The 52,908-nt window shown below is 65.4% G+C and carries 64 protein-coding genes and 1 tRNA gene; 44 read left to right on the top strand and 21 right to left on the bottom strand.

Annotated features, from left to right (window positions below):
• The first annotated feature begins 73 nt into the window (after nt 1-73).
• Nucleotides 74-583 (top strand): hypothetical protein, encoded by a 510-nt coding sequence (locus tag D7Y61_RS18710; RefSeq protein WP_180868473.1) that lies wholly within the window; start codon nt 74-76, stop codon nt 581-583.
• 8 nt (nt 584-591) lie between these two features.
• Here the strand turns inward: D7Y61_RS18710 and D7Y61_RS18705 are convergent, their stop codons facing one another.
• The 14 genes from D7Y61_RS18705 to D7Y61_RS22660 all read right to left on the bottom strand — a co-directional run bounded on the left by D7Y61_RS18705 (nt 592) and on the right by D7Y61_RS22660 (nt 8,898).
• Complete coding sequence (locus D7Y61_RS18705) at nt 592-849, bottom strand: hypothetical protein (RefSeq protein ID WP_180868472.1); 258 nt, start codon at nt 847-849, stop codon at nt 592-594.
• Nucleotides 846-1,700, bottom strand: coding sequence for a hypothetical protein (locus tag D7Y61_RS18700; RefSeq protein ID WP_180868470.1), 855 nt, complete (start codon nt 1,698-1,700; stop codon nt 846-848). The genes D7Y61_RS18705 and D7Y61_RS18700 overlap by 4 nt, the downstream gene beginning before the upstream one ends.
• Nucleotides 1,697-1,987: a hypothetical protein gene (locus D7Y61_RS18695; protein WP_180868468.1), complete on the bottom strand. Its 291-nt coding sequence runs from the start codon at nt 1,985-1,987 to the stop codon at nt 1,697-1,699. Before D7Y61_RS18695 ends, D7Y61_RS18700 begins: the two co-directional genes overlap by 4 nt.
• A complete protein-coding gene (locus D7Y61_RS18690) occupies nt 1,987-3,729 on the bottom strand; it encodes a YqaJ viral recombinase family protein (RefSeq protein ID WP_180868466.1) in 1,743 nt (580 codons plus the stop codon). Before D7Y61_RS18690 ends, D7Y61_RS18695 begins: the two co-directional genes overlap by 1 nt.
• A 2-nt stretch (nt 3,730-3,731) precedes the next feature.
• Nucleotides 3,732-4,589, bottom strand: coding sequence for a hypothetical protein (locus D7Y61_RS18685; protein ID WP_180868464.1), 858 nt, complete (start codon nt 4,587-4,589; stop codon nt 3,732-3,734).
• 328 nt (nt 4,590-4,917) lie between these two features.
• Nucleotides 4,918-5,211, bottom strand: coding sequence for a KTSC domain-containing protein (locus D7Y61_RS18680; protein WP_180868462.1), 294 nt, complete (start codon nt 5,209-5,211; stop codon nt 4,918-4,920).
• A gap of 85 nt (nt 5,212-5,296) precedes the next feature.
• Nucleotides 5,297-5,818 carry a hypothetical protein gene (locus D7Y61_RS18675; RefSeq protein ID WP_180868461.1) on the bottom strand — a complete coding sequence of 174 codons (522 nt, stop codon included), beginning with the start codon at nt 5,816-5,818 and terminating at the stop codon, nt 5,297-5,299.
• 39 nt (nt 5,819-5,857) lie between these two features.
• The gene (locus D7Y61_RS18670; RefSeq protein ID WP_180868459.1) at nt 5,858-6,100 is read right to left on the bottom strand and encodes a hypothetical protein; all 243 of its coding nucleotides are present in this window, start codon (nt 6,098-6,100) and stop codon (nt 5,858-5,860) included.
• Nucleotides 6,097-6,252 (bottom strand): hypothetical protein, encoded by a 156-nt coding sequence (locus D7Y61_RS18665; RefSeq protein ID WP_180868457.1) that lies wholly within the window; start codon nt 6,250-6,252, stop codon nt 6,097-6,099. The genes D7Y61_RS18670 and D7Y61_RS18665 overlap by 4 nt, the downstream gene beginning before the upstream one ends.
• Entirely contained in the window at nt 6,249-6,458 is a 210-nt protein-coding gene (locus tag D7Y61_RS18660; protein WP_180868456.1) for a hypothetical protein, read from the bottom strand. Before D7Y61_RS18660 ends, D7Y61_RS18665 begins: the two co-directional genes overlap by 4 nt.
• Nucleotides 6,455-6,691 carry a hypothetical protein gene (locus tag D7Y61_RS18655; protein WP_180868454.1) on the bottom strand — a complete coding sequence of 79 codons (237 nt, stop codon included), beginning with the start codon at nt 6,689-6,691 and terminating at the stop codon, nt 6,455-6,457. Before D7Y61_RS18655 ends, D7Y61_RS18660 begins: the two co-directional genes overlap by 4 nt.
• Nucleotides 6,692-7,030: 339 nt before the next feature.
• A complete protein-coding gene (locus tag D7Y61_RS18650; RefSeq protein ID WP_180868452.1) occupies nt 7,031-7,390 on the bottom strand; it encodes a hypothetical protein in 360 nt (119 codons plus the stop codon).
• A 180-nt stretch (nt 7,391-7,570) separates the two neighbouring features.
• Nucleotides 7,571-8,203, bottom strand: a complete 633-nt coding sequence (locus D7Y61_RS18645; RefSeq protein WP_180868451.1) for a hypothetical protein — start codon at nt 8,201-8,203, stop codon at nt 7,571-7,573.
• 32 nt (nt 8,204-8,235) lie between these two features.
• Complete coding sequence (locus D7Y61_RS22660; RefSeq protein WP_258010421.1) at nt 8,236-8,898, bottom strand: LexA family transcriptional regulator; 663 nt, start codon at nt 8,896-8,898, stop codon at nt 8,236-8,238.
• A gap of 82 nt (nt 8,899-8,980) precedes the next feature.
• Here D7Y61_RS22660 and D7Y61_RS18635 point away from each other — a divergent pair, with 82 nt between their 5' ends.
• On the top strand, nt 8,981-9,220 hold the full coding sequence (locus D7Y61_RS18635; RefSeq protein WP_180868449.1) for a transcriptional regulator: 240 nt from the start codon (nt 8,981-8,983) through the stop codon (nt 9,218-9,220).
• 107 nt (nt 9,221-9,327) lie between these two features.
• Here the strand turns inward: D7Y61_RS18635 and D7Y61_RS18630 are convergent, their stop codons facing one another.
• Complete coding sequence (locus tag D7Y61_RS18630; protein ID WP_180868448.1) at nt 9,328-9,597, bottom strand: hypothetical protein; 270 nt, start codon at nt 9,595-9,597, stop codon at nt 9,328-9,330.
• 148 nt (nt 9,598-9,745) lie between these two features.
• Here D7Y61_RS18630 and D7Y61_RS18625 point away from each other — a divergent pair, with 148 nt between their 5' ends.
• Nucleotides 9,746-10,219 carry a phage regulatory CII family protein gene (locus tag D7Y61_RS18625; protein WP_180868446.1) on the top strand — a complete coding sequence of 158 codons (474 nt, stop codon included), beginning with the start codon at nt 9,746-9,748 and terminating at the stop codon, nt 10,217-10,219.
• A gap of 84 nt (nt 10,220-10,303) precedes the next feature.
• Here the strand turns inward: D7Y61_RS18625 and D7Y61_RS18620 are convergent, their stop codons facing one another.
• Entirely contained in the window at nt 10,304-10,513 is a 210-nt protein-coding gene (locus D7Y61_RS18620) for a hypothetical protein (RefSeq protein WP_180868444.1), read from the bottom strand.
• A gap of 44 nt (nt 10,514-10,557) precedes the next feature.
• On the opposite strand from D7Y61_RS18620, the gene D7Y61_RS18615 reads away from it, so the two are divergent.
• The 36 genes from D7Y61_RS18615 (at nt 10,558) to D7Y61_RS18440 (ending at nt 39,813) form a co-directional block, all read left to right on the top strand.
• Nucleotides 10,558-11,400, top strand: a complete 843-nt coding sequence (locus tag D7Y61_RS18615) for a hypothetical protein (protein WP_180868442.1) — start codon at nt 10,558-10,560, stop codon at nt 11,398-11,400.
• A complete protein-coding gene (locus D7Y61_RS18610; protein ID WP_180868440.1) occupies nt 11,397-12,707 on the top strand; it encodes a replicative DNA helicase in 1,311 nt (436 codons plus the stop codon). The genes D7Y61_RS18615 and D7Y61_RS18610 overlap by 4 nt, the downstream gene beginning before the upstream one ends.
• The gene (locus tag D7Y61_RS18605) at nt 12,704-13,336 is read left to right on the top strand and encodes a hypothetical protein (RefSeq protein ID WP_180868438.1); all 633 of its coding nucleotides are present in this window, start codon (nt 12,704-12,706) and stop codon (nt 13,334-13,336) included. Before D7Y61_RS18610 ends, D7Y61_RS18605 begins: the two co-directional genes overlap by 4 nt.
• Complete coding sequence (locus tag D7Y61_RS18600) at nt 13,333-14,136, top strand: hypothetical protein (RefSeq protein ID WP_180868436.1); 804 nt, start codon at nt 13,333-13,335, stop codon at nt 14,134-14,136. The genes D7Y61_RS18605 and D7Y61_RS18600 overlap by 4 nt, the downstream gene beginning before the upstream one ends.
• Nucleotides 14,133-14,528: a Ref family recombination enhancement nuclease gene (locus D7Y61_RS18595; RefSeq protein ID WP_180868434.1), complete on the top strand. Its 396-nt coding sequence runs from the start codon at nt 14,133-14,135 to the stop codon at nt 14,526-14,528. Before D7Y61_RS18600 ends, D7Y61_RS18595 begins: the two co-directional genes overlap by 4 nt.
• Nucleotides 14,510-15,049 (top strand): hypothetical protein, encoded by a 540-nt coding sequence (locus D7Y61_RS18590; RefSeq protein ID WP_180868432.1) that lies wholly within the window; start codon nt 14,510-14,512, stop codon nt 15,047-15,049. Before D7Y61_RS18595 ends, D7Y61_RS18590 begins: the two co-directional genes overlap by 19 nt.
• Nucleotides 15,046-15,414 (top strand): hypothetical protein, encoded by a 369-nt coding sequence (locus D7Y61_RS18585; RefSeq protein ID WP_180868431.1) that lies wholly within the window; start codon nt 15,046-15,048, stop codon nt 15,412-15,414. The genes D7Y61_RS18590 and D7Y61_RS18585 overlap by 4 nt, the downstream gene beginning before the upstream one ends.
• The gene (locus tag D7Y61_RS18580; protein WP_180868429.1) at nt 15,411-15,626 is read left to right on the top strand and encodes a hypothetical protein; all 216 of its coding nucleotides are present in this window, start codon (nt 15,411-15,413) and stop codon (nt 15,624-15,626) included. The genes D7Y61_RS18585 and D7Y61_RS18580 overlap by 4 nt, the downstream gene beginning before the upstream one ends.
• A complete protein-coding gene (locus D7Y61_RS18575) occupies nt 15,613-16,212 on the top strand; it encodes a hypothetical protein (RefSeq protein ID WP_258010419.1) in 600 nt (199 codons plus the stop codon). Before D7Y61_RS18580 ends, D7Y61_RS18575 begins: the two co-directional genes overlap by 14 nt.
• 314 nt (nt 16,213-16,526) lie before the next feature.
• Entirely contained in the window at nt 16,527-17,015 is a 489-nt protein-coding gene (locus D7Y61_RS18570) for a glycoside hydrolase family 24 protein (protein WP_180868427.1), read from the top strand.
• Nucleotides 17,012-17,467, top strand: coding sequence for a hypothetical protein (locus D7Y61_RS18565; RefSeq protein WP_180868426.1), 456 nt, complete (start codon nt 17,012-17,014; stop codon nt 17,465-17,467). Before D7Y61_RS18570 ends, D7Y61_RS18565 begins: the two co-directional genes overlap by 4 nt.
• Nucleotides 17,464-17,946: a hypothetical protein gene (locus D7Y61_RS18560; RefSeq protein ID WP_180868424.1), complete on the top strand. Its 483-nt coding sequence runs from the start codon at nt 17,464-17,466 to the stop codon at nt 17,944-17,946. Before D7Y61_RS18565 ends, D7Y61_RS18560 begins: the two co-directional genes overlap by 4 nt.
• Before the next feature lies 1 nt (nt 17,947).
• Nucleotides 17,948-18,223 (top strand): hypothetical protein, encoded by a 276-nt coding sequence (locus tag D7Y61_RS18555; protein WP_180868422.1) that lies wholly within the window; start codon nt 17,948-17,950, stop codon nt 18,221-18,223.
• Between the two features lie 3 nt (nt 18,224-18,226).
• Nucleotides 18,227-18,715, top strand: a complete 489-nt coding sequence (locus tag D7Y61_RS18550) for a terminase small subunit (protein WP_180868420.1) — start codon at nt 18,227-18,229, stop codon at nt 18,713-18,715.
• The gene (gene terL, locus D7Y61_RS18545; protein ID WP_180868418.1) at nt 18,630-20,159 is read left to right on the top strand and encodes a phage terminase large subunit; all 1,530 of its coding nucleotides are present in this window, start codon (nt 18,630-18,632) and stop codon (nt 20,157-20,159) included. The genes D7Y61_RS18550 and terL overlap by 86 nt, the downstream gene beginning before the upstream one ends.
• Nucleotides 20,159-21,943: an anti-CBASS protein Acb1 family protein gene (locus D7Y61_RS18540; RefSeq protein WP_180868416.1), complete on the top strand. Its 1,785-nt coding sequence runs from the start codon at nt 20,159-20,161 to the stop codon at nt 21,941-21,943. The genes terL and D7Y61_RS18540 overlap by 1 nt, the downstream gene beginning before the upstream one ends.
• A 2-nt stretch (nt 21,944-21,945) precedes the next feature.
• Nucleotides 21,946-23,079 (top strand): DUF2213 domain-containing protein, encoded by a 1,134-nt coding sequence (locus D7Y61_RS18535; RefSeq protein WP_180868414.1) that lies wholly within the window; start codon nt 21,946-21,948, stop codon nt 23,077-23,079.
• Nucleotides 23,080-23,082: 3 nt separating this feature from the next.
• Nucleotides 23,083-23,550 (top strand): structural cement protein Gp24, encoded by a 468-nt coding sequence (locus D7Y61_RS18530; protein ID WP_180868412.1) that lies wholly within the window; start codon nt 23,083-23,085, stop codon nt 23,548-23,550.
• Nucleotides 23,551-23,562: 12 nt separating this feature from the next.
• A complete protein-coding gene (locus D7Y61_RS18525; protein ID WP_180868410.1) occupies nt 23,563-24,495 on the top strand; it encodes a DUF2184 domain-containing protein in 933 nt (310 codons plus the stop codon).
• A gap of 45 nt (nt 24,496-24,540) precedes the next feature.
• The gene (locus D7Y61_RS18520) at nt 24,541-24,891 is read left to right on the top strand and encodes a hypothetical protein (protein ID WP_180868409.1); all 351 of its coding nucleotides are present in this window, start codon (nt 24,541-24,543) and stop codon (nt 24,889-24,891) included.
• Nucleotides 24,892-24,893: 2 nt separating this feature from the next.
• Entirely contained in the window at nt 24,894-25,406 is a 513-nt protein-coding gene (locus D7Y61_RS18515) for a DnaT-like ssDNA-binding protein (protein WP_180868407.1), read from the top strand.
• Complete coding sequence (locus tag D7Y61_RS18510) at nt 25,403-25,759, top strand: hypothetical protein (protein WP_100468220.1); 357 nt, start codon at nt 25,403-25,405, stop codon at nt 25,757-25,759. The genes D7Y61_RS18515 and D7Y61_RS18510 overlap by 4 nt, the downstream gene beginning before the upstream one ends.
• Nucleotides 25,759-26,835, top strand: coding sequence for a phage minor head protein (locus tag D7Y61_RS18505; protein WP_180868405.1), 1,077 nt, complete (start codon nt 25,759-25,761; stop codon nt 26,833-26,835). Before D7Y61_RS18510 ends, D7Y61_RS18505 begins: the two co-directional genes overlap by 1 nt.
• Nucleotides 26,825-27,250 carry a hypothetical protein gene (locus D7Y61_RS18500; RefSeq protein WP_180868403.1) on the top strand — a complete coding sequence of 142 codons (426 nt, stop codon included), beginning with the start codon at nt 26,825-26,827 and terminating at the stop codon, nt 27,248-27,250. Before D7Y61_RS18505 ends, D7Y61_RS18500 begins: the two co-directional genes overlap by 11 nt.
• Nucleotides 27,247-27,657, top strand: a complete 411-nt coding sequence (locus D7Y61_RS18495) for a phage tail terminator-like protein (RefSeq protein ID WP_180868401.1) — start codon at nt 27,247-27,249, stop codon at nt 27,655-27,657. The genes D7Y61_RS18500 and D7Y61_RS18495 overlap by 4 nt, the downstream gene beginning before the upstream one ends.
• 9 nt (nt 27,658-27,666) lie before the next feature.
• Nucleotides 27,667-27,909: a hypothetical protein gene (locus tag D7Y61_RS18490; RefSeq protein WP_065183278.1), complete on the top strand. Its 243-nt coding sequence runs from the start codon at nt 27,667-27,669 to the stop codon at nt 27,907-27,909.
• 127 nt (nt 27,910-28,036) lie between these two features.
• The gene (locus tag D7Y61_RS18485) at nt 28,037-28,504 is read left to right on the top strand and encodes a hypothetical protein (protein WP_180868399.1); all 468 of its coding nucleotides are present in this window, start codon (nt 28,037-28,039) and stop codon (nt 28,502-28,504) included.
• A gap of 80 nt (nt 28,505-28,584) precedes the next feature.
• The gene (locus tag D7Y61_RS18480) at nt 28,585-28,884 is read left to right on the top strand and encodes a hypothetical protein (protein WP_180868397.1); all 300 of its coding nucleotides are present in this window, start codon (nt 28,585-28,587) and stop codon (nt 28,882-28,884) included.
• Between the two features lie 72 nt (nt 28,885-28,956).
• On the top strand, nt 28,957-29,349 hold the full coding sequence (locus tag D7Y61_RS18475) for a hypothetical protein (RefSeq protein WP_180868396.1): 393 nt from the start codon (nt 28,957-28,959) through the stop codon (nt 29,347-29,349).
• Between the two features lie 94 nt (nt 29,350-29,443).
• Nucleotides 29,444-29,692, top strand: a complete 249-nt coding sequence (locus D7Y61_RS18470; protein ID WP_180868394.1) for a phage tail assembly chaperone — start codon at nt 29,444-29,446, stop codon at nt 29,690-29,692.
• Nucleotides 29,689-32,727, top strand: coding sequence for a phage tail length tape measure family protein (locus tag D7Y61_RS18465; protein WP_180868392.1), 3,039 nt, complete (start codon nt 29,689-29,691; stop codon nt 32,725-32,727). The genes D7Y61_RS18470 and D7Y61_RS18465 overlap by 4 nt, the downstream gene beginning before the upstream one ends.
• Before the next feature lie 171 nt (nt 32,728-32,898).
• The gene (locus D7Y61_RS18460; protein ID WP_219628051.1) at nt 32,899-33,219 is read left to right on the top strand and encodes a hypothetical protein; all 321 of its coding nucleotides are present in this window, start codon (nt 32,899-32,901) and stop codon (nt 33,217-33,219) included.
• Nucleotides 33,216-33,695, top strand: coding sequence for a DUF1833 family protein (locus tag D7Y61_RS18455; RefSeq protein WP_180868389.1), 480 nt, complete (start codon nt 33,216-33,218; stop codon nt 33,693-33,695). The genes D7Y61_RS18460 and D7Y61_RS18455 overlap by 4 nt, the downstream gene beginning before the upstream one ends.
• Nucleotides 33,695-34,072 (top strand): nitrite transporter, encoded by a 378-nt coding sequence (locus D7Y61_RS18450; protein WP_180868388.1) that lies wholly within the window; start codon nt 33,695-33,697, stop codon nt 34,070-34,072. The genes D7Y61_RS18455 and D7Y61_RS18450 overlap by 1 nt, the downstream gene beginning before the upstream one ends.
• Nucleotides 34,069-37,134: a host specificity factor TipJ family phage tail protein gene (locus D7Y61_RS22735; RefSeq protein WP_219628050.1), complete on the top strand. Its 3,066-nt coding sequence runs from the start codon at nt 34,069-34,071 to the stop codon at nt 37,132-37,134. Before D7Y61_RS18450 ends, D7Y61_RS22735 begins: the two co-directional genes overlap by 4 nt.
• Before the next feature lie 21 nt (nt 37,135-37,155).
• On the top strand, nt 37,156-39,813 hold the full coding sequence (locus tag D7Y61_RS18440) for a sialate O-acetylesterase (protein WP_180868386.1): 2,658 nt from the start codon (nt 37,156-37,158) through the stop codon (nt 39,811-39,813).
• A gap of 117 nt (nt 39,814-39,930) precedes the next feature.
• Here D7Y61_RS18440 and D7Y61_RS18435 read toward each other — a convergent pair whose 3' ends face one another.
• On the bottom strand, nt 39,931-40,596 hold the full coding sequence (locus D7Y61_RS18435) for an SOS response-associated peptidase (protein WP_180868384.1): 666 nt from the start codon (nt 40,594-40,596) through the stop codon (nt 39,931-39,933).
• A gap of 110 nt (nt 40,597-40,706) precedes the next feature.
• Between D7Y61_RS18435 and D7Y61_RS18430 the strand changes: the two genes are divergently transcribed.
• Complete coding sequence (locus tag D7Y61_RS18430; RefSeq protein WP_180868382.1) at nt 40,707-41,210, top strand: hypothetical protein; 504 nt, start codon at nt 40,707-40,709, stop codon at nt 41,208-41,210.
• Between the two features lie 3 nt (nt 41,211-41,213).
• On the opposite strand, the gene D7Y61_RS18425 is transcribed toward D7Y61_RS18430, so the two are convergent.
• Both D7Y61_RS18425 and D7Y61_RS18420 read right to left on the bottom strand, forming a co-directional pair.
• The gene (locus D7Y61_RS18425; RefSeq protein ID WP_180868380.1) at nt 41,214-42,422 is read right to left on the bottom strand and encodes an integrase arm-type DNA-binding domain-containing protein; all 1,209 of its coding nucleotides are present in this window, start codon (nt 42,420-42,422) and stop codon (nt 41,214-41,216) included.
• 156 nt (nt 42,423-42,578) lie between these two features.
• A tRNA-Ala gene (locus D7Y61_RS18420) sits at nt 42,579-42,654 on the bottom strand.
• Between the two features lie 237 nt (nt 42,655-42,891).
• Between D7Y61_RS18420 and D7Y61_RS18415 the strand changes: the two genes are divergently transcribed.
• Together D7Y61_RS18415 and D7Y61_RS18410 are read left to right on the top strand one after the other, a co-directional pair.
• On the top strand, nt 42,892-45,222 hold the full coding sequence (locus tag D7Y61_RS18415) for a TonB-dependent receptor (protein ID WP_180868379.1): 2,331 nt from the start codon (nt 42,892-42,894) through the stop codon (nt 45,220-45,222).
• A 94-nt stretch (nt 45,223-45,316) separates the two neighbouring features.
• Nucleotides 45,317-46,450: a hypothetical protein gene (locus D7Y61_RS18410; protein ID WP_180868377.1), complete on the top strand. Its 1,134-nt coding sequence runs from the start codon at nt 45,317-45,319 to the stop codon at nt 46,448-46,450.
• Nucleotides 46,451-46,493: 43 nt separating this feature from the next.
• Here D7Y61_RS18410 and D7Y61_RS18405 read toward each other — a convergent pair whose 3' ends face one another.
• Nucleotides 46,494-48,566, bottom strand: a complete 2,073-nt coding sequence (locus D7Y61_RS18405) for a DUF4034 domain-containing protein (RefSeq protein ID WP_180868375.1) — start codon at nt 48,564-48,566, stop codon at nt 46,494-46,496.
• A gap of 121 nt (nt 48,567-48,687) precedes the next feature.
• The gene (gene rnd / locus D7Y61_RS18400) at nt 48,688-49,767 is read right to left on the bottom strand and encodes a ribonuclease D (RefSeq protein ID WP_180868373.1); all 1,080 of its coding nucleotides are present in this window, start codon (nt 49,765-49,767) and stop codon (nt 48,688-48,690) included.
• An 84-nt stretch (nt 49,768-49,851) separates the two neighbouring features.
• On the opposite strand from rnd, the gene D7Y61_RS18395 reads away from it, so the two are divergent.
• The gene (locus D7Y61_RS18395) at nt 49,852-51,744 is read left to right on the top strand and encodes a formylglycine-generating enzyme family protein (RefSeq protein ID WP_180868372.1); all 1,893 of its coding nucleotides are present in this window, start codon (nt 49,852-49,854) and stop codon (nt 51,742-51,744) included.
• 89 nt (nt 51,745-51,833) lie between these two features.
• Entirely contained in the window at nt 51,834-52,730 is an 897-nt protein-coding gene (locus D7Y61_RS18390; protein ID WP_008268686.1) for a M48 family metallopeptidase, read from the top strand.
• Nucleotides 52,731-52,908: the final 178 nt, after the last annotated feature.

Genomic DNA, 52,908 nt, shown 5'->3' with positions numbered 1-52,908 from the left:
GTGGTGGGACGCTTGGTCGGTAGCTGTTGCAGTGGTCGCTGCGGGAGCCACGCTCTGGGCAGTGGTGGTGGCCATGCGTACCAGTCGCACGGCGTTGGACGAAGCGCGGCGCATGCGGGATGAGGATCGCCATGCACGAGCGAAGGCTGAGCGCGACAAGGCTGTTGCCCGAGCTATCGTTCTGGACCACGAGATCTACATGCTCGGTGGCGAAATAAGGGAACTGGTTGAATTTCTGTCCGGGCCAATGCCTCGAGTAGACCCAGCTGAAGCTCTCGCGTTTGCGTTCAAGGCAATGCCCTCGGATCCGCTGCCTATGCTCACCCGCTTCGCAGACGACCTGGAGGCTTTCGGGACAGAAGGGGCTGCGTCCCTTTTGTCGGCACTCAGCAGCTGGTACATCAATCGGACGCTCTTGGATCTGAGTCGATTTGAAAACCTCACACTGGATGAAGTCGCAACTGATCTCGCTTCGGTTACGCGTGCGTTCCGGACCTTCCTCGACGTACTTAGGGAAGCTCGAATGGTGACCGAGCATTGGGCGACGCGTGGCCAGGGCGGCCTCGCTGAGACTGACTTCTGAGGCCTGCTTCACGCCGCCACCCCCATCGCCACCAGGTCGATGTCGTCCACCTTGTCGCGCAGGTAGCGGCGCGCGCGGCGCAGGTGTCCGGCGATCACCGCGCGGTCCTCATGGGCGAAGAAGGTCAGCACGTGCATGTGCAGCGCACGGCGGTGGTCTCGGCGGTATAGGCGCCAGGTGACGGCGCTGCCGTCCGTCGTCGGGAACCGGCCCCAGGCGAATCCCAGGGTTTCCTTGGGCGCGCGGCGGGCGATGTGGCGGCTCATGTTGCGTTCCCCAAGGCGAGCTGCACGTCAGCTGCAAGCTGCTGATCCTCTACGCTGCCGAACAGGGCGTCGTAGTTCCAGGTGCAGTCGCGAAACACCCGCCCATCTTCGAAGTCGGTCAAGCCGTCGATGACATCGTTGATGATCGCCTTGTCCTCATCGGTCTCCATGGTGAAGCGGTCCACTGCGTTACGCACTCGCCAGGGACCCTCGCTCCAGTCGCAGCGTGTCTGCTGCATGGCCACCGCCAAGTCGAGGCGCTGGTTGCGGCTACGGAGCGCTTCCAGCACGTCGGCCCAGCTCGATTCGATCGGCAGCTCGTAGCGCAGGAGGATCGCTGCGAGCTCCATGTCGGCCTTCCGCCGCTCGACCTCAGCCTGGCGCTCCCGCTCGGCCGCCGCAGCGCTGCGGGCGTCTGCCTCAGCGGCCTGCGCCTCGTACGCGCGGTACCGCTCAAGCAGCTGAGCATGCTGCTGCTGGCGGTAGGTCCAGCCATCATCGACCTTGACCTCGCGGCGCAGGTCGGTGAGGTATCCAGCGTCGTGGCTGATCGTCTTGGGATAGCGAGACCGCGAGCGGCTGTCACGCTCGCTCCAGCGCTTCGGCATCCCGATGTCATCCATCAGCGAGGTGATCCGCTCGACGATGGCCAGGTTGTTCTCGATCGCTGGCAGGTTCGACTCGTGGGTTGCCTTGTCGGCCTCGAATGCCTTTGCCAGCTGCTGCATGGCATGCGCCGCGACGGACGCTGCCTTGGGTTTCGACCAGCGGGACAGGTCGTTCTCGTACGACTGCGGGCTCGCCATGACATTGCCGAGCGCCGTGCACATCGTGATCTGCATGATCTTCATGCTTCGATTCCTTCGTAGACCCAGCGGCGCACGGTCCCGAACGGGACACCCAGCGCGGCGCTGATTTGGTTGACGGTGTTGCCGCTGGCCCGGAGCTGCCGGGCGCGGCGTTTGGTGGTGACCGGCCAGTACCGGCCGTGAGGCTGGCGCGGTACCCGCATCCCTTGGCAGCGGGCCATGTCCTGAACCGCGCGGGGCGAGCGCCCGAGGGCAGCCGCGACGGTCATCGCGTCGCGGCCCTCCATCTGGCGCAGTACCCGCAGTTCGCTGGTGCGCCAGAGTTCCATCAGGCGGCCAGCGGGTAGCTGTTGGCCGCGTCCTGCAGGCCGTCGATCATGGCCCGGCACATGGCCGGGAACTGCGCCTGGTCGTACAGCTTGGCCGCGCCGGTGGCGTTGATCGGCTTGAACCCCAGCATGGCCAGCCCGTCGGCGCTGATCGACAGCGGGGCGATGCGCGCGTTGATGTCGCCCAGCTTGATCTTGACGACCTCACGCGCTGCGGCCGCCGGTGCCGGTGCGCTGGCCACTGCTGTCGGCGCGGTGCGCACCGCTGCCGCCGCGGCTGCCACCGGCCCGGGCTGCTGCTCGGCCGCTGCCGGCTGTGCCACCTGGGCGGCCTGCTCAGCTGCAGCAGCTGCCGCGTCGTCGGCTGCCTTCTTCTGGGCGCGGGCCTCCTCCTCCTTCCGGATCTTCTCGCGCTCGTCGTCCAGGCGCTTCTGCTCGGCCTGCTGGTGCTGGCTGATGCGCGCGGCCATCAGGTTGCGCAGATCCTCCGCCGACTTCGTGGAGCAAAGCTGCACGCGGTCCGGGAACAGGGCGGCATGCGTGCCCACCTCCATCTCCATCACGCGAATGTTGGCGCGGATCCGCTCGGCCGACTGGCTGGCGTCGACCTTCGCGTTGGCCGCCACGGCGTCCACAGCTTCCTGCATGCTGGCGAACGAGCGCTTGCCCTTCATAGCGTCGGCGATATCGGCAATCAGCGTGGCCGGCATCGGGATGGCGTGCTCGCCCAGCGACTCGTTGATGGCCAGCACGTGCTGCTGCACCGCGCGGCGTGCCGCATTGCCGATCTCGGTGCGGCGCTCGTCCTTGCGGGTCTTGACGCGCTTCTCCAACGCCAGGCGCTTGGAGCGGGCCTCATCGGCGATGGCGTCGATGGTCTTGAACAGAAGGTCGATGCTCTGGGTTTGGCTGAGGGCATGCTGCTTGGCGGCCTTCAGCTGGTCCTCGATGTCGCCGCACCACTTCACCGTCTTCTCAGCGTCGGCAAAGTCCTGGTCGCTGACCAGCTCGGTGCTGATGCCCTGGAAGACGGCGATGGCCTGCTCCTTCCACTCGGCCAGATTCGACGCGGTGACCATGCCGGTCACTTCGATACGCAGGGCCGGCATCTGGTCCGGCGCCCGGCCAGCGGCCACCGGCTCGGCCACCGGTGCCGGGTCATAGGCCATCACGTCGGCATCGAACTGGGCCCAGCCGGCCACGATCTTGGCGCGCAGCTCGGGGTTCGGGATGTACCAGCAGTGGCGCTCCTCGACCAGGTCGTCGCCATTCCACTTCGATGCCATGAACAGCACGCGCTCGGCGCCGCTGACCATGGCTTGGTGTTCCATCTGCACCTGGTAGTGCAGCGGCAGGCAGGCGTCGCCACCGTCCACCGGCATGGCCAGACGCAGGTCGTCGTTGAGCGACTTGTGCTCAAAGGCCTTGTCCTCCAGCAGGGTCAGGCCGTCGAAGCTGGCCGAGTACTTGCCGTCGACGCCGACGCAGGGATACAGCTCCTCGCCGATGATCCGCTCGGCCAGCGGCCGGGCCAGGTCTTCGAAGCGGTGGCCGTCGGCGAAGCGCTGCAGCGTGGCAGCGTCGTGCTCAATGGTGGCGCCCGTGGCGAACTCGCGCAGCAGCTGGCTGCGGGTCTTGTAGGGGCTGCAACCCATCATCGCCGGGGCATCACTGGCGTTGAAGTGGCTGGCGCGGTGGGCATGCCATTCGGGGGTGCCCTGGATGAGGTTTACGGTGCGCATGCTCAGCCCTCCACCGCAGTCTGGGTAACGCCGCCGGCAGCGGCATCCACGTCGCGCTGCGGTTCGTCTTCGCCACCCGCCTGGTCTTTGGGCGGGTTGCGAATCTCCTGCAGCTGGACGGCGGTGAAGCGAGCCTTCGTCTGCAGCATGGCGATCAGGTCCTCGGCGGACTTCTTGCCGCTGGCGATGATGTCCCACCACTTCGGCAGGTTGGCCGCGAAGTCGGCTTCCGAGTACAGCGGCAGCTGCTTGTCGGCTTGGCCCTCGATGGCGGCGCGCTGCTGCTCACCGCTGGCAGCGCCCGCCTGCGGGATGTCCATGATTTCCTCTGCGATGGGCATGCCACGCAGCACGTCCGGGAACACGTCGCGCAGGGCGAACGCACGGGCACGCATCTGGCGCATGCGCTTCGGGTACTGCGTCCAGGGGCCGCTCTTGCCCAGCAGGCCAGCCACCTTGGCGTCGTCCATGCTGAAGGTGCGGACTTCCTCAGACTCGCCGCGGCGCTTCACGCGGCACACGGCCGTGCCACCGTCGTCTGCCTCGGTGATGTACTCGCACAGCGGCGAGCTGCGCACCAGTGCGATGACCGCATCGCCCCAGAGTGCCGGGCGGCCGTTGATGATGGCCAGGTTCTGCAGCGCCTGCAGCGGCTTCAGGCCGAGCTCGGCGCCCCACTGGATGGCGATCAGGCAGTTGGCCGGCTTGCCCTTGAAGTCCTTCGGGACCAGGTCACTTTCGGCGAGATAGTCGCAGAACTGAATCGCCTGCTCGAAGGTCTGCGGGCTGAGGTCGAACTGCTGGCGGGGCTGCGCGGCAATCGCGGTCTGCGACTGCTGCTGGGCGGCGGGAACGTTCATGTCTATGGATCTCCGACCGGCAGCGCCGGTGATGGTGGAATGGGGTGCCCCGTATCGCCGGGGCCACGCGGGCCTTTGCCTACCTAGACAGATCACGGACTCGAACCGCACCTCGTCGCTACCAAGCCGTCGGCCAACCATCCGGAATCGAACCGGCACTTTCCTGGTGGAGAGGGCCGGTGCTGATCTCCGGCTTGCCTGCAGTGTTTTCTTGATCCTGACCGGAGGGACGTCACCCTTTCGGCAGTGGCCCGGCTCGATCTGGTGCCGGGGGCAAATCAGGCGGACCGTAGCTGCGCATCAGCCTGCGCATTCCTCTCCGTAGACGTCAGGCGGCCTGCTGCTGCTCGGCGACCTTGTGGTACGGGTACTTCTCCGGGAACGGCTTGATGTACGCGCCGAAGTGCTTGCCGATGGATTCGGCGTCCTTGAACGCCTGGAATTCCTCGGCGCTGAAGTTGGCGTAGTGGTACAGCGAGCCTGGGCCGCGCTTGTCGCCATAGCCCTTGGTGAAGCGGATAGCGAGGGTGTTGGTGTCGGCGTCGTGGCCGATGCTATGGATCTGCGAGCTGTCGACGTCGAACAGCTGGATGCGGCCGGTGGCCGGGGTGGTGCTGGTCATGTTGTGCTCCAGGGCGGTTAGAGAGGTGCCCGTCTGTTCCGGGCTGTCAGCCATGCGCCACAGGGGGGAAGCGCAGGGCGGGGGATCAGGCAGCCAGGTCTTCCTGCTGCGTGGTTTCGTTGGCCTGGCCGGGCTGCAGGGTCAGGACCACGTTTTCGCGGATCAGCGCTTCGGTCAGCTCGGCCACCTCGTCGGGGGTGACGCTGGTCGAGGCCTTGAACGTCAGCTCGACGCTGCCGCCTTCCTTCGGGGCGATGACGAACTTCTTGAGCTTCACGTCCACCAGGAAGATCGGTTGCGTGTTGTCGAGCTCACCGTCGATCTGCAGCTCGAAGCCCTTGAATTCGTGGCCCACCTTGATGGGCTCCAGGCTCGGGATCTTGATCTCGGTCAGGTGGTCGCCGATGGTCGGCAGCGACTGCTGCTCGCCCTTGCCCGGCTTGCGGAACAGCGCCTTGCGAAGTTCCTTGTCAAAGTGGTCCAGCACCAGGTTGCTGGTGCTGGTGGTGATGGAAATGTCGACCGCCAAGTGACGCTCATCGCCATGTTTCTCGATTCGCAGGTTGACGTTGGTGACCGTCGCAGGGATCTTCTTCAGGTGGAACATGTGGACCTCTTCGGTTGAGCCGGGCAGGCCGGCAGTGGGTTACTGCAGGTCGTCCGCCGGCTCACGCGAGGCGGATCCCTGGCTGCTGGTGGAAGGGGACAGCAGTTCGATCAGGTGCTTCCACGCGCCGTAGATGACCCAGATGACCCAGGCGATGAACGCGGCGGCGGCGAAGACGGCAGAAAGGACGTTCCGGAAGACCCACAGGGCCGCGATGGCGGAACCCAGCAGCACGCCGAGGGCAAAGACCGCCAGCACTGCGGAAAGCTGGGCGCGGGTCATGCCATCACCGCCTGCAACATGTCCTGGAAGATCAGCACAGCCGTGCTGCCGACGATGAAGCCGATCAGTGCGCCGTAGACCATGAACTCCACAGACATGCGGGTGGATTCGGCCAACAGCAGATCCTCAAACTGGGGCGTCTTGTCGCTCATGCGGCCTCCGGGCCCGGCTGGTTGGTGAATTCGTCGCGGAACTGGCGGCGCAGGCGCAGCGCGTTGTCGACCACGGACAGGCCACGGTTGCCGCGGCGCTGCTCGGCGTTGAGACGGCGGAACAGCGGGGCAGGGTTCAGGCCGGTGCAGGCGATCGCGTCGCGCACGGCCTGGAACTCGCGGATCTGGCGAACGTTGGTGTTCATGCGGTGGCTCCTTCGGTTGCGTGCTGGGTGCTGGCGATGAGGTGGGCAATCTCGGCCCGTGCGGCGCGCAACCGGTCGCGGCGGTACTCCGCCCAATCGCAGACGCGGTCGGCGTGGATGTCGCGCTCGCCCTTGCGCGCGGCTGTGCGATCAGCGCGGTTGCGGTAGCGGGAGAGGCTTTGGCTGATGACCTCGATTTCGTCGTCGAGGATCTGGAGGGCGACGGCGCTCATACGGCACCGCCTTTGACGCGGGCGAGTTGGCTATCGGGATCGTGCGCCTTGAACCAAGCTCGGGTCTGCGCTTTGCCGCACTGATAGCAACGGTGCGACTCGCCGACGCGGTAGCTGAAATGGCCTACAACCTTGGCAGCATGTCCGCAGTCCAGGTCAAGGTAGTAATGTCCACCGGCTCGATCACGGACCGCGACCACCATAGCGATCGGCCCGCGCGGATCTGGCTGACCAAGGTATGAGACGTGCATTACACACCTCCCCGGACGCGGGCGAGGGCGGATTCCAGCGCCATTCCAGCCATGCGGCGCAGCACCGCCAGCACATCGACAGGGGCGCTCATGCCGCACGCTCCGCGTCGATAGACGGTGCGAACGGGTTGGGCAGGGCACGGTAGGTGTCGATGAGGGCCTGACGCCGCTTCCGCATGGACTCGACCTTGCTCAGGTCCATGCCGGTTTCGGAGAGCTCGTCCGGGAACCCGATCATGGTCAGGGCGTGGCGGCGAGCCGCCTCCCAGGCCATCTCTTCGGTGGCGCCAGCGAACAGTGCTGCGCGATAGGCGGTCTCTACGCCGGGCATGCCCAGGCCAGAGTTCTTCAGGTTGCCGATCAGGACCGGGACGTTCCGGCGCTGGCGGCGAACGTCTGCCTCCGGATGGAGGTCGGTGACGTTGCGGTTGTGGGCGGTTTGGTCCATCTCGGGCTCCGGCGGTCCAGCACGGTGCTGGTCGACGGGCCAAGTAAAGCACCGCTTTAGCCTCTAGTCAAGCGATGCTTTAGGCTGATGCGAAAGGGCCGATCTCCTCCCCGCATCGGGAACAAAAACGCCCCGCGCGGGTTTCCGGGCGGGGCGCTGCAAGTTCAGGGAGAGGATGAGCTAGAAGGTCGCGCGCTGTTGCGCGTCTTCAGTGAGCGCGCGAGCTGCAGAAGCTTCCCCCTTCGGGGTCTGGACGACAATCAGGCCCCAGTCGATGCTGTCGACAGCGCCGAGAAACGTTACAACCACGTCGGGCGTCTTCCAGGTCGCTTCGACAATCTCGAAGGTTCCGCCAACTGCGTTCTTGGCGCTCTTGTTGCGCATTGATGCCGGCTTTCCATACTTGCTTTGCAGCAGGTCAGCGATGGAGCGTTGGTACTCAATCCCATGCGTCCAGACCTTCACCTCCTCGAGGCTGCCATCGATAAGTACGCCTTCAATCTGGCGCAGGCCTGACGGTTCTTGAGTTGAGACCAGCCTAACCTTAGCTGTGCCGCTAAGGTTTGGTGCTGGGCCACTGGGATCTGGAGTTTTCTGCCAGCAGTTCGTTGCAACCGCCTGGAATTTGCTTACGTACTCCCGTTCGGTTGAGTAGCTGGTCGTAGCCCTGGACTCGCATTCCGGCGCTGAAAACCTCTGGCCCAACTGGAATCCTAGAAACTTCGCGTCTTCGGCGAGGGCTTGTCCGGCGAGAAGAGATGTGCACGCAACCAGTGCTCCTAATGCCAAGCGAACGGGTCGTTCAACGTACATGTTGATTACGTCTCCATACTGGGAAGAGCGGTTCAATTCAGTCTGTCGATTCTGTTGCGTAGATAGACTTTTCCGCCAATGACTGCGCTCACTGGCAGAGGAAACGCAGGATAGAGGGCGGTGTTCGCGCTGACGACGTAAATGGCATCGCCGCGATCCTGTAGGCCCTTGATCTGCTGGCCGTTTCCGGTGTTGATGAGATAGATCCCATCTCCATCGAAATGCGAGAGCCCAGTGTCGACCATAAGGCTTTCGCCAGGTTGGATAACAGGGATCATTGAGTCGCCGCGCCCAGTGACCAGCACCAGCCGCCCAGGCGGCGGCACAAAGCCGACGATGGATCGGATGTAGGCTGGTTCAAAGTCCATAGCCCGGATGATCTCCGGGAAGTCGTCATTAATTCTCTCTCCGCCCATTCCCGCCTCCGCATCCAGTTGCTGGACGCGAACATAGTCGGACTGGGTCGCAGGCGCCGAGACGGGTTGATCGAAACCGCCCATTCCGAAATGCGATAGAGGTTTGCCCGTGAGCTGAGCCAAGCGCGGCAGCTTTCGTTTGTCGACCTTGCCAGTCCGTAGCCAGCCGGATACGGCCTGCTCGGTGACCCCAAAAGCATCAGCAATGCCCTTCTGGGTCAGTTTGGATTCTTCGATGGCCGAACGAATGGCGGCCGCCATGTCAGAGTTGTCAAGCATCGCTTGATTGTCCGATGGCCGGACCAATGATGTAAGAAAGCATTGCTTGACCTAAAACTAAAGCGATGCTTAAGATGGCGGCATGAACGCAATCGCCACCGCCATCGAGCAGTTGGGAACCGGCCAAGCCGGTGTCGCGCGCCTTCTGGGGGTTACCCCCCAGGCAGTGAATCAGTGGGTAAGCGGCAACCGGCCCGTTCCGCCTCGCCACGTCCTCGCCATAGAGGCAGCGACGGGTGTGTCCCGCCATCTGCTGCGGCCGGATGTGTTCGGTCCGCCAGCCGCCAACGACGACCAGCAGGAGGCGCCCCATGCTGCCTGACCGTTGGAATCCCAGGCTGTGGGTCCGCAACTGGCTGCTGAAACCGGGCAGGGATGAAGCTCGGTCCCGGCACTGCGCAGGACCGAGGGACAGCCAGGTCGCAGAGGTCAGGCGGTCTGCGGCGGCGGAGCTTCTTCCGGTTCGCTGTCGCTCCGCAGCAAGCCTTCGATTGAGTCGTAGATCAGCTCCGCCCCAGGCGATGCAGACCCCCGAGCCGGAAGGCGCTCCATGAAGTCCTTGACCAGCTTCTCTGCGTCGATTCCAGGCTGCTCCGCGAGTGCTTCGATCAGCGCGACCAAGGCGAATGCCGAGCCCGCGATGTTCCCCCCGATGAATGATCCGAGTTCGCTTTCGGTGTCTGCTTGTTTCTCTTCCATGTCGCCCTCCTTGTGGGCTTTGGCTGTGCGTGTGGTGACCGCAGCCTACCGCAAGGAGGGCGACTCCCTTCATCCGTGACGTGATGTTCTCCATGGCGCTGATGGTGCGCCGCTGACGTCCGCCAAACCACGTTTAGAGAATCCGCCCATGAACGTACTTGATGCTGCCTATGACACCGTCCACGACTACCCGGGCGGTGCTGGTCCCCTTGCTGAGCGACTGACCCGCCTCAACAAGGACGGTGAGCGTGTGCCCATGTCCGAGGCCGTGCTGAACAGCAAGGTCAACCCGAACACGACGTCCCACCACCTGACGCTGGCCGAAGCTGATCGGCTGATGGGGCTGACCGGCGACTACCGGATCCTCCATGCCTTGGCGGCCACCCATGGATTCATGGCACAACCGGTCAAGGCACCCGAGGCAGGGTCGATCATCAGCGCGATGCTGGCTGCCGCGGCAGCCAAGGGCGATCTGGCAGAGACCATCGCCCAGGCCATGGCCGACAACCGCATCACCGGCAACGAGTCGGATCAGGTTTCTCGCGATGTCATGCGGGTGATCGCTGCGCTGGTGCAGGTCAGCCAGCACGCCGAGGCTGCAGCAGAGCGGGGTGGGGTATGAACGCTACGGAGAAGGCCATCTGGGCAGTCAGGCAGCTCTGGCATATCGCCGGCTGCCTGCTGGTGTTGGGGATCGCGAAATGATTCAGCCCTTGGCTTTAACCCTGCTCTGCAGCAGCTCGATCGCAAAGAGGATTGGGTCCTCTGGCCGCCCTAGTGCGTGCCAGAAAATTGGGTATCCCTCTTCATCTTTGCCGCCTGAGGTGGCCAGCAGCACCCAGCCGTCCTCAAGCATCTTGTTAACGTCTTCTTGCCGATCAGTGTGGGCGACCTGCGCAATGTTTCTGAGATCCATATCAGCTCCTTGTTCGGTGGTTGGCTTGCCGGAAGGAGTATCCCATGCGTGAGTACGGACAGATCCAGTGCGCGCTCTGGCAGAGTCAAGACGCCCAGCAATGGACCGACGCCGGCAAGCTGCTTGCCGCCTACCTGCTGACCGGTCCCCACTCGAATGGCCTGGGCTGCTACCGCTGCCCCGACGGCTACGTGATGGCCGACCTCGGCTGGTCAATGGAAAGGGTTTCGGAAGGGTTTGCCGAACTGTCTAGAAACGGTTTCGCATACCGTTTCGAAGGGGTTGTTTTTCTGCCCGGATTCCTGCGCTGGAACAAGGTCGCGAACGCCAACGTGGCCGCAGCGCGCATGGCGGAGTTCGAGGCGCTTCCGAAGGGGGAGGCAAAGGTCCGTGTGGCCGGCGCAATCCTGAAGTACGTCAAGCACTTGGGTAACGACTACCGAACCGTTCTCCAAACCGTTGCAGAAACGGTTCCCCCAACGGTTACCCCAACAGAACCCAACCCAACCCAACCCAGAGAGAACCCAAACCAAACCACTGGCGCTGCGCCGGACACGCCGGCTCCGGCTGACGACCTGCTGCCGCTAGAGCCAGTTGAACCACCGGCACCGGAAGTGATCGGGTTCCTGCTGAACGACGGTTCCGAGTTCGGACTGACGCAGGTGCAGTTGGACGAGTTCCAAGGGCTGTACCCCGGCATCGTTGTCCTGCAGGAACTGCGGGCGCTGAAGGCCTGGGCAATGGCCAACCCCAAGAACCGCAAGACCCGCAGCGGTGCCATGCGGTTCGTGAACTCATGGCTCAGCCGTGCGCAGAACCAGGCGCCCACTCGGCGGAGCACAGCGCCGGCACCGCAGAAGGGCGAACTGCCGAGGCTGAGCGCATGACGACCCTCGAAGCCAACCACCGCGCCGCCATCCACCAGGTCGAGCGCCAAGTTCTGCACACGGCGATGTGCCGTCCGTCCAGCATCGCCGACATGCCGCTGCAGCCGGGGCACTTCGGCAACGAGGCGCACGGTCAGCTGTGGGAGCTGATCCGAAGCATGGACGCCGGCGGAAAGCCGGTGGACGCGGTGACGATCTCAGACGTGGCCGACCGCATGGGCAGCCCGCGACTGAGCGAGCTGGCGATGCTGATCGGCGTAGACCGCGATCTGTACCCCAGCAGCCAGCCGGCCTACCAAGCGTCGATCCTTCTGGCCGCTTGGCGAGACCGCGAGGCCTTGGCCATTGCGCGGGAGCTGCAGGAAGGCGCGCAGGCTCGGCAGGAGGACGCGGTGGACGCCGCGATCCAGCGGCTGATGACCCTGCACACCGCCGACCGCAGCTACGAGCACACCTCGCAGTCGGCGCTCGATGCGGCGGTGGCGCAGGCCATGGAGGCGCAGCGCAACGGCGGGAAGCTGATCGGCGTTTCCACGGGCATCTTCGACCTGGACGAGGCGCTGGGCGGCTTCCACGACAGCGACCTGATCATCGTTGGCGCCCGTCCGGCGATGGGAAAGACCGGCTTCCTGCTGGGAGCCACTGCCGCCGGCGCGAAGGGTGGGGCGGTCGGCCTGATCTCTGGCGAGCAGCCGGCCGACCAGGTGGGCCTGCGCTGGCTTGCTGCCGGCTCGGGCGTCAACGTGGGACGCCTGCGCGCTGGTAAGTTCCGCCACGACGATGTCGGCTCGCTGCTGCACGCCGCCGAGCAATACGGCGCGCTCCCGGTGCGCATCCACGACCGGCCGTCGCCGGACATCACCGAGGTGATACGCGAGGCGCGCCGGTGGAAGCACCAGCTGGGAATCCGCGCGCTCTACGTCGACTACCTTCAGCGCATCGAGATCGCATCGATGTCACGCGCACCGAAGCATCAGCAGGTGGGCAGCATCACCCGCAGCCTGAAGAATCTGGCCCGCGATTTGCGGATCCCGGTGGTGGCGCTGGCCCAGGTGAACCGCGAGGCCGATGGAGAGCGGCCGCAGATGAAGCACTTGGCCGACAGCTCGGAGATCGAGAAGGAAGCCGACCAGATCATGATGCTGTGGCGCGACCTGTCCAACCCGCAAGCCGAGCGCACAGCAGCAGAAATCAACGTGGTGAAGAACCGGCACGGAAACATCGGCGTGGTTCCGGTGACCTGGCACGGTGGTTCGACGTCCTATGTCAACCGCAGCGCTGCCGATGAACTCGGGGATGCCACATGACCGCGATGACAGCAGCAGCGCGCAAGATCCGCGCGAAACGGGCCAGCCGGCCAATCTACGCCATCTGCCTGCGCCTGGTCGATCCGGCCACGGGCGAGGAGATCGGTGCGTTTGCCCCGAGCAACGACATCGATCGCAGGCTGGCCAAGGACCGAGGCTACCGCGTCGGGCATGAGTACCGGCTGGAGATCAAGGCCTCGCGCAATGCCGCGTTCCACAGGTTGGCCCATGTCATCGGGCACCTGCTGGTCGACAACGTCGAGGCGTTCCGTGACCTGGACGCGCATGCGGCGCTGAAACAGGTGCAGCTGGAGTCGGGCATCTGCTGCGAGATGGTGGAGATGGACGCCAGCCCGGTGGTGAGGGCGCTGCTGGATGCCGCAGAGACGGTGCTGGGCGCTGGCGCGCGCAAGGTGCTTGCGGCGGTGCTGCCTGAGATCCGGACCATTCCGGTGAAGGTCGCCCAGTCCCTGGCCTTCGATTCGATGGAGGAGGAGGACTTCGCTGCCTTCTTCAAGGGCATCACCGCCTGGATCGGTGACCACTACGCGCACGTCATGCTGGACGACGTGCGCGCGGAGTACTGGCGGATGGTCAATGGCCGGCAGCTGCCGGGGAGGGCGGCATGAAGGCGGCAGAGATCAAAGCGCTGTACCCGACAGAAGCTGCACTGTGCAACAGGCTGATCGAGTGCCTCAGTTCGACCGGGGGCTGGGAGATCTACCCCGAAACCGCAAACTTCGACATTCTCGCTGTCTGGAAAGCTACTGGGCACCAGCTGGGAATAGAAGCGAAGCTTCAGCTAAACGCCAAGGTGGCCGACCAAATCCTGCCACATCGTTGGGGAGGATCCGGTGGCGATGGCCCGGACTTCCGCGCGGTGCTTGTTCCGTGCACCACCGAGGCGAACTATGGCATTGCTAGGATGCTGGAGGCGCTCGGCGTGCAGGTGCTGGTGCCGGACAGCTGCAGTGGTCGGTGGCGACAGCAGCCAGGCGAACAGATCCAGCGCGAAGTGCACCGCGCTGACCTTCGGAGCCCGGCGCCCTGGGACGCAGAGACCGGGAATCTGTACGACTACGGTCAGCCGGCGTGGTTCGACTGGAACCCCACACACCGATGCGTCCTGCCGGAGATAGTGCCGCTGGTGGCTGCTGGTGTTCCGGCGCCGCTGCGTCTGACGCCGTGGAAGATCGGCGCGCTGAAGGTGCTCGCTGACATTGAACTGGATGGATTCACCACAGCGAAGGGCGTTCGCGCCCACGGCGTGGATCCGCGCCGCTTCTGTGCATCCGACGGCTGGCTCCAGCAGCTGGGCGAGGGCCGCTGGGCACGTGGCAGCATCCCTGCTTTCGACAAGCAGCACCCCGAAGCGTACGCCGACGTGCTGGCAACGGCGCGGGCGAAGCGAGCGGGAGTTGCGGCATGAAGCGCGGACGCAGCACCACCACCCCCACGGTAGCCCAGCAGCAGCGGATGGACGCCATCACCGAGATCGGCTGCATCGTGGCTCACAGCTTGGGCATCGACTGGGGGGACAGGCCAATCCCGGCCGAGGTGCACCACCTGACGGTCGGCGGCAAGCACGGCGCCAAGCGCCGGGGCCACGACTTCACCATCGGCCTGAACCCGTGGTCCCACCGCGGCGAGCCATTCGGCGGGATGTCGGCGGCCCGCTGTGAGGAACTGTTCGGCCCGTCCTACGCCAGTCAACCCCGCAAGTTTCGGCAGGAGGTCGGCAGCGATGACTACCTGCTGGACCTGCAGAACACCCTTATCGAACAGCACCTGGAGAAGACCTCATGGCGACCCGCCGCCTGATTATCAGCATCGACCCCGGCAGGACCGGCGCCATTGCCGCGCTCGTCGACGGAGCAGCAGGGCCGGTGATCGACATGCCGCTGCTGACCGTCGGGGAGAACGAGGAGGTCGACGCCCGGGCCATCGCGGTGTTCATCCGTGCCGCGAAAGACATGAACCCGGGCGCAGACGTATCCGGGGTGATCGAGCGGGTGCGTGCGATGCCACCGAAGCGGGGCGCCGACGGCAAAGAAGAGCGGCGGGCAGGACCTCAGTCGTCCTTCAACTTCGGCGACCACTACGGCAAGGCCAAGGCCGCATTCGAGCTTCTGGGCATTCCCTACATGCGTGCGGAGCCTGCCAGCTGGAAGCGCCGGTTCGGACTGACCGGTCAGGACAAGGACGCGGCGCGTCTGCTGGCCATCAAGCGGTTCCCGGACGCCGCCCACCTGCTGAACCTGAAGAAGCACAACGGCCGCGCCGACGCGCTCTTGATCGGACTCTGGGCCGAGCACCAGCTGGCCATGGGGGTAGCAGCATGAGCGACGAAAATGTGGTGCGGCTGCCGGTCAAGCCGAAGGACGCCCCGGCCAATGAACTGACGATCGTCCGCACCTACGGCAGCTGCGCCCACAGCCACTTCCTGGTGGATGAGCGCGCCTCGGAAGTGACTTGCCGGGACTGTGGCGAGAAGCTCAATCCGGTCTGGGCATTGGCGCAGCTGGCCCGCGAGGACAGCAGTCTCATCCAGCGCTGGTCTCTCCTTTCGGCCCATGTTCGCCTGCTGCAGGGCCGTACGAAGGTGAAGTGCACCAGCTGCCAGAAGATGGTCACGATCCCCAGCGGGGTTTCCGATTGGAAGGTCAGGGACTTGGCCGAGCGCATCCGTAAGGAGGAGGGTCTGTGACGCCGGCCGAGCTGCGCATGCAGAAGCGGTACCGGTCCTATGTGCAGAAGCACGGCCGCTGCTCCGTCTGCCAGTTCCGCGCCACCGGCACCGAAGGTTTTCACTGCAAGGGCTGGCCCGACCGGGCCGGCACCTGCGACACCGACAGACAGCTGCCGGTTTTCCGATTCGATGACGCCGTACTGGAGGGCATGCGCGATGCGCAACACTGATCCGCTGACCGAAGAACTGCGCCGCTGGGGTCACGCCCAGGTGAATCGCTTTGCGCTGAGCCGCGCTGAAAGGGGCGTGCATGTCCTGGACAAGGCTCGTGACTTTGCTCCGAGAACTCCTGAAAGAGCACTTCGCGAACTGATCGCTCGCGATGGCGCTGACCGCCGCCGCCTAATGGCGGCTGCCACTGGGGTGAAAGGGCTGCGCATCGTACCGATGTGGGCAGCCGATCCGGTTCGGGCATCCAATGACGCTGACCATCCCCACGACAATCCTGAGATTGCCGTCGATGTGGGTATCCCTGACGAACTCCGATGGGTGGACCGAGCGCTGTCGTCACTGCATCGCCACAGTCTCTTGAGGGCGATCATAGTGAGAGTGGAATTCACTAGCGCCGTAAGCCAAGCGATCAAGGCTCGCATGGCATGCGAACTGTTCGAAAAGGAAATGGCGCTTCGGCTTGGCATTGAGCTGTCTGAAAGGCAGCAGGACAAACCTCCGGCACTCACTACCCGCCAGTACCGGTACGAGCTATCGAGGGCGTTGGATCTTCTTCGTGGAATGAGGTGGACAGACGCTGCTTGACAGTGACGGCAGCAAATGGTCGAATTCTGCAACTGTCAAGAATTGTCCCTGAAGCCCCGGCCCTGCGCTGGGGCTTCTGCGTTTCCGGGACCCGAACACCGATCAACCATCGCGCCGAAACCCCCTCCGCTCGCCGTGAGGCGATTGGGGCTGGTGTCTACGCAACCGGGCGGTTTGCATCCCTGGCGCCACGGCGCGGGGAGACGCCTAGGCAGCGGTGGTGATCGGCCCTCTACGCCCGCAGCCCCCCGGACCAACCATACCGCGCAGAGAAGCCGGTCGAGGGGCGGGCACCTTTTGCTGGAGAAGCCACCATGGCGCAGATCACCCCCCAACAGGCTGGCGGCGTGAACGTCGTGGCGTTCCTGGACATGCTCGCGTGGTCGGAAGGCACGGACAAGAGCACCCAGGCAACCAAGGACCGCGGCTACGACGTATTGGTCGGTGGACAGTTGTTCAACGGCTATGCGGACCACCCGCGCGTGCTGGTGGACCTGCCCAAGCTGAAGATCCAGTCGACTGCTGCCGGCCGGTACCAGCTGCTGCGCCGCTACTTCGACGCGTACCGGAAGTCGCTGGGCCTGAAGGATTTCAGCCCGCTGAGCCAGGACCTGATCGCGCTGCAGCAGATCCGAGAGCGCCGCGCTCTACCGCTGATCCAGGCGGGCAGGATTCCGGAAGCCATCAAGGCGGTGAGCAACATCTGGGCTAGCCTGCCGGGCGCTGGCTACGGCCAGCACGAACACAAGCTGGACAACCTGCTGGCAGCCTATCGGAAGGCCGGCGGGACGGTTGCGCCGTGACCGAGCCCGTGAGCACCATGAAAATCATCGTCGGAACGTTCACTGCCGCGGTGGTGGCGCCAGCGACGGCGGACGCCCTGCGCGAGGCTGAGCGCGTCATTCTTGGCGTGCCACAGTCCGTGCTGCTGGTGGCCATGGCCGGCGCGCTGATCGGCGTTCTACTACTGCCGGAGAAGGACGCGGAGCGGGTTGCAGCAGATGCCAGCCGCCGGCGCGGCCATCGGTTCCTGCAGACGGCTGCGCGATGGGCTGCGCTGGCGGTTGCCGTTGTGGCCTACGCGATCGTGGCCGCCTGGGTCATCGCAGTGGCTGCCTCAATCTGGCCAGCACTGGCCGGCGCCCCGCAGCTACCTCTGGCCGGCCTTTCCGGCGTCCTGATTCGCCGGCTGCTGCCGGGCTATGTGCGCCTGGTGGAGAAGGCCACCGGGGCTATCGGAGGCGATAAGCCATGACTGTGCTGATTCGATTCTTCAAGGCCATCTGGGACCTGGTGGTCGGTTGGGCCGCAGACGCGCTGGTTTGGTTGCGCAAGCCTGGCAGCGTCATGAAGGTCTGTTGCGGCGTGCTGGCCTTCGGCTGCATGGTCGCGGGCCTGTCGGCTTACGAGAAAGAGCAGCAGATCAAGGATCTGAGCGCCCAGGTCGTAAAGGTTCGTGCCGACTGGAAGGCCGATGCCGACCGTCTGCAGGCCGACGTGGAAACCCGTGATCAGCGCCTGGCCGAAGTCGCCGCCGCACTGAGGACGGAGGCCGAGAAGCTGGAAGCCCTCCGGAAGGAGAGCGCTGAGGCACTGCGGGCATTGGCCGGCAAGGTCGAAGCATCCGAGAAGGACGCCGCGACGTGGCGCGGTCGATATGAGCAGCGGCCAGATACCTGCAAGGCGGCCTTGGAGCTGCTCGACTCAGCCTGCCCGGCACTGAAGGGGTACTGACATGCGCGTCTTTCTGATCGCTGCGGCGCTGTTGCTGGCCGGATGCCAGTCGGCACCGCCCAAGACCAATCCTCCGCCCCCGGACATCGTCAAGGTGCCGGTGGCCACCTATGTCCCCATCGACGCGGCCCTGACCAAGCGCTGCATCTGGGTGCGGGCTGGCAAGCCCTCGGCGGTGTTCGAAGTCAGCAACAGCCGGAAGCGCTGCTTGGATCAGTACGAGGCGCAGTTCGACACCATCGAACAGGTGCAGGGCAAGCCGGTACCGGAGCGCTGACCCATGGCCGCGAAGAAGACCACCGCCGACAAGGCGGTCGGCCTGACTCCGAAGCAGCAGCGCTTCGTGCAGGAGTATCTGCAGGACCACAACGGCACGCAGGCGGCCATCCGGACCGGGTACAGCGCAAAGACCGCGAAGCAGCAGGGTTCCCGATTACTGGCCGATCCGCGTATCCAGGCCGCAGTACGCGCCGGCCAGAAGAAGGTGGCCAAAAAGGCCGAGGTCACCGTCGACAGCCTGATGGACGAGCTGGAACAGGCCCGCAAGCTGGCGCTGAAGGAGAAACAGGCCAGCGCGGCGGTAACTGCCACGATGGGCAAGGGGAAGCTTGCCGGCCTGCTGGTGGAGAAGCACAAGCACAGCGGTGCGATTGGAACCTACGACCTGAGCAAGCTTTCAGACCATGAACTCGACCGCCTTGAACAGATCCTCGGTCCGCTTGCCGACGCTGGCGGAGATCCGGGCGGAGCGGGCGAGGAGGGCGGCTGACGCTGAGCGCGAGCGCCTTGCTCGCGATGGGGAGGCGATCAGGCAGCGCTGCACGACCTTGGCTGGCTTCATCCGCGAGGCCTGGCCTGTTCTGGAGCCGGCGCAACCCTACGTGCACGGCTGGCACATCGACGTTTTGTGCCAGCACCTGGAGGCCATCACCGACGGGCAGATCACCCGGCTGCTGATCAACATCCCGCCGGGCACCATGAAATCGCTGGTGGCCAGCGTGTTCTGGCCAGCATGGGAATGGGGTCCGCGCGGCCTGCCGTCGATGCGCTACCTGACGACCTCCTACGCGGAGAAGTTCGTCAAGCGCGACAGCCGGCGCATGCGCGACCTGGTGCAGTCGGAGTGGTTCCGCAGTCTCTGGCCGGAGATCGAGTTGAACCGATCGGGCGAGATGTCCTTCGCCAACTCGAAGATGGGCAACCGCGAGGGCATGGCCTTTGCCAGCCTGACAGGCGGCCGCGGCGACCGGGTGATCATCGATGACCCGCACTCCACAGAGACGGCAGAAAGCCCGGCTGAGCGCGCGACGACAACCCGCATATTCCGCGAGTCGGTACCGACCCGACTGAACAACCCGGCCACGTCTGCAATCGTGGTGATCATGCAGCGCCTGCACGAAAAGGACGTGTCGGGGCAGATCCTGGACCTCGGGCTCGGGTATGAACACCTGATGCTGCCGATGGAGTTCGAGCCAGAACGGCGCTGCCGGACGTCTATCGGGTTCGAGGATCCGCGCACTGAGGATGGCGAGCTGCTGTTCCCTGAGCGCTTCCCCCGCGCGGTGGTCGAGCGCGACAAGAAGATCCTGGGCAGCTACGCGGTGGCCGGCCAGCAGCAGCAACGACCAACCCCGCGCGACGGTGGCAAGTTAAAGCGGGAATGGTTCGAGGTGGTGGAGGCCGCGCCGGCGATCCTGGCAGCGCGGAAGGTGCGCCGCTGGGACTTCGCGGCCACGGATCCTAAGCAGCAGAAGAAGAAGGGTGACCCCGACTACACAGTCGGCCTGCTGTTGGGAGAAGTCGGCGGCGTTTACTACGTTCTCGACGTCGTGCGCGACCAGAAGTCGCCGGCAGGCGTGGAGACGATGCTGAAGAACACCGCGCTGCAGGATGGCAAGGCCATCAAGGTCCGGATCCCGCAGGACCCTGGCGCCGCCGGCAAGAGCAACGCCGCGCACCAGATCAAGCTGCTGGCCGGCTGGGACGTGAAGGCAGCGCTGGAATCCGGATCCAAGGAGGTCCGGGCAACGCCGGTCGAGGCTCAGGCCGAAGCCGGAAACATAAAGCTGGTGAATGGCCCATGGGTGGCGGCGTTCTTGGATGAGATCGCCGAATTCCCCAACGCAAAGCACGACGACCAGGTGGACGCGCTTTCGGGCGCTTTCGCTGAGCTGGTCACCGGCAGCACCTACAACCTTGGGAACGCGCTCTGATGGGCAAGCTCACGCAATTCAAAGATGGGCTGGTCAATCTGGTGGCCAACCTGGGTACGCCGCGCGACAAGGCGGCGGCCACCTTCTACGGCGTGCCGACGTTGTCGGAGCAGGAGGCAGACAACGCCTACCGCGGCACCTGGCTGGCGCGGAAGGTGATCGACATCCCGGCGATGGACAGCTGCCGCAAATGGCGCGGCTGGAGTGCAGACCAGGAGCAGATCACCGCGATCGAGGCAGAGGAGAAGCGGCTGGGCCTGCAGCAGAAGGTGCTGAGGGCGATGATCCGCGCAAGGCTCACTGGCGGCGCCGCGCTCTACATCGGCACGGGCCAATCGGACCCGATGTTGCCGCTGAAGCCTGAGTCCATTGGCAAGGGCGGGATCCGCCACATCAACGTGCTCTCGAAGCGCGTACTGCAGGCGGGCGAGCTGGACCTTGACCCGGAATCGCCGGGGTACGGCCTGCCGGCCTTTTACACCCTGACCAGCGGTACGGCTGGCCAAGTGCCGATCCACCCGTCGCGCCTGGTGATCCTGCACGGTGCGGAGAAGCCGGACCCAGAGTTCGGGATCAGCGACGGATGGGGCGACTCGGTGCTGCTGGCGATCAGCAAGGCCATCAAGGATGCCGACGCCAGCGCCGCGAACATTGCCTCGCTGGTCTTCGAAGCGAAGGTCGACGTCATCAAGATCCCGAACTTCATGTCCATGCTGGCGGACAAGGAGTACGAGCAGCAGGTGCTGCAGCGGCTGCAGCTGGCGGCCATGGCGAAGGGCATCAATGGCACGCTGCTGCTGGACGCCGGCGAAGAGTATGAGCAGAAGCAGGCGCAGTTCGGCGGCCTGATCGACCTGCTGATGGGCTTCATGCAGCTGACCTCCGGCGCGTCGGACATCCCGATGACCCGCCTGCTGGGCCAGTCGCCGGGCGGCCTCAACGCCAGCGGCGAGAGCGACCTGCGGAACTACTACGACCGCATCAGCAGCAACCAAGAGCTGGTGCTGCAGCCGGCTCTGCAAGTGCTTGACGAGTGCCTGATCCGCTCGGCGCTTGGCAGCCGGCCGGCTGAGGTGTTCTACAACTGGCGCAGCCTGTGGCAGACCACCGACACGGAGCGCGCAGCGATCGGCAAGAGCACTGCCGAGAGCATCAAGATCATTGCCGATACGAGGCTGATCCCGGAGAACGTGCTGGCCACTGTCGCAGTGAACATGCTTACGGAGGCCGGAATTGCTCCGGGCCTGGAAGCCGAGATGCTGGAGTACGGCAAGTCGACGCCGCGGGAGGAAACGGGCGAGGACGACGACGAGCAGATCGCAGCGGCAATGCCGGTGAAGGACGCGCAGCCGCGGTCGCTGTACGTCAGCCGCAAGGTGGTGAATGCCGACGAGATCGCGGTCTGGGCGAAGGAGCAAGGCATCACCGATCTGCTGGGCGACCTGCATGTGACCATCGCCTACTCGCGCCAGGCCTTCGACTGGATCAAGGCCGGCAATGCCAACGAATGGAGCAACGGCGGCAAGGACGAACTGGTCATCCCCGAGGGCGGCCCGCGCGCGGTCGAGCCGCTGGGCGGTATGTCTGCCGTGCTGCTGTTCGCGTCGTCGCAGCTGTCCTGGCGGCATGAAAGCATCATCCGCGCTGGTGGTTCCTACGATTGGCCGGAATACACCCCGCACATCAGCCTGACCAAGGCGACCGTCGACCTGTCGAAGGTCGAGCCCTACCGCGGCCGCATCGTGCTGGGCCCGGAAATCTTCGAAGAGATCCGCGAGGACTGACCATGGTGTTCCTGACTGATCGTGTCTCGGTGTCGGCTCCACGCCGCACTGCGGACGGATACCTAGTGGCCGATGCCTATGTGGCCCGCACCGGCATCCAGGAATACCTGGGTGAGGAGCTGGGGCGGCCCGACCTGCTGAAGGTGAAGGTTTACCGGCCACCGGAGGAAGTCTTCTCCGACGCCACGCTGCGCAGCTTTGCGCACCGGCCCATGACGAATGACCACCCGCCGGAGATGGTCACCGCCGACAACTGGAAGAAATACGCGGTAGGGCAGACCGGTGACGAGGTTTCGCACGACGAAACCCGCGTGCGCGTCCCGCTGGTTCTGATGGACCAGGCTGCCATCGCGGACTGGGAGTCTGGCAAGCGCGAGCTCTCCCAGGGGTACTCGGCCGAGATCGTATGGGAGGACGGCGTAACGCCGGACGGCGAGGCCTACCAGGCCAAGCAAATCAACATCCGCAACAACCACCTGGCCATGTGTCGTCGTGGCCGGGCTGGTTCCCAGTTTCGCATCGGGGATGGGCGCACCCCCGGTGCACCGGATCCGAGCGCCCATCCCCAACCGCAGGAGAACCACATGAGCAACCAGCAGACTCGCATCGTCGTGGTCGACGGCCTGCCCGTCGAGTGCACCGACGCGTCGGCCGCAGCCATCGCCAAGCTGCAGCAGCAGCTCCAGGACGCACACACCGCCGCTGGCACCGCGGCAGCTGCCCACCAGGCGACCATCACCGCCAAGGATGCCGCCATCGCCAAGGCCGAGGGCGAGCGCGACGCGCTCAAGAGCCAGGTCCTCAGCGATGCTGACCTGGACCAGCGTGTCCAGCTGCGCGGCGACCTGGTGGCGAAGGCCAAGGCCGTGCACGACGCCGACTACAGCGGCAAGAGCGACGCCGACGTCCGCAAGGTGGCCGTGGTGGCCAAGCTCGGCGACGCGGCCGTCGCCGGCAAGCATGAGGCCTACATCGAGGCACTGTTCGACGGCCTCTATGCCCAGGCAAAGCCGCGCGACCCGGTGGCCGTGGCCCTCGGCGACCGCTCCACCCACCGTCAGCCCGTGCAGGACAACGGTTACGCCGCAGCCGTTGCCGCCCTGGATTTCCGCACCGCTGGCCAGAAGGAGGCCTAAGCCATGGCACTGCAGACCAACTACCCGGATACCCAGCCGGTCGCCATCGCTGGCGCGCCGGCCACCATGCTGCCCGCTACCGAGATCTCCCGCACCGTCGAAGGTGCCGCAATCGCCTTCGGCAAGGCCGTGGAGCAGGGCGCCACCGACAAGTCGGTGAAGGCCTTCGCCGGCGGCAAGTACGTCGGCATCGCGATGCTGGATCGTTCGGCATCGGGCCTGACGGTCACGGCGGGCCAGGTCACCGGCCGAGCCACCGACGCGTTCGGCGTGGGCGAGTCCGCCCGTGTCCGCACCAAGGGCGACCTGTGGGTGACCACCGCAGTGGCGGTGGCCGCAGGCGACGCTGTCTACCTGACGGCCGCCGGCGCGTTCACCAACGTGGCAACCGACAACACCGCCATTCCCGGCGCCCGCTGGGACACCAGCACTACCGCCGCCGGTCAGCTGGCTGTCGTCTATCTCGGCTAAGGAGCCCACCACATGAGCGCAATTCCCCTGATCGACGCCCAGGCAGCCCTGGGCTTCGTGATCGCCCAGGCCTCGATCATCGAGCCGGGCATCTACCGCACCATCTACCCGGACGTGCAATACCGCACCCTGGTGCCCGTTGACACCACCGGCAGCGAGTTCGCCACGTCGGTGACCTACATGTCGCAGGACCAGTACGGCAAGGCCGACTGGATCAACGGCAACGCCGATGACATCCCGAAGGCTGGCACTGTCCGCTCGAAGTTCGAGACCCCGGTCTACACCGCTGGTATCGGCTACGGGTTCGGTTGGGAAGAGATCGGCCGCGCCCAGATGCTGGGCATCAACCTGTCGACCGAAGATGCAGCCGCCGCACGCCGTGCGTCTGAAGAAATGGTCGATCGCGTCGCGCTTCTGGGCGATGCCAGCAAGGGCTTCACCGGCCTGTTCAATGCCGCTGGCGTGATTCCGACTGCTGCCCCGACTGGCAACTGGACGGTTTCTACCGACTCCGAGCTGATCGTGGGTGTGCTCAACCAGGCGCTGCTCAACGTGTTCAACGGCACGAACACGGCGTCGATCGCGAACACGCTGCTGCTGCCCTGGACGAAGTTCAACCTGCTCGCCACCCGCAAGATGAGCGAGCACAGCGACAAGACCATCATCCAGTGGTACCTGGAGAACAACCTGTACACCGTGCAGACCGGCCAGCAGCTGACCCTGCGCGGCGTGCGTGGCCTGGACACCGCCGGCGTCGGCGGCACCACGCGCCTGGTGGCGTACCGCAACGATCCGCAGGTGCTGAAGCTGCACATGCCGATGCCGCACCGCTTCCTGCCGGCCTGGCAGAGCGGCCCGCTGCGCTGGGACATTCCCGGCGTGATGCGCCTGGGTGGCCTGGACGTGCGCCTGCCCAAGGAAGTCGTCTACCTGGACGGCATCTGATCCCCACAGCCCCGGCCACGCGCCGGGGCCACATCGGAGCGAAGCATGAAGATCAAGAACAACCACAATGGTCCGCTGGGCTTGCCCGACGGCACGATTCTGCCGCCGGGCGAGCAGACCCCGGTCGCGAACTGGGAGGAGCTGAAGAAGAACTCGGTGGTGCAGGGCTGGATCAAGGCAGAGATCCTGAGCATCACCGGTGGTGACGCCAGCGGCAGCGGGCAGGCCGCCGGCGACAACTCGGGCGGCGAGGGCGGCGCCGACAAGGACGCCCTGATCGCGCGCGCCAAGGAGCTGGGCATCGACGCGAAGGGCAACTGGGGTGTGCCGAAGCTGCAGGCGGCAATCGCCGATGCTGAAAAGGCCGCCGGCGGCAATTCGGGCGGCGAGGGCTGACCATGTACGGCACGCTGGAAGGCGCAGACCTATACCACCAGGCGCGCGGTAACGCCGCCTGGGCAGCTGGTACGGAAGAAGCCAGGACTGGCGCACTGGTCCGCGCCACGGATTACATCGACGGCCGGTACCGGGTGCTGCTGGCATCCGGCCGTTGGGCGTCGATGTTCCCCGGCGTGCGCACTGCCGGGCGGGGCCAGCCGAACGAGTGGCCCCGCACCGGTGCGATCGACTACGACGGCGACCCCATCCAGTCGGATGAGGTGCCCGACGAGGTGGAGCGCGCAACCTACGAGGCGGCGCTGCGCGAGCTGACCAACCCCGGGAGTCTGTCGCCGGACTACGTGGCCACCGAGGCCGTGACCAAGGAGAAGGTCGGTCCCATCGAGGTCACCTACGCCGACGCGAGCGCCGCTGGCCAGGTGCCCAACCGACCGGTGGTGCCGGCCATCGATGAGATCCTGGCGCCGCTGCTGCGGACGCCGGCGGTTCTGCCTGCGGTGCGCGTCGTATGAGCCGCTTCTACGACCGCATGCAGGCGACCGCCGCGAACCTGATCGGTCGCTACGGCTACGGCACCCAACTGGAGCGCGACGGTGCACCGACCGGGCCTCCGCACAACCCGCAGCCGGGTCCGCCGACGCGGCACGACTGCACGGTGGTGGAACTGGAATACAGCCTGACCGACCGCGACACCACGCTGGTGCAGCAGGGCGACAAGCTGGGCCTGATCTCGACCGCAGTGGACATCCAGCCCGGCAAGGACGACCGGCTGCTGCTGGGTGGCCAGCTGTATCACCTCATCGACCTGCAGCCGCTCTCCCCGGGTGGCCAGGTCCTTCTCTATGAGTTTCACGCCCGACGCTGATGGCCGACTACACACCCCGCGAGTTGGAACTGCTGGCACGACGCCTGGAGCCGGCCATGCGCCGCGCGTTCGAGCAGGCTGTTGCCGCCGTGCGATCGCAGGTGCAGCTGGACCTGCTGGCGAGCCTGCTGCAGGCCGGGCAGGTAGACGCTGTGCTGGAGGCGCTGGGTTTCGACGGTGAGCGCTTCTCGCCACTGGCCGAGCAGGTGCGCCAGGCGTTTGCCGCCGGCGCGGAGGTCGGTATGAAGGAGCTGCCCACGCTATCGCTGCGGCAGCAGATACGCGGGCGCTACAACCCCGCCAACGACACGCCGCTGCTGCGGTTCGGGTTCGACATGCGCAACCGCGGCGTGGAGAGTTGGCTACAGACGAACTCCTCGCGCCTGATCACCGGCATGGTGGATGACCAGCGAACACTGGTGCGCCAGCACCTGGTGCGCGGCATGGCCGCCGGCGCCAACCCGCGCCAGACGGCGCTGGAGCTGGTCGGCAGGGTGGGAGAGACCGGCCGCCGCAGTGGCGGTATCGTCGGCCTCACCGCGCAGCAGGCGCAGTTCGTGGCCAACGTCCGGCAGCAGCTGGCCAGCGGTGATCCGGCGCAGATGGCGGAGTACTTCGGCCGTAAGCGGCGCGACAAGCGCCTGGACGGGATCGTCAGCCGTGCCATCAAGGCGGGCCAGCCGGTGGCGCCGGCAGACGTGGAGAAGATCGCCGCGCGATATGCGGACCGGCTGCTGGCGCAGCGTGGCGAGATGATCGCGCGCACCGAGTCGCTGACGGCCATGGCCGCAGGTAGGGAGGAGGCGTTCCGGCAGCAGATCGAGAGCGGCCGCCTAGCGCCGGAGAACGTGACAGGTACCTGGTCAGCCACCGGTGACGACAGGACCCGCCACAGCCACCAGGCGATGAACGGCCAGGTTCGCCGGTTCGGTGAACCGTTCCAGACGCCCAGCGGTGCGTTGATGCGGTTCCCGGGCGACACCTCGCTCGGTGCTGGGCCGGAGGAAACCATCGGCTGCCGCTGCATGAAGCAATACCGGGTGAACATGGCGGCAGAGGTGAGGCGTGGCCAATAAATTCGGAGCCCAGGTCCGGGCCTTCACCGAGAAGGCCAAGGCCATGCAGGGAGCGATCTTCCGTGAGTCGGCTACCAAGCTGATGGAGGAAGCCGGCACGCCCGAGGGGCAGGGCGGGAAGATGCCGGTGGATACCGGCTTCCTGCGCAACTCTGCCGCTGCATCGGTCGAGGGCATGCCATCGGACAGCGCGCAGGCCCCGGAGCTGGTGTTCGCCACAATGGAGCTGGGCCAGACCGTGTGGGCCGGATGGACAGCAAAGTACGCCATGCGGATGGAGCACGGGTTCTTCGGCGAGGACAGCCTGGGCAGAACCTATGCTCAGGCCGGCAAGGGCTTCGCGCGCGCGGCCGCACAGCGCTGGGATTTCATCGTGGCCGAGGTAACCGCCGACGTGAAAGGACGGATGGGATGAGCGACACCGCGATCTATGACGCATTCGCCACGCTGGTGGGGCAGTTCGCCGTACAGCAGGGCTTGGCCTGCGCCTACCCTGGGAAGGGCTTCACTCCGCCGACCGGCAAGGATGCCCGCTGGCTGGAGCTGCAGTGGTTCCCCAACCGGACCGAGAACTACGGCATCGCAGACGATGGCCCGTTCCTGATGCAGGGTTTCGGCCAGCTGTCGGCCTGCTACCGGCCGGGGCAGGGGATCATGGTCGGTACTGCGATCACGGACCAGATCATCGCCGCCTTCGCCAAGGGCACGGCTTTCGGCGGGGTCTCGGTGCAGCGCCGGCCGTGGACCTCCAGTCTGATCCAGGACCCGGAGCGGATCATGCACCCGGTGACCATCCCCTGGCGGGGATTCGTTTCGGGGTAGACTCCGGCCATGAGCCCCAAGCCGCCCAACCTGCACCTGGTCAGCAGCAACGAGATCCCGAACGAGGGTGAGCTGCAGGCCATGCGCGATGCCATCACCCGCATGAAGCGGAACCGGCAGCTGCTGGACGAGTTCTGCGCTGAGCAGGCGCGGTTCGTCCGGGCGGAATACCTGGCCTATGTGGAGGCGGGATTCACCCGGCCGCAGGCCATGCAGCTGGTGGCGGCGAAGTTGGGCCCCGCCAAGAAGTGACGACAGAACCGACTACAAATTATTCCCGAATCTATTCCAGAGGCCCGCCCACCAGCGGGCCTTTCCGTTTTCCAACGACCCCGCCCCGTGGCGGGTTTTTTTACGCCCATCGCGAGGAGATACGGCCATGGCCGAAGCAAAGACCAACGCAGGCAGCAAGCTGAGCATCTGCGTCACCCCCCAGAACGAAGACCTCACCGAAACCGAGTTCAAGGCCCTCACCTACGTCCAGGTGAAGAAGGTCGGCAGCATCGGCGAGCGCGGCATCAGCACCAACATCGTCAGCTACGACACCTTGGACACCCTGGTCTCGATGAAGGGCAAGGGCATCACCAACGCCGGCGACCCTGCGGTGGAGATGGCAGAGGATCTGGCTGACCCGGGCCAGGTGGCCATGCGTGCCGCTGGTGCACCGGACGTGGCCGATGCCTACGCCTTCAAGATCGAGAACACCGACGGCAGCATCGAGTTCCTGCGCGGTCTGGTGGCCGGCCCGAACAAGCCGGGCGGCCGCAACGAGGACTTCCGCCTCAACACCTACACGATCGCGCTGAACCAGCAGCCGATCGATGTGCCCGCGCCCGTGACCCCCTGACGGGCCTTGGCTGGTTGCAGTTGCCCGGTGATGCCAGATCACATGGGATACCATCGCCGCTTTCGGCGAAGGAGCTTTCCATGAAGAGGATTCTGGCAGGGGCGCTGGCGCTGGCCATCGCAGGCTGCGCGACCGTGGGCAAGGAAATCAGTGATGAGTCCATCGCGGCCATCACGAAGGGCAAGACCACCGAAGCGCAACTCGTCGCGCAGCTCGGTCGCCCGACTTCTACGGTTACCAATTCCGATGGCACCAGGGTGCTGGTGTGGACCTACGCCAAGGCCAACGGCCTGGGCCGCGTGAAGGGGAAGACCGTCAGCGTAGTGCTGAGGGGTGGTGTGGTGGATAGCCACTCCGTCGCCGAGGTCACCACGCCCTAGGGCGCACCGAGAAACCGAAACCCAATGAGGCCCGCGCAATGCGGGCCTTTTCTTTTCCAGGATGAGAGAGACATGACTGACCTGAGCACCATCGTCGCCGCCGCGCGAACGATCGACATCAAGCACCCGGCCACCGATGCCCCAGTGGGCCTGGTTCTGACCATCCTTCCCGATAGCAGTCCGCAGGTTCGTGCTGCGTCCCGGAAACTGACCAACGAGCGCATGCTTGGCCGGGGCAAGCTGACCGCCGAGAAGATGGAAGCCGGGCGCATCGACATGCTGGTCGCCTCGGTGGGTGGCTGGGAGTGGCAGGACGACCTCAACTTCCATGGAGAGAAGCCTGCCTTCGAGGAGAAGACATTGCGCAGCTTGTTCAAGGAGCTGCCCTGGGTGGCCGAACAGGTAGACGCGGCTCTGGGCGAGCGCGCCGAGTTCTTTCGCGGAGCTGACCAGGAAGCTGGCTGACGCGATCTACCTGACCGTCCGGTACGACGTGCCGGACAGAAACGGGGAAACCCGCCGCACCCGCAATGAGCGCTTCGGGGAGCCATCCCCAGAGGTGAGGGTTCCCGAGAGGGGCGAGCACGTCTGGGATTGGTTCTGGCAGCTCTCTGCACGTCGCAAGAGCGGTCCAGAGGCATTGACCTTTGCTGACGTTGGGGAATGGACCCGGCTGCTGCTGGTCGACCCGCTCCCGCAGGAGGTGGAGATGCTTATGGCCATGGACGACGCCTACCTCATCGCGGTTCGGGAAGACCAAGCGGCAGCCCAGCAGCGCGCCATCGAGGAAGCGAGGAGCAGGAAATGACCGACATTGCCGAGCTGGGCTACAAGATCGACAGTAGCGGCCTGGTCGAAGGCACCAAGGCCCTGGACGACAACGCTGCGGCTGCTGACAAGGCCGGCGCTGCAGCCGACCGTTTGGAGAGTTCGCAGAGCGCTGCCAGCAAGACAGCATCCTACTGGGCCAACGAGCAGGCCAAGATCAACGCTCGCGTACAGGAGATGGAGCGGATTGAGCAGAGGGCTGCGATGGCCACGCGGCAGGCGGCCACTGCCACGGAAGCGCATGAGCTGAACCTGCAGCAGCTACTCGGGCAGATCAACCCGACAGTGGCAGCGCTGAACAAGTTGGCCGACCAGCAGGACCGGCTGGCGCGGGCACGGGATCTGGGGTTGCTCAAACCCCAGGTGTGGCAGCAGTACCAGAACAACATCGACGCCACGCGCGCGTCCATCCTCAATGCCACCGGCGCGCAGAACGGCATGGGCATGTCCGCGCGGCAGCTGCAGAACAACCTGCGCATGATCCCCATGCAGGTGACCGACATCACCACCAGCCTGATCAGCGGCCAGCCCGCGTGGATGGTGGCGATCCAGCAGGGCGGGCAGCTGAATGACCAGTTCGGCGGCATCGGTCCGGCTGCGCGCGCCGTTGGCGGCTATGTGCTGGGGCTGATCAATCCGTTGACGCTGGGCGCGGCAGTACTGGCGGCCCTCACTTTGGCTCTGAAGCAGGGCAGCGATGAGCTCTACGAATTCCAACGGAATCTGATCCTCAGCGGACGAGACGTTGGTGTCACATTCGGGCAGTTCGAGCGAATGGTTGATCAGCTCGATCGCATCCAAGGCGTGAGCCGCGGTGGGGCCGTTGATGCTCTGAACGCTGTGGCAAAGTCCGGCCAGTTTGCCGGCCAGCAGCTCGACCTGGTTGCCGCATCCGCTGCACGCATGGAGAGCTCGCTGGGTGTTTCGGCAGACCGTACCGTTGCGCTGTTCGACAAGATCACCAAGGACCCGGTGGACGGTCTGCTGGAGCTGCAGAAGCAGTGGGGGCGGGTAACACAGGCTCAGATCGACAACGTCTACCAGCTTCAGCTGCAGGGCGACGAGCTGGGGGCGGTGACTGAAGCCCTTCGTCTGGCAGAGCAGGCCACCAAGCAAATGGCCGACACAGCTGAAGCCAATCTGCCGATGATGACGATGTGGTGGCGGGATCAGAAGGATGAGATCAGTGGGGCATGGGGCCAAGTTGTCGGGCTGACTCAGGCCCTCACCGGGTACATCGGGAAGTATGGCGAAGCGACCAAGTTGCCGACACTGACAGACATCATGGGTCTCGGCGGTGGCTTGGGGGCGACGAACCTCGCGTTGAAGTGGGCCGGTCTTCCTTCGTTCGGTGACCTTGCTGGTAGTGCCACGAAGCGGCTTAGAAACCCAAACGGGCTCCCTGAGAACATTGAAGACACGGGGCCTGCTCGCGCCAAGGTAACTGACCCTCGTCAGGGAGCTTCAGCCACTGACCAGTGGAACCGTCGCCTGGAGATGTACGACAAAGAGTTCCGCATCGGTGCAGAGATTGAGCGCATCGAAGCCGAAGGCATTGCGGCCGGTCGAACCCGTGCGGAGATCGAGGCAACCATCGCCAACTACATGAAGTCGCAAGAGGAGAGCGCAAAGCGAAAGGCCGGTGTTGGTGGGAGTGGTCGCAACGGCGACGACAGCGCCGCGCAGAACATGCTGGCCGCTGCCCAGCGGCAGATCGAGGCCAACAAGCAGCTGGTGGAGACCGGCGTAAAGGTGACCGAGAGCGAGCGCCAGGCGATGGCGATCGAGCAGGTGCTGGCCAAGGGTAAGAACACCATGACGGCGTCCACCCGGGCGCTGCTGGAGGCAGCCAAGGACGACCTGCTCGCCTCCGGCCAGAAGGCCGTGGCCTACACGAAGGAGAAGGAGGCGGCAGAGGCACTGGCACGGCAGCAGGCCATCCTGGCGCAGGCAGGCAGCAACCGCTCGCGGGCCAACGAACTGGATCTGCTGGGCATGAGTGGCGGATCCGACGGCGTGGCGATGCTGCGCCGGCAGCTGGACATCCAGCGCGAGTACCAGGACGAGCTGAAGCGGCTGGGAAGCCGCGACGTTGCCAAGGACAAGGCCACGTGGGATCTGCTGGCGGCCAATGCCGACGCCTTCCGCAATCAGGAGCTGGCGAAGGAGCGGGCGTTTCAGGATCAGCGGCTGGCAATGCTGGGAGACTGGCGGCTGGGTGCACAGGTGGCATGGCAGAACTACGCCTTCGACGCCACCAACTACAACCAGCAGGCGCAGGACGCGGTGCAGGGCACGCTGGCGGCGACCACGAGCAGCATCGCGACGCAGATTGACGAGCTGATTCGTGGCAATCAGTCCTTGGGCGAATCGTTCAAGAACATCGCCGTGGACATGGGTAACGCGGTGATCGGAGCTCTGGAGCAGATGGCGGCGCAGTGGCTTGTCTATAAGGCGATCCAGCTCGCTGTAGGTGATTCGACCAAGGCGTCGGCGTCGAGCGTGCTTGTGGGCAACGCAGCAGCGACAGCCGCTCAGGCCGCGCTGGCTGCGTACGCATCGACGGCTGCGATTCCCATCGTAGGACCGGCAATGGCACCAGGTGCAGCCCAGGCTGCCCTGTCGGCAACAGCGCCATATGTGGCGGCGGTTGCCGCCGCAAGTACGGTGGGCATGGCCCACGACGGCATCCATTCGGTGCCCACGGAAGGCACGTGGCTGCTGAACAAGGGCGAGCGTGTGCTGACCGCAGGAACCGCGGCAAAGATGGACGCGACGCTGGACCGGATTGCGGCGTCGCGAGCGGGCGGTCCCGGCGGTGGCGGCAACGTGTATGCCCCGACCATCCATATCAACGGCGATCCGGATGCCCGGACGCTGACCATGGTGGAACAGAGCGTGCGCCGCGGCATGCAGCAGAACTACGACCGCATCTCCTCCGAACTGACCACAGGACAGGGTCGGGTCGGGAAGGGCTTGCGCAGAGGAAACAACGTGTCGCGTCGGGTCAGCTGACCCGACGCAGCCAATGCGAGGCCCCAAATGGCAGCTGCAGTTCCCTATCCGGCATGGCTACCCCTGCCGCTCCGCGAAGGCTATGGGTTCAAGCCCGTCACACCACTCCTGACGTCGAGGTTCCAGAGCGGTGCATCTCTGACACGCCGCCGGTCCACCAGCACGCCCTCGATGGTGACCCTGTCGTGGGTGCTGAAGGATCGCGTGGCCGCGATGTTCGAGAAGTGGGTGCAGGAGGATCTGGTCGATGGATCGGCCTGGTTCCTTTGCAAACTGAGGACCCCCATCGGCGAGGACTACTACCGAGCGCGCTTCACTGCGGACTTCTACAACGGCCCCTACTTGGTTGACGGCGACTTCTGGCGGTTCGACGCCACGCTGGAGATGTTCCGGCGGCCGCTGCTGGCGGACGGATCCACCGCATACCCCGACGCAATCTTCAATGCGGACATCGTTGATCTGGCGGCGAACAAGGAGTGGCCCGAAGCATGAGCATCCTCGAACGCCTGTATGCCTCGGGTGGCCGCGAGGTGGAGCTGGAGACCTTGGCCATCCAGGTGGGTGCGCAGACCTTCTACCTGACAAAGGGGTGGGACGACATCACGGCCAGGCTGGAGACGGGCGAAACCGTGACGTTCACCGCCTGCGGCATGGACATCGCCAAGCCCGCGCGCAATGCGGATGGTGTGCAGGACTTGCGCTTCGCCATCAGCAACATCTCCGGCGTCGTCAGCAACCAGATCCGCGCGGCGCTGGCCGCAAAGGTGGAGATGATCGCCACGTTCCGCCTTTACCTAAGCACGGACCTGCTGGCGCCGGCGCAGCGTCCCTTCAGCGTGGTCATCAAGGGCGGCCAGTGGACGGCCACCGAGGTGCAGATCACCGCTGGCTTCATGAACGTTCTGGACACGGCGTGGCCGCGCGATCGCTACGTCCTATCGAAGCATCCCGGACTGAGATACATGTGATGAAGATCAACCTTGAAAAGTACCTTGACGTGCGCTGGGTGCGCGGCGGCCGCGCGTTCCCTGAGCTGGACTGCTACGGGGTGGTCAATGAGGTGCGCAGGGATCTGGGGCTGGAGGCATGGCCGGAGTATGCCGGTGCGACGGTCGTGCAACTGCCGGAACTCGCCGCAGGCGCAGCCACCGAGCGCAGCGGCAGCGACCTGCGGCAGGGGGCCGTGGCCTTCTGCTACCAGGGCAGCGTGGTTGAGCACGTGGCCGTGCTGATCGAGGCAGATGGCCGCCTGTGCGCGCTGGAATGCAATGAGCACCACGACGTGACGGTGCTGCCTGTGGCGCGCTTCGAACGCCGCTTCACCCGAGTGGAGTACTACGCGTGATCCGAATCTATCCGTCGCGCATGCCCGGTGAGCCACTGGAGACGCACGCCCACGGCCGGACCACTGTCGAGGGGTGGCTGCAATCCATGGTGCCGAGTTTCACCGCAGACCGACCGCATCCGATTGAGGTCGAGCTGGATGGCGTGCCGGTGCCGGCCGAAGCCTGGGCGACCACCTGGATGGACGGTGATTCCGACGTCCGTATCTACCCGATTGCCTACGGTGAGGGTATCGCTGCGGTCGTGTACTGGGTGGTAGTGGCGGTTGCGGCAGCCTATGCCATCTACATGGCCAGCAACATGCCGTCGGGCAACCGGTTTGGCCAGGGAGATTCGCTCAGCCTGGACACCGCGCGTGCGAACAACGCACGTCTGGGCAGCCCTATCCGAGAGGTGCTGGGCCGTTACCGCGTCTATCCAGATTACCTGGTGCAGCCGGTGTCGCGATTCGTAGGCGAAAAGTCCTACCGCACCCACATGTTCGTCTGTGTTGGCAAGGGGCAGCACATCATCCCGGTCGGCTCGGCGCGGCTGGGGAATACGCCCATCAGCTCGTTCGGCAGCGACGTGCAGATGACCATCTACCCACCGGGTGCGGATGTGAGCGGCGACGTGCGCTCCGAGAACTGGGTGAACTCCACCGAGGTCGGGGCGACGGCCTCCGGCACAGCCGGCCTGGATCTGAGCGACACGGCAGACGTGTCTACGGGAATCAACGCAGACTCGGTGACGGTATCGGGGAACGTGCTCACCCTGAACAATGCAACGGTCACCGACGCGAACGGTAACGAGCGGCCGACCAGCTCCGTGCCAAGCAGTTGGGTTGTCGGCGCCGTGCTCACGCTCAAGATTTCTGCCTCCTTCACCGCGACCACGAGCGGCCTTTACTCGATCATCGCCGGCAGTGCTGTGGCAGAGTTGGCGCCCTACGTGGGCATGCCGGTACTGCTGACCTACAACGGCGCCGACTATGCACTGTTCGTGGCCAGCTACGCCCCAGGCTCGCCCGCGGTGCCCGGCGTAGGTGGAAGTGCTGCCCGCGTGACGGGATCGGCCGCGGCGAGCAACTTCGATTTCAGCGGCTCTCCGGTCACCTTCGGAATCAGCTGGCGCGGCATCGCCTACAGCGTTGCTCTGGAGGCAAACTACATCACCTTGGGCGTGCTTCTGACGGCCATCAACGACCAGTTGGTGGACAGCGGCTTGGTGGCGACCCAATCCGGCGGTGTGGTCACGATTGCGGAGTCGGCCAGCCCGTTTGCTGGTGGGAGCATCACCTACAGCGGACTGCCCGCGTCAGTCTTCGGCAGCAGTCCAACGTCTACTGCGGGCGTGGCCACGAGCGGCGGAACACCTGCGACGCAGCCCCGTGTGACGTTGGCCTACGACGGCCCGGCCGGAACTGCTTTCGGCGGTCTACCACCCGGTGTGGTGTCGCTGGCAATGTCGCGCGGCCAAAGCGACTATCGAATTGCGGCCGTGTCCGGGCTCACCTTGGTCGTGGAGCGGCTGACTGAGGCGGGAGTGGTCGACACGAGCTGGCCGGGCTGGACCAACCGGACGGCCACTGACTACAGCGCCACTGGCTTCCAAGAGGGCGAGGAGTGGCTGGGGCCCTTCCTGGTGTGCCCGAACGGCGAAACCACGGATGCGTTCGAGTACGACTTCAACTTCCCCAGCGGACTGATCTGGTACACCAGCAAGGGTAATAAGCGCACCTTCACCGTTTCTCTGCGAGTCGGCTATCGCGTGTTCGGCTCCGGCGCGCCATGGACCGTGCGCACACACACCTACACCGGATACTCCGAGGATGCCGTCGGCTTCACCGAGCGCATCAACCTGGGGACGCCTGGGCAAGTCGAGGTGCGAGTTCGGCGGGTGACCGAGCGCGGAGGCAATTCTGCACGGGACGCGTGCTACTGGCAGGGCCTGCGCGCGCGCCTGTCACAGCGGCCAACCCGCTACGACGACCTGACCACCATCGGGCTTACCGTGACCACCGGCACGAAGCTGGCGGCGCAGTCGGATCGGCGATTCAACGTCATGGCGACGCGACAGTACGAGGGCAGTACCGCGCGGACCATCAGCGGCGCCATGAAGCACGTGCTGCGGTCCCTGGGGCTGCCGGAGGACCAGATCGACACGGACACGCTGCAGCATCTGGAGGATACCTACTGGACGCCGCGCGGGGAGTTCTTCGACTACAGCCCCGAGCAGTCCGGCAGCAGCGCACTGGACGTGCTGCAGTTGGCTACGCAGGCGGGCATGGGCTACTTCCTGCTGAGCGACGGCATGTGCTCGGCGGGGCGTGAGGGCATCAAGACCTGGCGCGGCGCAATTTCTCCCAAGCGGCAGTTGGAGCCGCTGGCCACGTCGTTCAATGCACCGGGTCCGGATGACTTCGACGGGGTAGACGTGACCTACATCGATGAGGTCACCTGGGCGGCCGAAACCGTGGAATGCCGCATGCCAGGTAGCGATACGCCGGTTAAGGTGGAAACGTTCGAGCTGAAGGGGGTAGGGAGCCGCACCAGGGCATACCGGATCGGCATGCGCCGGCTGATGAAGTACCAGGGACAGCGGTTGACCTACACCACAAAGACGGAGCTGATGGGCCTGCGGTTCGACTTCGGCGACCGCGTCAAGCTGACCGACGACATCCCCGGGTCCAGCACCACCAGCTGCGTGATCGACCATGCCGAGCTGCAGGGCACGCGCGTGCTGATCGAAGTGGGCGAGTACCTGGACTGGAGCCTGGCTGCGCCGCGCTGCCTGATTCGGTTCCAGGACGGCTCGGCGTCGGCGGTGATCGTGCCCACGCGGGTGGACGATCACACGCTGACCATCTCCGCTTCGTCTCTGCCAGCTGAGCACGCATTCAGCACATGGATCCTCGATGACCCGACGATTGACCCGCCAGAGCTGATCTTCTGCGACAGCTCTCGGGTTGGCTATGACGCAGTGCTTTCCGAGATCACCCCCGGCGACGACGGCTCGGTGGAGATCTCCGCGCTGCAGTACGACCCAGCCTTCTACCAGTACGACGACGCGAACGCGCCGTAACACCAACGGAGAACCACCACGATGACGACCTTCAACACTGGGAATCCGGTGCCGTCGACTGCTGTCAAGGATTTGTACGACAACGCCCAGAACCTGGATGCCGGAATCAATGGCCCGGGACAAACCTGGCTTGACCGAAAGGGGCAGACGCGCAAGAGCTGGTCTGGCATCGAGACGGACTTCCAGGCATTCCTGGCCGATGGCAGCACCATCGAGTTTCCGACCTGGGCGGCTGCAAGCGCGGCCGGTGGTGCGGGGCAGATTCCGCTGAACCGTCAGGTGGCGGTGATCGGCGACACCGGCAGCCATACCGATCCCGTGTCTGGCCTGACCGTTCCCAACAGTGGCCGCTACGTGATGGTCGCCGCTGGTCTGGAATGGCGTTCACCGGATGTGCTGACCCAAAAAGCTGACCGGAACCCGACACGATTCGGCATCGCCGAAGCACAGCGCGAAGCTGAAGACGCCGCAGTGGCCATTTCCACCAGCGAAACGTCAGCGGTGGACGTTGCACGCTCAGAGATGTGGGGGCAGGCGGGCAACCTGTCGGCTGTGGCGGCCGGTGAGCAGTCGGCGACGGGAACGGTTCTGGCCGTGAACGTATTTCGGTTCTGGGTTCAGAACTTCGCGCGCCTCCCGTCTGTGACGCTGGAGATTTACAAGCGTATGCCTGGCGGCCCGGGCGGCATGCCGCCGCTCGATGCAACGCTTATGGCGTCCGTGACCCTTGCAGGGGCTGATCTTTCGCCATCTGATGCTGAACAGGAAATTGAGATCCGGTTGCCGGAGGTTGTGTCAGTGACTGGGCCGGAAATCCTGATCTGGAAGCTCAGCTCTCCAACAGGCGGCCTGGTGATTGGCAGAAACACCGATGCGGCAGGTGTGACGCAGTTTCGTCGTGGTTGGTATACCCAGAATGGGGGAGATGGATTGGTGATCTCTCCCAATAGGCTGGCGTACAGTGCAGCCCTGCGCACTGTCGTACAGCGCCGAGACCCCGAGATCGACAGCACCCTGCAGTGGTGGGTCGATCGATCTCTGACCTTGGCCAACGCCTACTGCAACAGGGATACGGGTGCCATTGTTGCGACGGCTGATTTCCGTTGCGCGGTGGTGCCTGCTGTGGAGGGCGATCAGTTCCAGGTCACTGCGACGGTTGTCGGTTCCGTGGCTGCTCTTGCCGTATTCCGCAATGCCTCTGGCGCCGCGATCGGGTTCGTACATGGTGGAGCGAGCGGTGTCTATGTTGACTACACTGACGAGCTCGTCACGTGTCCGGCGGACACCGCCAGCGTCGTGTTCACGACCCGCGCAAACAACGTACCGGGTCGAATCAACCTAGATCTGGCCGTCAAGGCAAAGGGGATCTATCCCAATATCGCCGAGACGGTTTCACGAATTCCCGCCCTTGCCGACGTGAATAGGCAGCAGCAGTTCGACAAGGTGAGCGCCTCGTATGGTGGCTACTCGACAACGTGGCGCGCACCTGCAGAGGGTATCTGCTACATCCTGCCGACCTTGGGGCAAAGCAATGCACTCGGGGTGAATGTGCTGGCCTCTGATCCAATCACTGGTAGCAATGCCTATCCGAGCAGCTGCCTGATGTTCAGTGGCGGCCTGCGCTACACCCAGGATACCGACCAGACTCTGATCCCAGTTGCCGAGAGCTTCAATGCTGCGCAGGACCTCGGGCAGACTGCCGCCATGTCATGGGCAACCCATTTGCGGCGGGACGTTGAGGCGCTGACTGGACATGACTCCGTACGAACCATTTCGTTCGTTTCGGCGCTCGGAACTACCGCGCTGCCTGACCTTACGCGTGGCAGCACACAGTACAAGCTCTTCCTCGCGGCGGTCCGTCGCGCATCCCGAATCTGCCGCGACAACGGATGGTCCCCTGTTGTACCGGCGATCGATTGGATGCAGGGCGAACGCGACTCGACGTGGGCCGGAATGACGAAGGGGCGCCGTAGCCGCACCATGCAGCAGTTTGCCCGGTTCCTGTGTGATGACATCAAGGCGGCCACCGGACAGGTGGATACCCCCGTTCTCCTGGTGTCGCAGACCTCGCACGCGAATTCCAGCACCTGGAATCAGCCGATTCGTGAGTCGGACTACGAGCTGGATGGGGTCGATAACATCCGCTTGGCGGGGCCGATCTACCAGTTCCCCATGAGTGACACGATCCACCTGGACTGCCTGGGCCAGTACCGCCGCGGCGCACAGCTAGCACGAGCAACGATCAACGAGGTGCTGGGCGATGGTCAGCGTACGATCCGGGTTGTTCGCTCCAGGTGGGTGGACGCAACCCACCTGGACGTGACGTTCGACTGCAATGTGTTCCCACTGGTGGTTGATGGCAGCGGTGACACCATAGCCACCGCCGAGATCGCCGGCAGTGCAGGGTTCATCGTGGACGACGGGACCGGTAGTCCGCCGGTAGTGACTTCGGCGGCGACCACGGGAACGTTCAACGGGGTTGTGCGCTTGACTCTCTCGGCGGCGCCTGCAACCCAGCGCATCCGCTTGGGCTACGCCGTTCAGCGCAATAGTGATGCCGGTGGTCAGAACGGTCCGTTGGTGGGAGCTCGCGGTTTGCTGCGCGATTCCATGGTGGTCACAGACGAGGTTGGTGCTCCGAGCTACAACTGGTGTCCGGCGTTCATCGTTGACCTTTGATCGGCCCCATCAACCACTCCGGCCCCGCGGAGTTCGCGCGCTACGGCCAGGTGCTGGTTCAATCGGTACTGGGGTGATCGCAGAGGGGCCGAGCAGAGCACATGCTCGGTCCCTCGATCAGGCAACCTGCAGCAGCAGATCCTCGCGGTTGTTGAGTGGTGTGTTCACCGCGCGGCTGACGCGGTAGGCCTCCATCGCCGGTGGCTCGCTGGCCAGCAGCATGGCCATGGCGTCGTCGGGGCTGGCGGCGATCCACTCATCGATCTGGCCGGCCTGCAGCCAGACCGGCATGCGGTCGTGGATGTCGGCCGACACGCCGCTGCTATCACCGGTGATGATGGTGAAGGTGCCCAGGTTTCCGTCGGGTAGCAGCGGGCTGGTGTCCTCCCACAGGCCAGCGGCCAGCAGCGGTCCGGTGGCGTGGATTAACCACGGGTCTTTCTTCCCGTCCTCGGGGCTGACCGACCACTCGTAGTAGCCGGCCATGGGGATCACGCAGCGGCGCTTCTTGAACGCGGCCCGGAACGCTGGCTTGGTGGCCACCGTCTCGATCCGGGCGTTGATCGTCGAGCCCTGCAGGCCTTTGGCCTTGGCCCAGAACGGCAGCAGGCCCCACGCCAGCCGGGTAACCTGCCGTCCTTCGCCGCGGTCCAGGATCACCGACGCCCGCTGCGTCGGCGCCAAGTTGTAGCTGGGCTGGATCTCGGCCAGGTCGGGGGCAAGGTCAGCCAGCCCCGGCTGGCCGAAGTCGATCACGGGGAGCTGGACGAAGCGGCCGCACATGGCCGGAGGGTAGCCCAGCCTGCCGTTCCGAGGACGTGATTCCGAACGGTTCAGCCGGTGAATGCTTCCTTGTCGCAGCCTTTGCGACCGTCAGCCGTATCCTTCCCGCCATGTATTCCTCCCACGGCTTCCGCACTGCCCCGATTCCCTCTGGCTGGGTCCAGACCGGCGAGCGCTGGGCGCTCTGGTACAACGGCCGGGAAACGGCGAACGTCACGTTCGATGGCGGTCCTGGCGTCCGGTTGTGGATGGAAGGCCAGAAGATGTGGCACACCAAGGAAGCGCGCGCCGCCAACGTCCGACAGGCGAAGCGCTACGCCGAGCGCTGGTGCGCGGCCAGGCTCTATCCCGATCTGCCCCTTCGTGAGGCCGTCGCGCGGCTGACCGACAGTACGCCGATCCAGCCACCGCCACCACTGCCTGGCCTGCCTCCGACCCGCGAGCAGCAGCAACAGGCCCGGCGCCTGGCTGAGGCCGGGGCGAAGGAGGTCGAGCGGATCAAGGCGGCGCTTGAACCGCGCAAGCCGCCAGCAGAGACGAAACCCCGAGCGAGGGACGTCCGCAGCAAGGCGTGGGTGAGGGCAGGGCTGCAGCAGTTGCGGCGAGGCGTGTAGGCGTCAGGCGACCCGCAGCTGCACCACGTTCCCATCGCGCAGCCGGTCCAGGTAGTCCGCCCACTCCTGCATCATTCGGACGCGCTCTTCCAGGTGCTTGGTCCGGTTGTATGCTCTGCCGTCGGGGTCTTTGACCATGTGGGACAGCTGGTGTTCGATGATGTCGGGCCGGAACCCCAGCACCTCATCCAGGATGGTGCGCGCAGTGGCGCGGAAGCCGTGTCCGGTCATCACGTCATCCTCGAACCCCATCTTGCGTAGCGCGGTGTTGATCGTGTTCTCGCTGAGCGGCCGCTTCGGGCTGTTGCGCCCCTGAAACACGTACTGCCCTTTGCCCGTGAGGGGCTGAATCTCGCGAAGGATTGCCAGGGCCTGCTTAGAGAGCGGGATGAGGTGCTCTCTGCGGCGCTTCATGCGGCCGGCAGGGATCAGCCACTGCCCGGCGTCCAGATCGAATTCCGACCATTCCGCCTTCCGGAGTTCGCCAGGGCGCACGAACACCAGCGGCGCCAGGGCCAATGCCCAGCGTGTGACCTGCCTGCCGCGGTATGCGGGGATGGCGCGCAGAAGCGGCACCAGCTCGCGGACCTCGGTGATCGCTGCATAGTGGTTCCGTGGCGTCGGCTGCAGTGCGCCGCGCAGGTCTGCCACCGGATTGCGCTTGGCCATGCCGCAGGCGATGGCGTACCGCATCACCTCCCCGCACTTCTGGATGACCCGGTGCGCTGACTCGATGGCGCCGCGCTTCTCCATCCGACGGGCGAGTGCAAGGAAGTCGGGTGCCTCCAGCTCAGCGGCCTGCCGGCTACCGATCCACGGCAGGATGTCGTTCTTCATCCAAGCCTCGACCTTTACCCGGTAGTCGTCGGACCAGATCCGGCCATCCATGAACTCGCGCGCGATCGCGCCAAAGGTCTGAGCCTCCATGCCCGCCTTCGCCGCGGCGGCCTCCTTCTTCTGCTGGTTCGGGTCCACGCCCTGGGCAAGCAGCCGCCGCGCGTCTTCGCGACGGTTCCGTGCCAGCTGCAGGGGCACCTCGGGGTAGACCCCCAGCGCTAGGCGCTTCTCCTTCCCGTCGAAGCGGTACTTCATTCGCCACCAACGGCTACCGCTCGGGGAGATCTCCAGGTAGAGCCCGCCGCCGTCGAACAGCTTCTGGGTCTTTCCAGTCGGCTTTGCGCGCCGAATTGCGAGGTCGGAGAGTGGGGGCATCGATCTTGGGGGCATTGGGCGGATGCCCCAAAATATGCCCCCACCGTCTCACCAGCTGCAACGCATTGGACCGGTCTGCACCGTGCAACGAAAAAGGCCGGAAGCCCTGTTATTTCAGGAGTTCCGGCCTTCTGAGTGCGTTGCCGCACTGAATAGTGGTGGAGCCAAGGAGGATCGAACTCCTGACCTCGTCATTGCGAACGACGCGCTCTCCCAGCTGAGCTATGGCCCCACGGCAGGGCTTCAGTCTAGCCAAGCGCCTGCCGCTTGCCAAGCCGATCAAAGGAATTCCATGTCGAGACGCGAGGCACATCAACGGGTGACTGTGCCGAAACCGCTTGTTTCGCCGGGTTTGGGTGCTGCGCAACGAAATCGTAACAATTTGGGGGATAATGGCGGCTTGCGCAGTTATCCTCCTTTTTGCCGCCCGGCTCGCGCAGGCCGCACGGACGCCTCCTCAGAGCATTTCATGCCCTCCCATTCCGATTCCCGCCGCCTGTCGGGTATGTCGTCTTCCTTTGTTTCCTTCCGCCGCCATCCGCTGGCCCTGGCCTGTGCCAGCCTGGCCCTGGTCGGCAGCTTCGGTGCCGCCGCACAGGACAGCGCGCCGACCCCGACCGGGCTGGACACGATCACCGTGACCGCCGAACACCGCGAGCAGAACCTGCAGGAAGTGCCGGTCTCGGTCGGTGTGGTGCAGGGCGAGCGCATGCGCGACTTCACCGCCGGCGGCGACGACACCCTGCTGGCGCTGTCCGGCCGCGTGCCGAGCCTGTATGCGGAAACCACCACCGGTCGAATCTTCCCGCGCTTCTACATCCGCGGCCTGGGCAACATCGACTTCTACCTGGGTGCCTCGCAGCCGGTGTCGATCATCCAGGACGACGTGGTGCTGGAGCACGTGGTGCTGAAGTCGAACCCGGTCTATGACGTGGACCAGGTGGAAGTGCTGCGCGGCCCGCAGGGTTCGCTGTTCGGCCGCAACACCACCGCCGGCATCGTCAAGTTCGACACCCTGAAGCCGACCCAGGACTACACCGGCCGCGTCAGCGCCAGCTATGCGACCTACAACAGCGTGTCGATCGACGGCGGCTTCGGCGGCCCGATCAACGACATCGCCTCGTTCCGCGTGTCGGCCCTGTACCAGCACCGCGACGACTACGTTGACAACACCTACCGCGGTCCGAGCGCCGATGGCACCGTCAGCCCGAAGAAGAACGCCATGGGCGGCTTCGATGACCGCAACGTGCGCGCGCAGCTGCTGCTGACCCCGAGCGACCAGTTCTCGATCCTGGCCTCGGCCCACGCCCGCGATTACGAAGGCACCTCGACCCTGTTCCTGCGCGGTGCGCTGACCAAGGGCTCGAACAAGACCGACGTGCCGCGCGACCAGGTCGCCTACGACGAAGCCGGCAACAACCCGCAGGCGTACAAGACCTATGGCGGTTCGGTGAAGGCGCGTTATGACTTCGGCGCGATCGACTTCACTTCGATCACCGCCTACGAAACCACCTCCGGTTACAGCCGTGGCGACACCGACGGCGGCGCCGCGGTGAACTTCCCGGTCAACGGCGTGCCGAACGGTTACGGCCAGTCGATGGGCCGCATCCGTGACCTGGACCAGTGGACCCAGGAATTCCGCCTGGCCAGCCATGACGACAGCGCCCTGCAGTGGCAGGCCGGTGCGTTCTACTTCAACGGCAGCGACACCACCGACTTCTACCAGCGCGCGTGGTTCCTGCAGGGCGCCGCCCGCAACCCGAACAACTGGGTGCGCCTGCGCAACAAGAACACATCGTGGGCCGGTTTCGGCCAGATCAGCTACGCCTTCACCGACAAGTTCACCGTCACTGCTGGCCTGCGCCAGACCAAGGACGAGAAGCACACCCGCCTGCTGAAGACCGCGGACACCGCTGCCGGCGTGGTCACCTACAAGGGCCGCACCGACGTCAAGATGTCCGACACCACCCCGAGCTGGGATCTGAGCGCGATGTATCAGATCACCCCGGACGTGAGCGTCTATGCGAAGGTCGCGCGCGGCTTCCGTGGCCCGACCATCCAGGGCCGTTCGGCGGTGTTCAACGCCGACTTCACCACTGCTGATTCCGAGACGATCCTGTCCTGGGAAGCCGGCGTGAAGAGCAGCCTGTGGGATAACCGCCTGCGTCTGAACGCCACCGCGTTCACCTACACCGTCAACGACATCCAGCTCAACGGCAACGATTCGGACGGCAACGGCGTGCTGTTCAACGCCGACAAGGCCAAGGCCTACGGTTTCGAAGCGGACATGGAGCTGCGCCCGATCCCGAACCTGACCCTGAGCGCCGGTGTCAGCCTGCTGCACAGCGAGATCAAGGACAAGCGCGTCTACGCGCAGGTGTGCGGCCTCAACGGCCAGGTGGTCTGCACCGTCGGCGACCCGACCATCAAGGTGGGCGCCAACACCTTCGCGCAGATCGACGGCAACCCGCTGCCGAACGCGCCGAAGTACAACGTCAACCTGGCCGCCCGCTACGATTTCCCGGTCAGCGACGCCGGCACGATGTTCGTTTCCACCGACTGGAACAAGCAGGGTTACACCAGCTTCGTGCTGTACGACAGCAAGGAATTCAACTCCAAGGGTGATTTCGAGGGGGGGCTGAAGATCGGCTACTCGGGCAACTACGGTGCCTACGAAGTGGCACTGTTCGCGCGCAACATCACCAACGAGAAGAACCTGAAGGGTGTGATCGAGAACTACATGGCCGCGGTCTACAACGAGCCGCGCACCGTGGGTGTCTCGCTGAACATGAACTGGTAAGCCCAGCCGTCCGCGTTTCGAGAACGGCGCTCCTGGAGCGCCGTTTTTCGCGGGCCGTGCTAAGGTCCAGCGCTGTGTTGAAGGGAGCTCGACCATGCTTGATGCGCTGTACCAGACCTATTCCGATTCCAGTGCCGGAGCAGACCTGCAGGCGCGCTGCCGGGAGCAGGTGGTGTCCTGGCGTTGGGCGACCCACTCGATGGCCTTCGTGGTGCCGTTCATGCGCGAAGAACATGGCGGGCCGGTGCCGCGCTGGATCGCCGATGCCAAGGCTGATCCAGCCAGGCATGTCCATCACGGGTTCGACGTGGAAGGGCGGATCATCCTTGAGTGCGAGCCCAATGGGAGCATGTCGGTCTGGCGGCATCTGCCGGATGCTCGACAGCAGTTCTCGTTCCACAACTCTGGCAGTCTCGGCTCGATCATGCAGTTCCGCGAATCCGGCGGGCGCCTGCAGGAACTGCAGCTGGCTGCCGACGGTCGTGGCTTCACTGAACACTACGAGTGGGAAGGTGAGCGCCTGCAGCGGGTGCTGATCGAGAACCGCGGCGACGGCCGGCGCGCCTGGTGGTGCCAGCGCCTGCATGACTATGACGGTGACGGCCAGTTGCAGCGGATGACGCTGGAGTACCTGGACAGCAGGAAGCGCCGCAAGGGCGACGCGCAGCTGCTCTATCTGCGGCCCAGAAAGGGAGAAACGCTGGCGACGGTCAGCGCCGAGGTGCAGCGCCTGCTGCAGGAGGCGATCTCCGACGCATTGCCACGCATTGCGCAGGAAGAGCCACTGTACTGCCTGCTGCTGTGCTTCACCGCGGAAGACGTCCCGGCGGCCTGGCCACCGTTCCTGGTGTGGGGCCGGCAGTCCTACCGTAACAGAGTGATGGCACGGGGCGACGAGGTGGCCTATTACCTGTGGGCACCGGATGAGATCCGTGAAGCGCAGACCGAGCCTTGCGAGCGCTGGTTCGATGCGCCAGCGCTGGTCGAGGCATGCACCCGACACAGCCAGTACATGGCGCTGCGGCAGAGTTCGGCCTCGGCGATGCAGGTGCTGAAGAAAGTTGCCGCCTGGCTGGATGAGCCGGAACAGCGTGGGCAGCTGCGGACCACCGATGATTTCGTGGTGGCGGTGGCAGACAACACCGGCAGCGTCGATCCGTTGCCGCCCCTCCGGCGTACGCTGGCGCCCGAACGCTGGGCGCTGCTGAAGTCGCGCGGGTACGTTTGATGCGGGCGCGGCCCGGATGCCTGGGCCGCGCTTCCCTTTTACCTCAGACCGCAGTCAGATCGCTGTCCTGCGTGCGCTGGCCGAAGGTCAGGGCCCAGGTTGCGCTGTCCACCTGCTGGCGGTCCTGCGCCTGCTGCTTGCGCGCACGGGTGGCGCCGAACCAGCGGCCTTCGCCGTTGATCAACGGTGCCATGCGCATCACGTCCACGTACCCTGTATCGATCTCGCTGGCGCGCTGCAGCCAGGTCAGGGCCAGGAAGGCGTTGGCTGGCACGCCGTTGCCGAAGTGGTAGATGTCGGCCAGGTAGCCAGCGGCCCATACCCTGTCGTCGTCCTCACCGCGCCACCACAGCGGAATCAAGGCACGTTCGACCGCTTCGCGCTTGTGCGCATCGTTCTGTCCATCGAAGGCCAGGCAGGCCAGGTTGCGGCAGGTCGGGCCCCACACGCGCTCACCGGCGTCGGCTTCGCGCAGGCAGCGCAGGTACAGCTCGCGCGCTCGTGCTTCATTGTCAGGGCCACCGGCGGCAACCAGTCGCACACCGAGGTTGTAGGTGGCGATCAGGTCACCGCCTTCCACCGCGCGTTCCTGCCAGTACAGGGCCTTCTGCGCATCAACGAAGTCCGGCTGGTCGCGGCCGCCCAGCCGGCCCTTGTACAGGTCGCACAGCGCCGCCATCGCACCGGCGTCGCCGTCGTCGGCCATTCGCTGCAGCAGCAAGAGGCCAGCGTCCTGCGAGACGTCGCAGAACAGGTTGGACGCAAAGGTGACCGTGGAGGTCTTCTGTTGTGTGGTCAGCTTCAGGGCACGCTGCAGCAGGGGCTGCGCACGTGCCGGGTTGGCGGTCTGGCCCAGCAGGCCATGCTCGATGGCGGTAGCCGCCCACAGCAGGCCGAGTGCCGAATCACCCTCACGTGCGGCGTAATCCACAACCTGCGTGAACAGTGCTTCGGCGCCTTCCACGTGGGCGAACCAGGCGCAGGCTTCCAGATTGCTGAAACCATCGTGCAGGACCACGTCACGATCCAGGGCCCACGCCTGCTGCAGGTCCTCGAGCACCGCCTGCATGTGCCCGGCGTCCCACCGCACATCACCTTCGTCGTCCTCGGTGCGGCCCAGACGATAGCGCAGTGATGCGCGCTGGGCCAGCACCTGTGCCCGCACGAAGTGCTCGAGGTGCCAGTCCAGGATCTGCGCATACGCACGCTCGTGCATGGCAACCGCTTCGGCATCGTCGCGGCGCGGCAGCTCGCCCATCCAGTCCTGTTCCTTGCACCAGCGCAATGCGTTGCGCTGTGCCAGATCGAGGCCGCGGCACCAGCCGCCTTCGATGAAGTCCTCCATCGCCTCGTGGCTGCCGCCCCAGCGCGGATACAGGTAGTAGAGGGTGTCTTCCAGCGTACTCTGGTCATCGGGCCGCTGCTCGAGTACCAGGCGCATCCAGTACGCCAACGGTGCCTCGAAATCATCCTGGCTGCGCTCGCGCAGCAGCGCGGGCAGTTCGCCGGGCAGGGATGACAGCGGCGCGCCGAAGCGCGCGAGCAGCTGCAGAGCCTGCGGCCAGGCCTGCGGATAATGCCCGGCCAGTGCCTCTCCGTCGGATTGTGCGGGTTGACCGGCCTGCAGCGCCAGCAGCCAGTTCGGCTCGCGCAGATAGCTGGTGATGCGCTTGATGCCATCCAGCGCCAGCGCCGGGCGCGGTGACAGTGGGATTGCCTGAAGGTAAGCATGCACCGCGTGGTCACGCGCCAGCTGTGCGGCCAGCCACTGGCTGTCCTCCACCAGGGCGGCTACGTCGGCACTGCGCAGTGCACCGGCTGCGGACTCCCAGCACGCACCCAGGCGCAGGTGCGCGTAGTAGCTGCGCGGCGCGGAGGCAACCCATTGCTGCGCCTGTTGCAGGCGTTCATCCAGGCTGAGCGTTGCGTCATGTAGGTTGCGCAGGCGCCAGCGAATGCCGGGCAGCCGTTTCGCGCCCTCCAACCAGTCCTGTTCATGCGGTGCCAGCAGTGCATCCAGTGCTGCGTAGTCCTGTTCCTGCAGCGCGCGGCGTGCCTGGGCGCGCCAGGCCAGGTCCTCGACGGAGAGCCCGTCCTTCGCAAGTCCATTTGTCATCTGATGCAATCCAACAATAGCGGGGACGCTATTGGACAGGTCCACGCGCGTGCCGGCAAGCGCGGCAGATGCTCATGCTTGCTGTGCAGGCAGGCGCCGGGTTGCCCAGCGCCGATTGATCTCAGCGCGCCGGCAACAGTGCCTGCAGCCGTGATTCCAGTTCCTGCTGGCGCCAGCCGGCCAGCGCGGCGGGCCACTGACGACGTTCCAGGTAGCTTTCCAGGTGCTTGCGCGACGCGAGGATGCCATCCGGCAGTCCCAGCTCACGGCTGCGCTCGGCCACTGCATCCTGCAGCTTCTTCAGGACCTGCTTGTTGCTGTCATTGGCCGGCAGCGCCAGCGGCGCGTCGCCTTCATCGGCCAGCGGTGTTTCCAATGCCTGCCACACGGCGCCGGCCAGCTTGCGTGGCGCCTTCGGGAACTGCTCGAACAGCGTGCCCAGCGCGTCGGCGTCGATCGGCGGGGTGCGTGCGAGGGTAGCGGCCAGTTCGTTGTCCAGGATCCAGCTGCGCGGACGGTCGCTGTTGCGCGCCTGCACGTCGCGCCAGCGCAGCAGGCGCAGCAGGCGACGCTGCGCGGCGGCGTCGAGGAACTGCGCCGAGCGCATCGCCAGATGCGGCCAGCGGTCCTCATCGTTGGCGACGCTTGCCAGCAGGCGCTCACCGTCGTCGTGCAGCCATTGCTGGCGGCCCAGGGCCTGAAGCTTGGCATCGATGGCATCATGCAGCGCAAACAGGTGCTCTACGTCGTCGGCGGCGTACTGCAGCTGCGACTCCGACAGCGGCCGGCGCATCCAGTCCGAGCGGGTCTCTCCCTTGGCCAGCGCCACGCCCGTGATCTCCGCCACCAGCTTCTGGTAGCCCATGCCACCACCAATGCCGGCCAGCGAGGCGCCGATCTGGGTGTCGAACAACGGTCGCGGCAACACGCCGCAGGTCCACTTGAAGGCGACCAGGTCCTCGCTGGCGCTGTGCATCACCTTGGTGATCGATTCATCGGCCAGCCAGGGCGCCAGCGCCTCGGTCATGCCGGGAATCAGCGGGTCGATCAGCAGGATGTCCTGACCGACGGCCATCTGCACCAGGGCCAGCTGCGGCCAGAAAGTGCGTTCGCGGATGAACTCGGTGTCCAGGCCGATACGGGCCGGGCGCTGCTGGAAGTACGTATCCAGCTCGGCGGGGGTGGTGATCCAGGTTGCCACGGGTCAGGGCCTACTACTCGGGTTTGCTCAGGCAGGGGAGAATAGCCTAACGTCGGTCCGCGTCCGTGCCGAAGGAGGCTCTCCTTGCGTTTTCCGTTGTCGCCCGTGCTGTGCACCGCCCTGGCCTTTGCCCTGGCCGGCTGCACGCCGTCGCCGCCCGCACCGGTGGATCGGGACGGCGGTGGAGATGCGCGGGCGGCCGGAGAGGCCGGCACCGGCACCGATGCCAGCCCGCAGGCCGGGCAGGGCAGCGTGACCATTGCCGGCGAGGATGCCGATGAAGACATACAGCAGTGGACGCCGCCGCGGGTCGACCGCCAGGGTCGCAGCCTGGCCCAGTTGCGGCGTGCCGCCGAGCAGGCGTTCGCCGAAGGGCGGCTCTATGAAGATGCCGACGCTGCCATCCCGCTGTGGCTGGCGGTTCAGGAAGAAGACCCGGATGACCGCCAGGCCCTGCTGGGCCTGCAGCGAGCCCGCCAGCGCCTCCAGCAGCAGGCGGATGCGTTGCTGGTGCGGCCACTCAAGCAGCGCGAGGCGTTGGCGGAGGCCAGTGGCCAGGCGTTGGTGTTGCTGGCCTTGGCACCGAAGGATGAGAAAGTGCGTGAGCTGCAGGCACGGGTGGAGCTGGCGCAGCGGGTGGTGGCCTACAACCGCGCCGGCGAGGAGGACCTGCGCTCGGACCGGATCGGTGAGGATGGTGACGGCGCCATCGGCAACTTCCGAGAGGCATTGGCACTGGATGAAGACAACCGCCGCGCACGACAGGGCCTGGCCGCGGCCGAGAGCGGGTTGATCCGCCGCGCCGAGGATGCCGCGCGCGCGCGTGATTTCGCCAGCGCCGGTACCTGGTTGGCCGAAGCCAGCAAGGTCCGCGATTCGTCGCCGACCATCGCCGATGCGTTCGAGCGCATTGAACAGATCCGTGCCGCCGCTCTGCTGCAGCTTCGCGATGACGGCCTGCGCGACCTTGCCACGCCCCAGGGCCTGAAGCCGGCCCGCGAGAAGCTGGCCGAGGCCCTGCGCATCGCCCTGCCGGGCGATGCCGCAGTAGCCCAGCTGCGTGAGCGCATCGACCTGGCCACGCATTACGGGAGCTTCCGCCCGGGACAGGTGTTCAGTGATGCCATGCGCGACGGTGGGCGCGGCCCGCAGATGGTGGTGGTTCCGCATGGTGGTTTCCAGATGGGTGCTGGCGATGCCGAGCCGGGTTCGAGCGATGCCGAGCGCCCTTCGCACTACGTGCGCTTCGATCGCGGCTTCGCGATGGCGATCACCGAGATCACGGTCAGCGATTTCCAGCGCTATGTGAAGGCGACCAATGCCCGCCCACGTGCCACGCGGCGCGGCCATTCGGTGGTCTATGACGAGCGCAGCGGCAATTTCATCCGTCGCAGCGGCGTAGACTGGCGCTCGGACTACGATGGTGGTCGCGCGATGGCCAATTCGCCCGTGATGCATGTGAGCATCCGCGATGCCGAGAACTATGCAGCGTGGTTGTCCGAACAGACCGGGCGCAGCTACCGGCTGCCCAGCGAGGCCGAGTTCGAGTACGCGCTGCGTGGTGGCAACAGCGGGCGCTACCCCTGGGGCGATGCGGGCACGCCGCCTCCGGGAAGCGGCAACTTCACCGGCAGCAGGGATGTATCCCCGTCCGGACGCCATTGGCACAACGCATTCATTGGCTATGGCGACGGCTGGTGGGGGCCCGCGCCGGTAGGGAGTTTCCAGGCCAATGCCTTCGGCCTGCACGACATGGGCGGCAACCTCAGCGAATGGGTGGCCGATTGCTGGCATGCCAGTTACCGGCGCGCACCGTCCGACGGTGCTGCCTGGTTCAACCCCGGTTGCCGTTCGCGGGTGATCCGTGGTGGCAACTGGGCCAATGCCCCCGAGCAGACCCGTGCGGCCTGGCGGCAGTCGCAGGATTCGGATACCACCAATGCCCGCATCGGCTTCCGCCTGGTGCGTGGGATCTGAGTAGCAGCCGGCTTCACCCGCTGCGGGCAGCGGCGCACTAAGATTGCGCCGTGCCCGCCGGCCGGCGGGGCCAGCAGGAAGTCCATCCGATGCGCAACGATCCCTTCTCCCGCTCGCCCCAAGGCCCGCAGCGGCGCGGCCTGTTCGGCAACATCCGCTGGTGGGTGCTGCTGCTGGCTGCAGGCTATGCGGTGTTCTACTGGTTCTCCAACCGTACGGTCGATCCCTATACCGGCGAGAAGGTGATGATCGACAGCAGCTTGGACGCGCGGCAGGAAACCGCCCTGGGACTGCAGGCGTACCAGCAGATCCTGTCGCAGGAACGGCCGATGGACCCCAATGCACCGATCGCGCGCGACGTGCGTGACATTGCGCAGCGACTGATTGCCAAGGTGGATGTGGTGGAGACCGCATTGGCGCAGGAGCACGGCGTACAGCCGGCGCACTTCGCGCGGGATTTCCAATGGGAAGTGAATGTGATCCCCTCCGACCAGGCCAATGCATTCTGCTTGCCTGGCGGCAAGATGGCCGTCTATACCGGGCTGGTGCCGGTGGCGCGCACCCGCGATGCGATGGCGGTGGTAATGGGCCACGAAATCGCGCATGCGCTGCTGCGTCATGGCGCGCAGCGCATGGCCCAGCAGAAGCTGACCCAGATCGGGCAGGTGGCCGGCGCCGCCAGTGGCATGGATGCGCAGCAGCAGCAGATGATGATGTCGGCGATGGGCTATGGATATCTGCTGCCCTATGCGCGCAGCCACGAGACGCAGGCGGATGAAGTAGGGCTGATGCTGGCCGCAGCGGCCTGCTTCGATCCCCGCGAGGCGGTGCCCTTATGGCAGCGCATGGGCCAGGCCAGTGGCGGCCAGGCGCCGCCGGAGTTCGCCTCCACCCACCCGAACCCGGGCACCCGCATCCAGAACCTGCAGGCGCTGATGCCGAAGGCGCTCGAGTACCGGCAGAAGTTCTGCGAGCAGGCGAAGTAGGGGGTTGTTCGGCAGGGCTTGCAGCCCTGCACCTGCCGAAGCCAGAGCAACAGCAACAGCAACAGCAACAGCAACAGCAACAGCAACAGCGTGCATTCCGTGGGATGGCGGGGTGGGTCCGGTTGCGGGGGCCGCTGCAAGTACGTCCATGTAAGCTCGGTCGCCGCATCCATGCGGC

This window comes from Stenotrophomonas maltophilia (assembly GCF_013464485.1).
Taxonomy (GTDB): Bacteria; Pseudomonadota; Gammaproteobacteria; order Xanthomonadales; family Xanthomonadaceae; genus Stenotrophomonas; species Stenotrophomonas maltophilia_AW.
The sequence above is the reverse complement of the archived record's forward strand: the minus strand, read 5'-3'. Positions and strand labels throughout refer to the sequence as shown.

Bases quoted from the DNA above. Each gene is read 5' to 3' on its own strand.
- D7Y61_RS18540 (WP_180868416.1), top strand. From the start codon at position 20,159: ATGGGCAAGCTCACGCAATTCAAAGATGGGCTGGTCAATCTGGTGGCC.
- D7Y61_RS18480 (WP_180868397.1), top strand. From the start codon at position 28,585: ATGAAGAGGATTCTGGCAGGGGCGCTGGCGCTGGCCATCGCAGGCTGC.
- D7Y61_RS18600 (WP_180868436.1), top strand. From the start codon at position 13,333: ATGAAGGCGGCAGAGATCAAAGCGCTGTACCCGACAGAAGCTGCACTG.
- D7Y61_RS18550 (WP_180868420.1), top strand. From the start codon at position 18,227: ATGGCCGCGAAGAAGACCACCGCCGACAAGGCGGTCGGCCTGACTCCG.
- D7Y61_RS18635 (WP_180868449.1), top strand. From the start codon at position 8,981: ATGAACGCAATCGCCACCGCCATCGAGCAGTTGGGAACCGGCCAAGCC.
- D7Y61_RS18495 (WP_180868401.1), top strand. From the start codon at position 27,247: ATGAGCGACACCGCGATCTATGACGCATTCGCCACGCTGGTGGGGCAG.
- D7Y61_RS18505 (WP_180868405.1), top strand. From the start codon at position 25,759: ATGGCCGACTACACACCCCGCGAGTTGGAACTGCTGGCACGACGCCTG.
- D7Y61_RS18530 (WP_180868412.1), top strand. From the start codon at position 23,083: ATGGCACTGCAGACCAACTACCCGGATACCCAGCCGGTCGCCATCGCT.
- D7Y61_RS18595 (WP_180868434.1), top strand. From the start codon at position 14,133: ATGAAGCGCGGACGCAGCACCACCACCCCCACGGTAGCCCAGCAGCAG.
- D7Y61_RS18485 (WP_180868399.1), top strand. From the start codon at position 28,037: ATGGCCGAAGCAAAGACCAACGCAGGCAGCAAGCTGAGCATCTGCGTC.
- D7Y61_RS18660 (WP_180868456.1), bottom strand. From the start codon at position 6,458: ATGAACACCAACGTTCGCCAGATCCGCGAGTTCCAGGCCGTGCGCGAC.
- D7Y61_RS18625 (WP_180868446.1), top strand. From the start codon at position 9,746: ATGAACGTACTTGATGCTGCCTATGACACCGTCCACGACTACCCGGGC.
- D7Y61_RS18610 (WP_180868440.1), top strand. From the start codon at position 11,397: ATGACGACCCTCGAAGCCAACCACCGCGCCGCCATCCACCAGGTCGAG.
- D7Y61_RS18570 (WP_180868427.1), top strand. From the start codon at position 16,527: ATGGCGCAGATCACCCCCCAACAGGCTGGCGGCGTGAACGTCGTGGCG.
- D7Y61_RS18535 (WP_180868414.1), top strand. From the start codon at position 21,946: ATGGTGTTCCTGACTGATCGTGTCTCGGTGTCGGCTCCACGCCGCACT.
- D7Y61_RS18475 (WP_180868396.1), top strand. From the start codon at position 28,957: ATGACTGACCTGAGCACCATCGTCGCCGCCGCGCGAACGATCGACATC.
- D7Y61_RS18575 (WP_258010419.1), top strand. From the start codon at position 15,613: ATGCGCAACACTGATCCGCTGACCGAAGAACTGCGCCGCTGGGGTCAC.
- D7Y61_RS18680 (WP_180868462.1), bottom strand. From the start codon at position 5,211: ATGACCAGCACCACCCCGGCCACCGGCCGCATCCAGCTGTTCGACGTC.
- D7Y61_RS18465 (WP_180868392.1), top strand. From the start codon at position 29,689: ATGACCGACATTGCCGAGCTGGGCTACAAGATCGACAGTAGCGGCCTG.
- D7Y61_RS18450 (WP_180868388.1), top strand. From the start codon at position 33,695: ATGAAGATCAACCTTGAAAAGTACCTTGACGTGCGCTGGGTGCGCGGC.
- D7Y61_RS18525 (WP_180868410.1), top strand. From the start codon at position 23,563: ATGAGCGCAATTCCCCTGATCGACGCCCAGGCAGCCCTGGGCTTCGTG.
- D7Y61_RS18390 (WP_008268686.1), top strand. From the start codon at position 51,834: ATGCGCAACGATCCCTTCTCCCGCTCGCCCCAAGGCCCGCAGCGGCGC.
- D7Y61_RS18555 (WP_180868422.1), top strand. From the start codon at position 17,948: ATGCGCGTCTTTCTGATCGCTGCGGCGCTGTTGCTGGCCGGATGCCAG.
- D7Y61_RS18585 (WP_180868431.1), top strand. From the start codon at position 15,046: ATGAGCGACGAAAATGTGGTGCGGCTGCCGGTCAAGCCGAAGGACGCC.
- D7Y61_RS18425 (WP_180868380.1), bottom strand. From the start codon at position 42,422: ATGCCCCCACTCTCCGACCTCGCAATTCGGCGCGCAAAGCCGACTGGA.
- D7Y61_RS18650 (WP_180868452.1), bottom strand. From the start codon at position 7,390: ATGGACCAAACCGCCCACAACCGCAACGTCACCGACCTCCATCCGGAG.
- D7Y61_RS18670 (WP_180868459.1), bottom strand. From the start codon at position 6,100: ATGACCCGCGCCCAGCTTTCCGCAGTGCTGGCGGTCTTTGCCCTCGGC.
- D7Y61_RS18410 (WP_180868377.1), top strand. From the start codon at position 45,317: ATGCTTGATGCGCTGTACCAGACCTATTCCGATTCCAGTGCCGGAGCA.
- terL (WP_180868418.1), top strand. From the start codon at position 18,630: ATGAACTCGACCGCCTTGAACAGATCCTCGGTCCGCTTGCCGACGCTG.
- D7Y61_RS18675 (WP_180868461.1), bottom strand. From the start codon at position 5,818: ATGTTCCACCTGAAGAAGATCCCTGCGACGGTCACCAACGTCAACCTG.
- D7Y61_RS18510 (WP_100468220.1), top strand. From the start codon at position 25,403: ATGAGCCGCTTCTACGACCGCATGCAGGCGACCGCCGCGAACCTGATC.
- D7Y61_RS18700 (WP_180868470.1), bottom strand. From the start codon at position 1,700: ATGAAGATCATGCAGATCACGATGTGCACGGCGCTCGGCAATGTCATG.
- D7Y61_RS18590 (WP_180868432.1), top strand. From the start codon at position 14,510: ATGGCGACCCGCCGCCTGATTATCAGCATCGACCCCGGCAGGACCGGC.
- D7Y61_RS18490 (WP_065183278.1), top strand. From the start codon at position 27,667: ATGAGCCCCAAGCCGCCCAACCTGCACCTGGTCAGCAGCAACGAGATC.
- D7Y61_RS18615 (WP_180868442.1), top strand. From the start codon at position 10,558: ATGCGTGAGTACGGACAGATCCAGTGCGCGCTCTGGCAGAGTCAAGAC.
- D7Y61_RS18710 (WP_180868473.1), top strand. From the start codon at position 74: ATGCGTACCAGTCGCACGGCGTTGGACGAAGCGCGGCGCATGCGGGAT.
- D7Y61_RS18605 (WP_180868438.1), top strand. From the start codon at position 12,704: ATGACCGCGATGACAGCAGCAGCGCGCAAGATCCGCGCGAAACGGGCC.
- D7Y61_RS18655 (WP_180868454.1), bottom strand. From the start codon at position 6,691: ATGAGCGCCGTCGCCCTCCAGATCCTCGACGACGAAATCGAGGTCATC.
- D7Y61_RS18430 (WP_180868382.1), top strand. From the start codon at position 40,707: ATGTATTCCTCCCACGGCTTCCGCACTGCCCCGATTCCCTCTGGCTGG.
- D7Y61_RS18415 (WP_180868379.1), top strand. From the start codon at position 42,892: ATGCCCTCCCATTCCGATTCCCGCCGCCTGTCGGGTATGTCGTCTTCC.
- D7Y61_RS18620 (WP_180868444.1), bottom strand. From the start codon at position 10,513: ATGGATCTCAGAAACATTGCGCAGGTCGCCCACACTGATCGGCAAGAA.
- D7Y61_RS18440 (WP_180868386.1), top strand. From the start codon at position 37,156: ATGACGACCTTCAACACTGGGAATCCGGTGCCGTCGACTGCTGTCAAG.
- D7Y61_RS18705 (WP_180868472.1), bottom strand. From the start codon at position 849: ATGAGCCGCCACATCGCCCGCCGCGCGCCCAAGGAAACCCTGGGATTC.
- D7Y61_RS18405 (WP_180868375.1), bottom strand. From the start codon at position 48,566: ATGACAAATGGACTTGCGAAGGACGGGCTCTCCGTCGAGGACCTGGCC.
- D7Y61_RS18685 (WP_180868464.1), bottom strand. From the start codon at position 4,589: ATGAACGTTCCCGCCGCCCAGCAGCAGTCGCAGACCGCGATTGCCGCG.
- D7Y61_RS18630 (WP_180868448.1), bottom strand. From the start codon at position 9,597: ATGGAAGAGAAACAAGCAGACACCGAAAGCGAACTCGGATCATTCATC.
- D7Y61_RS18460 (WP_219628051.1), top strand. From the start codon at position 32,899: ATGGTGACCCTGTCGTGGGTGCTGAAGGATCGCGTGGCCGCGATGTTC.
- D7Y61_RS18665 (WP_180868457.1), bottom strand. From the start codon at position 6,252: ATGAGCGACAAGACGCCCCAGTTTGAGGATCTGCTGTTGGCCGAATCC.
- D7Y61_RS18690 (WP_180868466.1), bottom strand. From the start codon at position 3,729: ATGCGCACCGTAAACCTCATCCAGGGCACCCCCGAATGGCATGCCCAC.
- D7Y61_RS18435 (WP_180868384.1), bottom strand. From the start codon at position 40,596: ATGTGCGGCCGCTTCGTCCAGCTCCCCGTGATCGACTTCGGCCAGCCG.
- D7Y61_RS18520 (WP_180868409.1), top strand. From the start codon at position 24,541: ATGAAGATCAAGAACAACCACAATGGTCCGCTGGGCTTGCCCGACGGC.
- D7Y61_RS22660 (WP_258010421.1), bottom strand. From the start codon at position 8,898: ATGCTTGACAACTCTGACATGGCGGCCGCCATTCGTTCGGCCATCGAA.
- D7Y61_RS18455 (WP_180868389.1), top strand. From the start codon at position 33,216: ATGAGCATCCTCGAACGCCTGTATGCCTCGGGTGGCCGCGAGGTGGAG.
- D7Y61_RS18695 (WP_180868468.1), bottom strand. From the start codon at position 1,987: ATGGAACTCTGGCGCACCAGCGAACTGCGGGTACTGCGCCAGATGGAG.
- D7Y61_RS18645 (WP_180868451.1), bottom strand. From the start codon at position 8,203: ATGTACGTTGAACGACCCGTTCGCTTGGCATTAGGAGCACTGGTTGCG.
- D7Y61_RS18560 (WP_180868424.1), top strand. From the start codon at position 17,464: ATGACTGTGCTGATTCGATTCTTCAAGGCCATCTGGGACCTGGTGGTC.
- D7Y61_RS18515 (WP_180868407.1), top strand. From the start codon at position 24,894: ATGTACGGCACGCTGGAAGGCGCAGACCTATACCACCAGGCGCGCGGT.